General features: G+C 60.1%; 47 protein-coding genes and 5 pseudogenes (1 of these 52 cut by a window edge). 37 read left to right on the forward strand and 15 right to left on the reverse strand.

All coding sequences use genetic code 11. From position 1 onward, the window contains the following. The 3 genes from ACNFCH_RS19765 to ACNFCH_RS19775 form a co-directional block, all read left to right on the forward strand. A partial coding sequence (locus ACNFCH_RS19765) for a hypothetical protein (protein WP_416743391.1) occupies nucleotides 1-374 on the forward strand: 374 nt, incomplete at its 5' end. 98 nt (nucleotides 375-472) lie between these two features. Further along, nucleotides 473-805 (forward strand): YnfA family protein, encoded by a 333-nt coding sequence (locus ACNFCH_RS19770; RefSeq protein WP_416743393.1) that lies wholly within the window; start codon nucleotides 473-475, stop codon nucleotides 803-805. Between the two features lie 125 nt (nucleotides 806-930). Further along, nucleotides 931-1,134: a carbon storage regulator gene (locus ACNFCH_RS19775; RefSeq protein WP_337157518.1), complete on the forward strand. Its 204-nt coding sequence runs from the start codon at nucleotides 931-933 to the stop codon at nucleotides 1,132-1,134. Here the strand turns inward: ACNFCH_RS19775 and ACNFCH_RS19780 are convergent. From ACNFCH_RS19780 to mnmC, 5 genes are all read right to left on the reverse strand, one after another. Further along, a complete protein-coding gene (locus tag ACNFCH_RS19780) occupies nucleotides 1,123-1,350 on the reverse strand; it encodes a YheU family protein (protein WP_043206612.1) in 228 nt (75 codons plus the stop codon). The two genes, ACNFCH_RS19775 and ACNFCH_RS19780, sit on opposite strands and share 12 nt — an antisense overlap. 108 nt (nucleotides 1,351-1,458) lie before the next feature. Then, entirely contained in the window at nucleotides 1,459-2,643 is a 1,185-nt protein-coding gene (locus ACNFCH_RS19785) for an osmoprotectant NAGGN system M42 family peptidase (protein ID WP_196163965.1), read from the reverse strand. 99 nt (nucleotides 2,644-2,742) lie between these two features. Next, complete coding sequence (gene ngg, locus ACNFCH_RS19790) at nucleotides 2,743-4,485, reverse strand: N-acetylglutaminylglutamine synthetase (protein ID WP_337157519.1); 1,743 nt, start codon at nucleotides 4,483-4,485, stop codon at nucleotides 2,743-2,745. Nucleotides 4,486-4,488: 3 nt separating this feature from the next. Next, the gene (locus ACNFCH_RS19795) at nucleotides 4,489-6,276 is read right to left on the reverse strand and encodes an N-acetylglutaminylglutamine amidotransferase (protein WP_416743396.1); all 1,788 of its coding nucleotides are present in this window, start codon (nucleotides 6,274-6,276) and stop codon (nucleotides 4,489-4,491) included. A gap of 187 nt (nucleotides 6,277-6,463) precedes the next feature. Beyond that, nucleotides 6,464-8,446, reverse strand: a complete 1,983-nt coding sequence (mnmC, locus tag ACNFCH_RS19800; RefSeq protein ID WP_416743398.1) for a bifunctional tRNA (5-methylaminomethyl-2-thiouridine)(34)-methyltransferase MnmD/FAD-dependent 5-carboxymethylaminomethyl-2-thiouridine(34) oxidoreductase MnmC — start codon at nucleotides 8,444-8,446, stop codon at nucleotides 6,464-6,466. Nucleotides 8,447-8,603: 157 nt separating this feature from the next. Between mnmC and pap the strand changes: the two genes are divergently transcribed. Then, nucleotides 8,604-10,097: a polyphosphate:AMP phosphotransferase gene (gene pap, locus ACNFCH_RS19805; RefSeq protein WP_416743400.1), complete on the forward strand. Its 1,494-nt coding sequence runs from the start codon at nucleotides 8,604-8,606 to the stop codon at nucleotides 10,095-10,097. Between the two features lie 279 nt (nucleotides 10,098-10,376). Next, nucleotides 10,377-11,339: a DMT family transporter gene (locus ACNFCH_RS19810; RefSeq protein ID WP_337157523.1), complete on the forward strand. Its 963-nt coding sequence runs from the start codon at nucleotides 10,377-10,379 to the stop codon at nucleotides 11,337-11,339. 85 nt (nucleotides 11,340-11,424) lie between these two features. Here the strand turns inward: ACNFCH_RS19810 and ACNFCH_RS19815 are convergent, their stop codons facing one another. Continuing rightward, nucleotides 11,425-12,819, reverse strand: a complete 1,395-nt coding sequence (locus ACNFCH_RS19815) for a class II fumarate hydratase (RefSeq protein ID WP_337157524.1) — start codon at nucleotides 12,817-12,819, stop codon at nucleotides 11,425-11,427. Nucleotides 12,820-12,976: 157 nt separating this feature from the next. Here ACNFCH_RS19815 and ACNFCH_RS19820 point away from each other — a divergent pair, with 157 nt between their 5' ends. The 7 genes from ACNFCH_RS19820 (at nucleotide 12,977) to ACNFCH_RS19850 (ending at nucleotide 20,778) form a co-directional block, all read left to right on the forward strand. Then, nucleotides 12,977-13,498 carry a DUF2059 domain-containing protein gene (locus tag ACNFCH_RS19820; protein WP_196163958.1) on the forward strand — a complete coding sequence of 174 codons (522 nt, stop codon included), beginning with the start codon at nucleotides 12,977-12,979 and terminating at the stop codon, nucleotides 13,496-13,498. A gap of 10 nt (nucleotides 13,499-13,508) precedes the next feature. Next, nucleotides 13,509-13,805, forward strand: a complete 297-nt coding sequence (locus tag ACNFCH_RS19825) for a BolA family protein (protein ID WP_070091637.1) — start codon at nucleotides 13,509-13,511, stop codon at nucleotides 13,803-13,805. 116 nt (nucleotides 13,806-13,921) lie between these two features. Beyond that, on the forward strand, nucleotides 13,922-14,854 hold the full coding sequence (locus tag ACNFCH_RS19830; protein WP_416743404.1) for a rhodanese-related sulfurtransferase: 933 nt from the start codon (nucleotides 13,922-13,924) through the stop codon (nucleotides 14,852-14,854). A gap of 3 nt (nucleotides 14,855-14,857) precedes the next feature. After that, nucleotides 14,858-15,490 (forward strand): DsbA family protein, encoded by a 633-nt coding sequence (locus ACNFCH_RS19835; protein ID WP_416743406.1) that lies wholly within the window; start codon nucleotides 14,858-14,860, stop codon nucleotides 15,488-15,490. Further along, nucleotides 15,483-17,315, forward strand: a complete 1,833-nt coding sequence (locus tag ACNFCH_RS19840) for an ABC transporter ATP-binding protein (RefSeq protein WP_416743408.1) — start codon at nucleotides 15,483-15,485, stop codon at nucleotides 17,313-17,315. Before ACNFCH_RS19835 ends, ACNFCH_RS19840 begins: the two co-directional genes overlap by 8 nt. A gap of 176 nt (nucleotides 17,316-17,491) precedes the next feature. Then, complete coding sequence (locus tag ACNFCH_RS19845; RefSeq protein ID WP_416743410.1) at nucleotides 17,492-19,948, forward strand: EAL domain-containing protein; 2,457 nt, start codon at nucleotides 17,492-17,494, stop codon at nucleotides 19,946-19,948. 44 nt (nucleotides 19,949-19,992) lie between these two features. Then, on the forward strand, nucleotides 19,993-20,778 hold the full coding sequence (locus ACNFCH_RS19850; protein ID WP_337157527.1) for a TenA family transcriptional regulator: 786 nt from the start codon (nucleotides 19,993-19,995) through the stop codon (nucleotides 20,776-20,778). A gap of 113 nt (nucleotides 20,779-20,891) precedes the next feature. Here the strand turns inward: ACNFCH_RS19850 and ACNFCH_RS19855 are convergent, their stop codons facing one another. From ACNFCH_RS19855 to ACNFCH_RS19870, 4 genes are all read right to left on the reverse strand, one after another. Then, nucleotides 20,892-21,632 (reverse strand): YciK family oxidoreductase, encoded by a 741-nt coding sequence (locus ACNFCH_RS19855; RefSeq protein WP_070091631.1) that lies wholly within the window; start codon nucleotides 21,630-21,632, stop codon nucleotides 20,892-20,894. 145 nt (nucleotides 21,633-21,777) lie between these two features. Continuing rightward, nucleotides 21,778-22,449 carry an N-acetylmuramic acid 6-phosphate phosphatase MupP gene (gene mupP, locus ACNFCH_RS19860; protein ID WP_337157528.1) on the reverse strand — a complete coding sequence of 224 codons (672 nt, stop codon included), beginning with the start codon at nucleotides 22,447-22,449 and terminating at the stop codon, nucleotides 21,778-21,780. 2 nt (nucleotides 22,450-22,451) lie between these two features. Next, a complete protein-coding gene (gene ubiG, locus ACNFCH_RS19865) occupies nucleotides 22,452-23,150 on the reverse strand; it encodes a bifunctional 2-polyprenyl-6-hydroxyphenol methylase/3-demethylubiquinol 3-O-methyltransferase UbiG (RefSeq protein WP_070091629.1) in 699 nt (232 codons plus the stop codon). A gap of 61 nt (nucleotides 23,151-23,211) precedes the next feature. Further along, nucleotides 23,212-24,534 (reverse strand): TRZ/ATZ family hydrolase, encoded by a 1,323-nt coding sequence (locus ACNFCH_RS19870; RefSeq protein ID WP_416743411.1) that lies wholly within the window; start codon nucleotides 24,532-24,534, stop codon nucleotides 23,212-23,214. A gap of 109 nt (nucleotides 24,535-24,643) precedes the next feature. Between ACNFCH_RS19870 and mtnA the strand changes: the two genes are divergently transcribed. The 22 genes and pseudogenes from mtnA (at nucleotide 24,644) to ACNFCH_RS19980 (ending at nucleotide 50,827) form a co-directional block, all read left to right on the forward strand. Beyond that, nucleotides 24,644-25,720 carry an S-methyl-5-thioribose-1-phosphate isomerase gene (gene mtnA, locus ACNFCH_RS19875; RefSeq protein WP_337157530.1) on the forward strand — a complete coding sequence of 359 codons (1,077 nt, stop codon included), beginning with the start codon at nucleotides 24,644-24,646 and terminating at the stop codon, nucleotides 25,718-25,720. Nucleotides 25,721-26,062: 342 nt separating this feature from the next. After that, nucleotides 26,063-28,831 carry a DNA gyrase subunit A gene (gene gyrA, locus ACNFCH_RS19880; RefSeq protein ID WP_416743414.1) on the forward strand — a complete coding sequence of 923 codons (2,769 nt, stop codon included), beginning with the start codon at nucleotides 26,063-26,065 and terminating at the stop codon, nucleotides 28,829-28,831. A gap of 230 nt (nucleotides 28,832-29,061) precedes the next feature. Next, on the forward strand, nucleotides 29,062-30,147 hold the full coding sequence (serC, locus tag ACNFCH_RS19885; RefSeq protein ID WP_172959798.1) for a 3-phosphoserine/phosphohydroxythreonine transaminase: 1,086 nt from the start codon (nucleotides 29,062-29,064) through the stop codon (nucleotides 30,145-30,147). Beyond that, complete coding sequence (pheA, locus tag ACNFCH_RS19890; protein ID WP_099592956.1) at nucleotides 30,147-31,241, forward strand: prephenate dehydratase; 1,095 nt, start codon at nucleotides 30,147-30,149, stop codon at nucleotides 31,239-31,241. The genes serC and pheA overlap by 1 nt, the downstream gene beginning before the upstream one ends. Nucleotides 31,242-31,438: 197 nt before the next feature. Continuing rightward, nucleotides 31,439-33,679 carry a bifunctional prephenate dehydrogenase/3-phosphoshikimate 1-carboxyvinyltransferase gene (locus tag ACNFCH_RS19895; protein ID WP_416743416.1) on the forward strand — a complete coding sequence of 747 codons (2,241 nt, stop codon included), beginning with the start codon at nucleotides 31,439-31,441 and terminating at the stop codon, nucleotides 33,677-33,679. Further along, on the forward strand, nucleotides 33,676-34,362 hold the full coding sequence (cmk, locus tag ACNFCH_RS19900; RefSeq protein ID WP_043206590.1) for a (d)CMP kinase: 687 nt from the start codon (nucleotides 33,676-33,678) through the stop codon (nucleotides 34,360-34,362). The genes ACNFCH_RS19895 and cmk overlap by 4 nt, the downstream gene beginning before the upstream one ends. Nucleotides 34,363-34,486: 124 nt before the next feature. Next, entirely contained in the window at nucleotides 34,487-36,166 is a 1,680-nt protein-coding gene (gene rpsA / locus ACNFCH_RS19905; protein WP_043206589.1) for a 30S ribosomal protein S1, read from the forward strand. Between the two features lie 340 nt (nucleotides 36,167-36,506). Next, nucleotides 36,507-36,803 (forward strand): integration host factor subunit beta, encoded by a 297-nt coding sequence (ihfB, locus tag ACNFCH_RS19910; RefSeq protein ID WP_099592959.1) that lies wholly within the window; start codon nucleotides 36,507-36,509, stop codon nucleotides 36,801-36,803. Between the two features lie 20 nt (nucleotides 36,804-36,823). After that, the gene (locus tag ACNFCH_RS19915; RefSeq protein WP_416743419.1) at nucleotides 36,824-37,087 is read left to right on the forward strand and encodes a LapA family protein; all 264 of its coding nucleotides are present in this window, start codon (nucleotides 36,824-36,826) and stop codon (nucleotides 37,085-37,087) included. A 103-nt stretch (nucleotides 37,088-37,190) separates the two neighbouring features. Then, nucleotides 37,191-38,620, forward strand: a pseudogene (locus ACNFCH_RS19920) (MBL fold metallo-hydrolase). 272 nt (nucleotides 38,621-38,892) lie between these two features. After that, complete coding sequence (locus ACNFCH_RS19925; RefSeq protein WP_416743420.1) at nucleotides 38,893-39,837, forward strand: NAD-dependent epimerase/dehydratase family protein; 945 nt, start codon at nucleotides 38,893-38,895, stop codon at nucleotides 39,835-39,837. A gap of 161 nt (nucleotides 39,838-39,998) precedes the next feature. Beyond that, nucleotides 39,999-41,027 carry an MraY family glycosyltransferase gene (locus ACNFCH_RS19930; RefSeq protein WP_416743422.1) on the forward strand — a complete coding sequence of 343 codons (1,029 nt, stop codon included), beginning with the start codon at nucleotides 39,999-40,001 and terminating at the stop codon, nucleotides 41,025-41,027. Between the two features lie 74 nt (nucleotides 41,028-41,101). Further along, complete coding sequence (locus ACNFCH_RS19935) at nucleotides 41,102-43,114, forward strand: polysaccharide biosynthesis protein (RefSeq protein ID WP_416743424.1); 2,013 nt, start codon at nucleotides 41,102-41,104, stop codon at nucleotides 43,112-43,114. Nucleotides 43,115-43,352: 238 nt separating this feature from the next. After that, the gene (gene rfbB / locus ACNFCH_RS19940; RefSeq protein ID WP_416743426.1) at nucleotides 43,353-44,429 is read left to right on the forward strand and encodes a dTDP-glucose 4,6-dehydratase; all 1,077 of its coding nucleotides are present in this window, start codon (nucleotides 43,353-43,355) and stop codon (nucleotides 44,427-44,429) included. Next, complete coding sequence (gene rfbD, locus ACNFCH_RS19945) at nucleotides 44,426-45,331, forward strand: dTDP-4-dehydrorhamnose reductase (RefSeq protein WP_416743428.1); 906 nt, start codon at nucleotides 44,426-44,428, stop codon at nucleotides 45,329-45,331. The genes rfbB and rfbD overlap by 4 nt, the downstream gene beginning before the upstream one ends. Then, a complete protein-coding gene (gene rfbA / locus ACNFCH_RS19950) occupies nucleotides 45,328-46,218 on the forward strand; it encodes a glucose-1-phosphate thymidylyltransferase RfbA (protein ID WP_416743430.1) in 891 nt (296 codons plus the stop codon). The genes rfbD and rfbA overlap by 4 nt, the downstream gene beginning before the upstream one ends. Before the next feature lie 35 nt (nucleotides 46,219-46,253). Beyond that, a complete protein-coding gene (locus tag ACNFCH_RS19955; RefSeq protein WP_416743432.1) occupies nucleotides 46,254-47,174 on the forward strand; it encodes a glycosyltransferase family 2 protein in 921 nt (306 codons plus the stop codon). 282 nt (nucleotides 47,175-47,456) lie between these two features. Next, nucleotides 47,457-48,242, forward strand: a complete 786-nt coding sequence (locus tag ACNFCH_RS19960; protein ID WP_416743434.1) for an ABC transporter permease — start codon at nucleotides 47,457-47,459, stop codon at nucleotides 48,240-48,242. Further along, nucleotides 48,232-48,762: pseudogene (locus tag ACNFCH_RS19965) on the forward strand (ABC transporter ATP-binding protein); the annotation flags it as partial. The gene ACNFCH_RS19960 and the pseudogene ACNFCH_RS19965, both read left to right, overlap by 11 nt. Before the next feature lie 63 nt (nucleotides 48,763-48,825). Next, the gene (locus ACNFCH_RS19970; protein ID WP_416743465.1) at nucleotides 48,826-49,434 is read left to right on the forward strand and encodes a Wzt carbohydrate-binding domain-containing protein; all 609 of its coding nucleotides are present in this window, start codon (nucleotides 48,826-48,828) and stop codon (nucleotides 49,432-49,434) included. A 2-nt stretch (nucleotides 49,435-49,436) separates the two neighbouring features. Beyond that, a complete protein-coding gene (locus ACNFCH_RS19975) occupies nucleotides 49,437-50,201 on the forward strand; it encodes a TylF/MycF/NovP-related O-methyltransferase (protein ID WP_416743436.1) in 765 nt (254 codons plus the stop codon). After that, on the forward strand, nucleotides 50,201-50,827 hold the full coding sequence (locus ACNFCH_RS19980) for an acyltransferase (protein ID WP_416743437.1): 627 nt from the start codon (nucleotides 50,201-50,203) through the stop codon (nucleotides 50,825-50,827). Before ACNFCH_RS19975 ends, ACNFCH_RS19980 begins: the two co-directional genes overlap by 1 nt. An 89-nt stretch (nucleotides 50,828-50,916) precedes the next feature. Here ACNFCH_RS19980 and ACNFCH_RS19985 read toward each other — a convergent pair whose 3' ends face one another. Both ACNFCH_RS19985 and ACNFCH_RS19990 read right to left on the reverse strand, forming a co-directional pair. Continuing rightward, nucleotides 50,917-51,093, reverse strand: a complete 177-nt coding sequence (locus ACNFCH_RS19985) for a transposase domain-containing protein (RefSeq protein WP_416743467.1) — start codon at nucleotides 51,091-51,093, stop codon at nucleotides 50,917-50,919. Further along, nucleotides 51,076-51,258: pseudogene (locus ACNFCH_RS19990) on the reverse strand (IS66 family transposase); the annotation flags it as partial. The gene ACNFCH_RS19985 and the pseudogene ACNFCH_RS19990, both read right to left, overlap by 18 nt. 91 nt (nucleotides 51,259-51,349) lie before the next feature. Between ACNFCH_RS19990 and tnpB (ACNFCH_RS19995) the strand changes: the two are divergent. The 3 genes and pseudogenes from tnpB (ACNFCH_RS19995) (at nucleotide 51,350) to tnpC (ending at nucleotide 53,387) form a co-directional block, all read left to right on the forward strand. After that, nucleotides 51,350-51,632 (forward strand): annotated as a pseudogene (tnpB, locus tag ACNFCH_RS19995) (IS66 family insertion sequence element accessory protein TnpB). After that, nucleotides 51,586-51,825, forward strand: a complete 240-nt coding sequence (gene tnpB / locus ACNFCH_RS20000; protein WP_416743439.1) for an IS66 family insertion sequence element accessory protein TnpB — start codon at nucleotides 51,586-51,588, stop codon at nucleotides 51,823-51,825. Before tnpB (ACNFCH_RS19995) ends, tnpB (ACNFCH_RS20000) begins: the two are co-directional and overlap by 47 nt. Before the next feature lie 18 nt (nucleotides 51,826-51,843). Next, nucleotides 51,844-53,387 (forward strand): annotated as a pseudogene (gene tnpC / locus ACNFCH_RS20005) (IS66 family transposase). 360 nt (nucleotides 53,388-53,747) lie between these two features. Here the strand turns inward: tnpC and ACNFCH_RS20010 are convergent. The 3 genes in view from ACNFCH_RS20010 to ACNFCH_RS20020 are tightly spaced (at most 5 nt apart) and all read right to left on the reverse strand, a layout consistent with a single transcriptional unit that may run on beyond the window. After that, on the reverse strand, nucleotides 53,748-54,665 hold the full coding sequence (locus ACNFCH_RS20010; protein ID WP_416743441.1) for a glycosyltransferase: 918 nt from the start codon (nucleotides 54,663-54,665) through the stop codon (nucleotides 53,748-53,750). A 5-nt stretch (nucleotides 54,666-54,670) separates the two neighbouring features. Then, on the reverse strand, nucleotides 54,671-55,921 hold the full coding sequence (locus ACNFCH_RS20015; RefSeq protein WP_416743443.1) for a hypothetical protein: 1,251 nt from the start codon (nucleotides 55,919-55,921) through the stop codon (nucleotides 54,671-54,673). Next, nucleotides 55,896-57,241: the 3' portion of an MBOAT family O-acyltransferase gene (locus tag ACNFCH_RS20020; RefSeq protein WP_416743445.1), read on the reverse strand. The gene runs 55 nt beyond the window's last position; 1,346 of the gene's 1,401 nt are visible here — the last part of the coding sequence; its start codon lies beyond the right edge, outside the window; it ends in the stop codon at nucleotides 55,896-55,898. Before ACNFCH_RS20020 ends, ACNFCH_RS20015 begins: the two co-directional genes overlap by 26 nt.

Consider the following 57,241-nt stretch of genomic DNA (forward strand, 5'->3'; position numbering starts at 1 on the left):
TTGACCGCTTCGATCTTGAATTCTTCGGGGTAACGCTGACGACTCATGGCACCTCCTATTTGGGCCTCATTATGAGGCTTGGAGGTGTCTACGAAACCAGGGGCGATTCAATGTGGGCGGGTGGTTTCAGACACATCGAACCACCGTTCGAGATATTGCACCACACCCGAAGTCAGGGGTCTTTTTCGGATTACAACGAAGTACTGGTCGTGACCCGCCCCTGCGCCAAAATACATTTTTCGATGACGAAAGAAGTGAAGGTCACCGGAATATTGTATTCCCCAAGCAATAGAGGCGCTGATCCCACGGATGACATCACGCTATTGCACGCGTTGCTCGCATTGAATCCTGAATTAGACATCGAACTGGCCTGAGCTCCTCGACGGCTGCGAGGAGACGAGAAGCCTGATCGCAGCGCACGATTCGCCGTCTCCGTTATGCTATGTGCCGTTCAATGGGCAGGGGGGCAAGTGTGATCAATTATCTGTGGTTTTTTTTGGCGGCGTTGTTTGAGATTGGCGGCTGCTATGCATTTTATCTGTGGCTGCGCCTGGGCAAGAGCGCGTGGTGGGTATTGCCGGCGCTGGCCAGTCTGACGGTGTTCGGCCTGATTCTCACCCGTGTCGAAGCGGCTTACGCCGGCCGTGCCTATGCCGCCTATGGCGGGATCTACATCGTTTCCTCGTTGCTCTGGCTGGCCTTGGTGGAGCGGGCGCGGCCAATGACCAGTGACTGGCTAGGGGCTCTGCTCTGCGTGGCCGGCGCAACCCTGATTGTCTTCGGGCCACGGTTGCAACAAGGCTGAAGTCGGTGGGGCTGTAGGTGGAATCGCTCTTTTGTGTGGGATGCGTCTATTCCCTTGGCGTAACGTTGTACGTTTGAAGGGGCCCGAGGCAGTCTCTGGTTTTCCGTTGGATGGGAGAGTCAGACATGCTGGTGATAGGGCGTCAGGTAGGACAGGCGATCAAGATCCGGGACGACATCACGATCCGGGTGTTGTCCGTGCAAGGGGGGGAGCAGGTGCGCCTGGGCATCCAGGCACCTGCCCATATCACGGTAAACCGTGAAGAGATCAGCGAGAGCGTCAAGCAAGCCCTGGCAGCGCGGCTGCAGGGCAAGCGATCAGTCGAATAGCTCCCTGGGTACCTCGTGCTTGGCCAGCAACTGGCATTGCTGGCTTTCAAGATCGAACAGAATGAACGCCTGACCTTTGGCCAGTGCCTGGCGCACGCGCAGGACGCGGGTTTCCAGGGGCGTGTCGTCACCGTTGTCGGTGCCGTCGCGGGTGACGAAGTCCTCGATCAGACGGGTGAGGGTTTCGGCTTCGAGTTGGTCGTAGGGAATCAGCATGGTTACAGGATCTTGTCTGGGAGAAGGCATGCTACGCCAATCGTGCGCCTCTTGCCTGTGGTGGCTGCGCCGCCCGATCGCGGCGCAGGGGCTCTCTCTCCGGGTGGCTCAAGCCTTGTTGCCGACCAGGCTGTCCACTGCCGGCACCCGCGTGTCGCTTTCCATCTGCGCATCGTGCTCCAACTGGTGGCTGAAGCGCTCGAGCGACGCATTGGCGGGCTGCGAGTCGCTGGCGAACACCGGTGGGCTGAGCAGGTAGCCGGCCAACAGGCGACTGAGGGCTGCCAGGCTATCGATATGGGTGCGCTCGTATCCATGAGTGGCATCGCAGCCAAAGGCGACCAGCGCCGTGCGGATATCGTGCCCGGCCGTGACGGCAGAGTGGGCATCGCTGAAGTAATAGCGGAAGAGGTCCCGGCGTACCGGCAGGTCCTGATCACCGGCCAGTTTCAGAAGGTGACGCGAGAGGTGGTAGTCGTAAGGGCCTGATGAGTCCTGCATGGCTACGCTCACGGCATGCTCGCTGGAGGCCTGCCCGGGCGCCACCGGAGCGATGTCGATGCCGACGAACTCGCTCACGTCCCACGGTAACGCCGCTGCGGCGCCAGAGCCCGTCTCCTCGGTGATGGTGAACAGCGGATGGCAGTCGATCAACGGTTGCTGGCCGCATTCCACTACAGCCTTGAGCGCTGCCAGCAGAGCCGCCACGCCGGCCTTGTCGTCCAGGTGTCGGGCGCTGATATGGCCGCTTTCAGTGAATTCCGGCAGTGGATCGAAGGCGACGAAATCGCCGATGGCAATGCCCAATGACTCGCAGTCGGCACGTGTGGCGCAGTAAGCGTCCAGGCGCACTTCCACATGCTCCCAACTGATCGGCATCTGATCGATGGCAGTGTTGAAGGCGTGCCCGCTCGCCATCAGCGGCAGCACGCTACCGCGATACACACCAGTGTCGGTGAACACGCTGACGCGGCTGCCTTCGGCGAAGCGGCTGGACCAGCAGCCCACCGGGGCCAGGGCCAGACGTCCGTTGTCTTGCAACTGGCGCACACTGGCACCGATGGTGTCCAAATGCGCCGAGACGGCGCGGTCGGGGGTGTTTTGGCGGCCTTTGAGCGTGGCGCGGATGGTGCCGCGGCGGGTCAGCTCGAAGGGGATGCCCAGCTCGTCCAGGCGTTCGGCCACGTAGCGCACGATGGTATCGGTGAAGCCGGTGGGGCTGGGGATGGCGAGCATTTCCAGCAGCACGCGTTTGAGGTAATCGAGGTCAGGTTCGGGGTGTCCGTTAGACATCAGGTACTCCTTGGGTTGGCGCTGTTCTCTTCGCGGGTAAACCCGCTCCCACAGAGCCGCGCCGAGCCCAATGGGAGCAGGTTTACCTTGTGCACGGTTTCACGTCGGAGCCCGGCTATGGGGAAAGAGCAGGTCGACGAAGCGCTCGGCGGTGGGTTGCGGTTCGTGATTGGCCAGGCCGACCCGCTCATTGGCTTCGATGATCACGTAATCCGGGTGCTCGGCATCGCGCACCATCAGGTCCAGGCCTACCACGGGGATGTCCAAGGCGCGCGCGGCACGCACCGCCGCATCGGCCAGTACGGGGTGCAGGCGTTCGGTCACGTCTTCGAGCGTGCCACCGGTGTGCAGATTGGCGGTGCGGCGCACGGCAAGGCGCTGCCCTGCCGGCAACACACTGTCGTAGCTCAGCCCTGAGCCGCGCAGGGTGCGTTCGGTTTCCTCATCCAGCGGGATACGGCTTTCGCCTCCAGTGGCGGCCTGGCGTCGACGGGACTGGGCTTCGATCAAGGCCTTGATACTGTGCTTGCCGTCGCCGATCACCTGGGCCGGGTGACGGATCGCTGCTGCCACCACTTCGAAACCGATGACCACGATGCGCAGGTCCAGGCCGGGATGGAAGCTTTCCAGCAGGACCCGGCTGTCGAAGCGACGGGCTTGCTCGATGGCCTGGTCGATCTCCTCGACGCTCCCCAGGTTGACCGCCACGCCCTGGCCTTGTTCACCGTCCACCGGCTTGACCACCACCGCGCCGTGCTCTTCAAGAAAGGCCTGGTTGTCGTCGGCGTTGCCGGCCAGCTGTTGCACGGGGACTCTCAGGCCTGCCGCGTCCAGGACGTGCTGGGTGAGGCGTTTGTCCTGGCACAGCGTCATGCTCACGGCGCTGGTCAGGTCACTCAGCGACTCCCTGCAGCGGACCCTGCGCCCGCCCAGGCTCAGGGTGAACAGACCGGCGCTGGCATCGTCGACCTGCACGTCAATCCCACGCCGATAGGCTTCGTCGACGATCAGACGGGCGTAGGGGTTGAGCGACGCCTCTGGCCCGGGGCCGAGGAACAGCGTCTGGTTGATGCCATTCTTGCGCTTGACCGCGAAGGTCGGCAGGTTGCGAAAGCCCAGCTTCTTGTAAAGGCGCTTGGCCTGGCGATTGTCGTGCAGCACCGACAGATCCAGGTAGGCCAGGCCGCGGCTCATGAAATGCTCGACCAGATGACGCACCAGCACTTCACCGACGCCTGGACGGGTGCATTGCGGGTCAACGGCCAGGCACCACAGGCTGCTGCCATGCTCGGGGTCATCGAAGGCCTTGCTGTGGTTCAGGCCCATGACGCTGCCGATCACCGTGCCGGTCTCTTCATCCTCGGCTAGCCAGTACACCGGGCCTCCCAGGTGATGAGGGGTGAGCAGCTCGGGGTTGACCGGCAGCATGCCGCGGCCTTGGTAGAGGGCGTTGATGGCGTGCCAGTCGGCGTCGGCCTGGGCCCGGCGAATGCGAAATCCGCGGAACACCCGTTGCGCCGGACGGTAGTCGGTGAACCACAGGCGCAGCGTGTCCGAAGGGTCGAGAAACAGCTGTTGCGGGGCCTGGGCCAGCACTTGCTGGGGGGCTGCCACATAGAGGGCGATGTCCCGTTCTCCTGGACGCTCGTCGAGCAGTGCCTCGGCGAGCAGGGTCGGGTCCGGGTAGGTATGGCCGATCAGCAGCCGCCCCCAGCCGCAATGCACAGCGCGGGGTTGGCCGTGGGGTTCGCTGCCATCACCGGCCAACTGTGCTTGCAGGCGCTCGTAGGAGGGCGCTTGCCCACGAAGCAGGCGCTGGCCGTAGGCTGTTTGCGCTTTCATCGGTCAGATTCCTTGTTCGCTGAGCCAGAGATTCAGGGCGGCCAGTTGCCACAGCTTGGAGCCCCGCAGCGGCGTCAGTTGACCTTGAGGATTGCTCAGCAGGCGATCGAGCATGGCGGGGTTGAACAAGCCTCGGTCCTGGGTCGGGTCAGTGAGCAGCTCACGGACCCAGCCCAAGGTGGCGCCTTGCAGGTGCTTCAAGCCCGGCACCGGGAAATACCCCTTCTTACGATCGATCACCTCGTGGGGAATCACCCGCCGTGCGGCCGCCTTGAGCACCTGCTTGCCACCGTCGGGCAATTTGAAGCGGCCCGGGATGCGCGCCGACAGCTCCGCCAGGCGGTAATCGAGAAACGGCGTGCGCGCTTCCAGGCCCCAGGCCATGGTCATGTTGTCGACGCGTTTGACAGGGTCGTCCACCAGCATCACGGTACTGTCCAGACGCAGGGCTTTGTCTACCGCCTCGCTGGCGCCAGGGCGGGCGAAATGCTCGCGGACGAACTCGCCGGCCGCGTCGCTTTCCAGCAGCCAGGGGGCCTGGACCGTATCGCGGTATTCGGCATGGTCGCGGTCGAAGAAGGCCGTGCGATACGCCTCATAGGCGTCGTCGGCGCCATCGACCTGCGGGTACCAGTGATAGCCGGCGAACAGCTCGTCGGCGCCCTGACCGCTCTGCACGCCTTTGCAGTGCTTGGCCACCTCCCGCGAGAGCAGGTAGAAGGCGATGCAATCGTGGCTGACCATCGGCTCGCTCATGGCGCGGAACGCCGCCGGCAGCTGTTCGATGATCTCGCGCTCGTCGATGCGCAATTGATGGTGGCGCGTGCCGTAGTGACGGGCGATCAGGTCTGAATACTGAAACTCGTCACCCCGCTCGCCGCCGGCATCTTCGAAGCCGATGGAGAAGGTCGAGAGGTCGTCCACGCCTACCTCGCGCAACAGGCCGACCAGCAGGCTCGAGTCGACACCGCCGGAGAGCAGCACGCCGACATCCACCGCCGCCCGTTGACGGATCGCCACGGCATCGCGGGTGGCGTCGAGCACGCGTGTGGTCCAGTCCTCCAGGTCCAGGTGCTGCTCATCCGCACGAGGACCGTAGTGCAGTTGCCACCAGGTCTCTCGCTGCACCTCGCCGTGGCGGTCGATCCGCATCCAGGTACCGGGTTCGAGCTTCTGCACGTTGGCCAGCAGGGTACGAGGCGCGGGCACCACGGCGTGGAAGTTCAGGTAGTGGTTGAGTGCCACCGGATCGATCATCGGATCGATATCACCGCCTTTGAGCAACGCGGGCAATGTGGAGGCGAAGCGCAGGCGCTCGCCGTTGCGCGACAGGTACAAGGGTTTGACACCAAGGCGGTCGCGGGCCAGGAACAGGCGCTGGGCGTCGCGCTCCCAGATGGCCAGGGCGAACATGCCGTTGAGCTTGGGCAGCAAGGCTGCGCCCCAGGCGTGATAGCCCTTGAGCAGCACTTCGGTGTCGCCGTCGGAGAAGAAGCTGTAGCCCAAGGCTTTGAGCTCTTCGCGTAGTTCGGGGTAGTTGTAGATGGCGCCATTGAAGACCATCGACAAGCCCAGGGTGTTGTCGACCATGGGCTGCGCCGAGCCATCGGACAGGTCCATGATCTTCAGGCGCCGGTGACCGAGGGCGATCGGGCCTTGGCTATGAAAGCCCCAGGCGTCGGGGCCGCGAGGCGCCAGGTGGTGGGTGATGCGCTCCACTGCGGCGAGGTCCGCCGGGCGAGGGGCTTGGTCGATGGGGGTGAAACGTAACTCTCCTGCTAATCCGCACATAGGTCCTTACCGGTTTTGCCGTTGGGGAATATGCGCCCCGAAATGAGGCACATAAGGAACTGACCCATGGGGGTTGCGAGAGTTTTAGATCAATCTGTTATATGGGGGCGGGCCTGCTGCGCACCCTCGCTGGCTTCGCCAGCGCCTGCAGGAGGGGGGCGAAAGCCTGCGCTGGGCCGCCAAGCGGCTACTTGCCGCGAATCAACCGGCGCAACGCAAACCGATTCGGATGACATGCCTGCGCGACTGCCCGTGGCAGCGGCAGTGGTTCGCCGCACACCCAGGCCGCCACCAGTTCGCCGCTCAAAGGCGCGGTGATCAACCCGCGCGAGCCATGGCCGCTGTTCACGTACAACCCGTCCAGCCAAGGACAGGGCGTGTCGGGTACCTGTCGCGCGTCTTTGGCCAGCACCGCATAGGCTTCGGTGAACGCTTGCGCGTCCGCCACCGGCCCAACGATGGGCAGGTAGTCCGGGCTTGTGCAGCGAAATGCCGCGCGGCCTTGCAGTTGGGCGGGGTCCAGCATGCTGGTATTCAGCCGCTCGGCCAGGTCCGTGGAGATTTCATCGAGCAGGGCCAGGTTGTCCTGGTGTTCGGCGACAGTCGGTGCCAGGTCGTCGTTATGAAAGTCGAAGCTTGCGCCCAAGGTGTGTTCATCGCCACGCGGGGGCGCGACATAGCCTTCCGCGCACACCACGGTGCGCAAGGCGCGGCTGGCCTCGGTGGCCGGCAGCCGGGTGATCTGCCCGCGAATACGCTTGAGCGGCAGCGCGGCGCAGGCGTCGAAGCGGCGGACCTCGGCGGCGCCAGCGAGCACCACCACCGGCGCGCTGGCCAGCAGACGCTCGCCGTCCCAGGCTTGCCAACGGCCATCGACTTTGCGCAGTTCGATCACATCCCGGTGCGTCAACAACTCGATGCGCGGATGCTGCAACTGCGCCTGGCACAGCGCAGGCGGATGCACCCAGCCGCCTTCGGGATAGAACAGCCCACCGGCAGGCAGTGCAACGCCTGCGACAGACTCAGCCTGGGCCTGATCGAGTACGTGCAGCAAGGTACTGTCGAAGGCCTCAGCCAGCTTGGCCTGGCGCTGTGCTTCCTTGTCGTCGAAGGCCAGTTGCAGCACGCCGCAGGCGTCCCAGTCCTGGCCGCGTTGCAGCTGTTGCAGCCAGCGGCGGGTGTAGCCGAAGCCCGAGAGGATCATCTGCGACAGCGTCGTGCCGTGGGCCGAAAGTTTCAGGTACAGCACGCCCTGGGGGTTGCCCGAGGCTTCTTGGGCCGGGGCGTCGTGGCGCTCCAGCACGCTGACCTGCCAGCCACGAGCCGCGAGGCTGGCGGCAGTGGCGCTACCGGCAAGGCCGGCACCGATCACCAGGGCGTGCCGCGGGCCTTGTGCCGGTGCAGGGCGGGCGTACCAGGGCTCGGGTTCGGCAGGGGCGGGTTGCTCGGCGGGCCAGCCCTGGAACTGGCCGTGCATGACTTCCCATTTCTTGCCGATGCCCGGCACCTTGCGCATGACAAAGCCTGCGGCGATCAGGCCGCGACGTACCCAGCCAGTGGTGGTGAAGGTGCCCAGGGTGGTGCCCGGTCGTGACAGCCGGGCCAGTTGCGCGAACAGCTCCGGCGTCCACATGTCGGGGTTCTTCGCCGGGGCGAAGCCGTCGAGGAACCACACGTCGACCTGCGCGTCGAGCTGGGGCAATTGCTCCAGGGCGTCGCCCACCATCAGGGTCAGGGTTACCCGGCCATTGTCGAAGCTGAACTGCTGAAAGCCGCCGTGCACGGCCACGTACTGTGCCAGCAGCGGCTGCCAGTAGGGTTCGAGCTGCGGCCACAGTTGCACTGCACGGGCGAGGTCTTCGCGGGTGAGCGGATACTTCTCGACGCTGACAAAATGCAGGCGCGCCTCCAGCGGGGCGTGTTCGGCGAACAACTGCCAGGCGCAGTAGAAGTTCATGCCCGTGCCGAAGCCGGTCTCGCCGATCACCAGGCAGTCATGCGGCGCCAGGGCGGCGAAGCGATCGCGCAGTTGGGTCTGCTCGAGGAAGACATGCTGGGTTTCCTCGATGCCTTCGTTCTTGGAGAAATAGACGTCGTCGTACTGCCGCGAGTGGGGGCGGCCTTGGTCGTCCCAGTCGATCTGGGCATGGTGCAGATGTGTGTCAGGCATGGTTGGCTTCAGCATGTCGCGGGAGGGCGATTTTAAGCCATTTGACGGCTTGTCGCTGCGCCGACCCAATGAAAGCGGGCGGGTATTGTGATTGGGCCTGAAGCCTTGCGCACAATCCGCTAGTCTTGGTTATCCATTGAAGGAGCCAAGGCAAGTCATGTTCGAATCCGCCGAGATTGGTCACAGCATCGACAAGGAGGCTTTCGAGGCCGAAGTACCCGCCCTGCGCGAGGCGCTGCTCGAAGCCCAGTACGAACTCAAGCAGCAGGCGCGCTTTCCGGTGATCGTGCTGATCAATGGCATCGAGGGTGCGGGCAAGGGCGAGACAGTCAAGCTGCTCAACGAGTGGATGGACCCGCGCCTGATCGAGGTGCGCACCTTCGACCAGCAAACCGACGAGGAGCTGGCCCGTCCACCGGCCTGGCGCTACTGGCGGGCGTTGCCGCCGAAAGGGCGCATGGGGGTGTTCTTCGGCAATTGGTACAGCCAGATGCTCCAGGGGCGGGTCCATGGTCTGTTCAAGGATGCGGTGCTCGACCAGGCCATCACCGGCGCCGAGCGCCTGGAGCAGATGCTCTGCGACGAGGGCGCGCTGATCATCAAGTTCTGGTTCCATCTCTCCAAGAAGCAGATGAAGGCCCGGCTAAAGGCGCTCAAGGACGACCCTCTGCACAGCTGGCGCATCAGCCCGCTGGACTGGCAGCAATCGCAAACCTACGACCGCTTCGTGCGTTTCGGCGAGCGCGTGTTGCGGCGTACCAGTCGCGACTACGCGCCCTGGCATGTGATCGAGGGTGTCGATCCGTGCTACCGCAGCCTGGCGGTGGGGCGCATCCTGCTCGAAAGCCTGCAGGCGGCGCTGGCCAACGAGCCCAGCAGCAAGCACAAGGGCAACGTCGCGCCTTTGGGGCGCAGCATCGACCAGAAGAGCCTGCTCGGAGCGCTGGACCTGAGTCGCCGCCTGGACAAATCCGACTACCAGGAGCAACTGGTCACCGAACAAGCACGCCTGGCGGGCCTGTTGCGTCATAAACAGATGCGTCGTCATGCGTTGGTGGCGGTGTTCGAAGGCAATGACGCGGCAGGCAAGGGCGGGGCGATCCGCCGGGTGGCCGCGGCGCTCGACCCTCGCCAGTACCGCATCGTACCAGTCGCCGCACCCACCGAGGAGGAGCGCGCCCAGCCGTACCTCTGGCGCTTCTGGCGACACATCCCGACGCGGAGCAAGTTCACCATCTTCGACCGCTCTTGGTATGGCCGGGTACTGGTGGAGCGGGTTGAGGGGTTCTGCACGCCAGCGGACTGGATGCGCGCCTATGGCGAGATCAACGATTTCGAGGAGCAACTGAGCAACGCCGGCATCGTGGTGGTGAAGTTCTGGCTGGCGATCGACCAGCAGACCCAACTGGAGCGCTTCGAGGAGCGCGAGCAGATCCCGTTCAAGCGCTACAAGATCACCGAGGACGACTGGCGTAACCGCGACAAATGGGGCCTGTACGTCGACGCGGTGGGGGACATGGTCGACCGCACCAGCACTGAGATCGCCCCTTGGACCTTGGTCGAGGCCAACGACAAGCGTTGGGCGCGGGTGAAGGTGCTCAAGACCATCAACGAGGCGCTGGAGGCGGCATTCCATAAATCCAGCAAGTGATTGACTGGCTGCTCTGCCTTTTCGCGGGTAAACCCGGCCACAGGGATTGCGCAAGTCTTAAGAGCGGCACAATGCCGGTGAGGGGCGAGGCCCCACGTAGTTCTCCGGTGCGCTCAATGACGCCGCAATACCTGTGGGTGTACCCGAGGAATGTCCTCCTTGGCATGCCCCTAGGGAATGACTCGATGAATTCTTTTCCCGCGACTTTTCACCAGTCCGGTACTCCAAGCCCTTAGAATTTCCAGCACCCCCACCCGCAGGGCCTGATTCGAGGACGCTATGCACATTTCTTCCGGACGCTGGGGCTACGGCCTGTTCCTGGCACTGCTGACCGCGTTTCTCTGGGGCATCCTGCCGATCAAGCTCAAGCAAGTCTTGCAGGTGATGGACCCGATCACCGTCACGTGGTACCGCCTCACGGTCTCCGGCTGCCTGCTGTTCGCCTGGCTGGCGGCCAATCGGCGCTTGCCGGCGGTCAGCAAACTTGGACGCAAGGGCGCAGGCCTGGTCGCCGTGGCCGTTTTCGGCTTGATGGGCAACTACGTGTTGTACCTGATCGGGCTCAATCTGCTCAGCCCTGGCACCGCCCAATTGGTGGTGCAGATCGGCCCGGTGCTGTTGCTGGTGGCCAGCGTCTTCGTGTTCAAGGAGCGCTTCAGCCTGGGGCAGGGGATCGGGCTGCTGGTGCTGCTGGCCGGTTTCGGGTTGTTCTTCAACCAGCGGCTCGAAGAGCTGCTGACCTCGTTGGGTGTCTATACCACCGGCGTGCTGACCATTCTGCTGGCCACGAGCATCTGGGTGTTCTATGCCCTTAGCCAGAAGCAACTGCTGACTGTCTGGCATTCCCAGCAGGTGATGATGGTGATGTACCTGTGCTGCGCGCTGTTGCTGATGCCCTGGGCGCATCCCTTGGAGGCGCTGCAACTGAGCCCGCTGCAAGGCTGGCTGTTGCTGGCGTGCTGCCTCAATACCCTGGTGGCGTACGGGGCGTTTGCCGAGGCACTGGCCCATTGGGAGGCTTCGCGGGTGAGCGCGACCCTGGCCCTGACACCTTTGGTGACGTTCGTTGCCGTGGCGGCGGCGGCCGTGCTGTGGCCGGACTACGTGCAGGCTGAAGACATCAACGCCCTGGGATACTTCGGGGCGGTGACGGTGGTGCTGGGGTCGGCCTTGGTGGCGGTGGGGCCTTCCCTGGTGGCCGGCTGGCGCGCGCGGCGGGCGCGGCTGGCTCAGGTTCAGTGAGCGTGGGGCGGCCGTGCCGCCCATCGCAGGCTGCGCCAGCGCCTAAAAAGAGGGCTGGCGCACACCTGTTTGCACGGCCAGGCAGTCAGCCTTTGGCGCCAGGCGCCAGCATGTTCTCTGGCCGTACCCACTGGTCGAACTGCTCGTTGGTCAGGTAGTTGAGCTCCAACGCCGCTTCACGCAACGTCTTGCCCTCGCTGTAGGCCTTCTTGGCAATCTCGGCGGCCTTGTCGTAACCGATGTGCGGGTTGAGCGCGGTCACCAGCATCAGCCCGCGCTCCAAGTGCGCGGCCATTTGCTCGGCATCCGGCTCGATGCCGGCCACGCAGTGCTGCTGGAAGTTGCGGCAGCCATCGGCCAGCAGCTCGATCGATTGCAGCAGGTTGTGGATGATCACCGGCTTGAACACGTTCAACTGCAGATGCCCCTGACTTGCAGCGAAGCCGATCGCCGCGTCATTGCCCAGTACCTGGCAGGCCAGCATCGACAGGGCCTCGCACTGGGTGGGATTGACCTTGCCCGGCATGATCGAGCTGCCCGGCTCGTTGGCCGGCAGGCGCACCTCGGCCAGCCCTGCACGCGGACCGGAGCCGAGCAGGCGCAGGTCATTGGCGATCTTCATCAAGGCCACGGCCAGGGTCTTGAGCGATCCGGCCAGGGTGGTCAGCGGCTCATGGCCGGCCAGGGCGGCGAACTTGTTCGGCGCGGTGACGAAGGGCAGGCCCGAGAGCGCCGCAAGTTCCGCGGCGATCGCCTCGGCGAAGCCGTGCGGGGCATTGAGCCCGGTGCCCACCGCAGTCCCGCCCTGGGCCAGTTCGCACACCGCCGGCAGGCTGGCGCGAATGGCACGCTGGGCATAGTCGAGCTGGGCGACGAACGCCGAGACTTCCTGGCCGAAGGTGATGGGCGTGGCATCCATCATGTGGGTACGGCCGGTCTTGACCAGGTGCTGATGACGCGCCGACAGCTCGGCCAGGCCCGCCGAGAGTTCGGCGATCGCCGGCAGCAGTTTGTCGTGCACCGCCTGGGCGGCCGCGATGTGCATGGCGGTGGGGAAGCAGTCGTTGGAGCTCTGCGAACGGTTGACGTGGTCGTTGGGGTGTACCGGCGCCTTGCCACCTCGGCCCTTGCCAGCCAGCTCGTTGGCGCGCCCGGCGATCACTTCGTTGACGTTCATGTTGCTCTGGGTGCCGCTACCGGTCTGCCAGACGACGAGCGGGAACTGGTCGTCATGTTCGCCCTGGAGCACTTCGTCGGCGGCCTGTTCGATGAGACGGGCAATGTCGGCCGGCAGGTCGCCATTGCGGTCGTTGACCCGCGCCGCCGCTTTTTTGATCAGCGCCAGGGCGTGCAGTACAGCCAGGGGCATGCGCTCCTTGCCGATGGCGAAGTTGATCAGCGAACGCTGGGTCTGCGCGCCCCAGTAGGCGTCCTCTGGAACTTCGACCGGGCCCAGGCTGTCTGTCTCGATACGGCTCATGCTGCGTTCACTCCTTTGTCAGTCCGAAACCGCAGTTTAGGCCCTGATTCGATCGAGCGGTTCCATCGCTCGTCGTGCCACTTGAGCAGTATGGCGCCACGGCGCAGAATGCTCTCCCCGAGGTACCCGCCTCCCTTTCTTTCATGAAGGAAATGCAATGACTCGTCTTCGCGTCCTCTGTGCCGCCGTCGTCCTGGCTTGCGCCAGCGGCCAGGTACTCGCCGCCACCGCCAGCCACAACGCTGCCGCCGAGAAATTCCTGACACTGGTCAATGCCGACAAGCTGGGCACTCCGGTGTACATGCAAGTCCAGCAGATGTTCGCCCAGCGTTTCGCCCAGACCAAGGCGCCCGAGTCCAAGAAAAACGTGCTCGACAGCTACCAGGCCAAGGCCAATGCCGCCCTGGACAACGCCATCGGCTGGAAGAAGATCAAGCCGAAGATGGTCGACATGTATACCCAGACCTTCACCGAGCAGGAGCTCAAGGACCTGGTCAAGTTCTACGAGTCGCCGCTGGGCAAGAAGGTCCTGCGCGAGATGCCGCGTGTCACCCAGCAGTCGGCCCAGCTGACCCAGCAGAGCCTGGAGCCGGCGGTACCTGTGGTCAACAAATTGCTCGACGACATGACCAAGGAACTGGACCCGAACGCCGGCAAGGCCGCCCCCGCGAAGAAGTGAGTGACGCCCGATGAACATGCAGCAACGCATCGAACAGCAGTTGGCCGCCCTGGCCCCGGCGCACCTTGAGGTGCTCAACGAGAGCCACATGCACAGCCGTGGCCAGGAGACCCACTACAAGGCGGTGATCGTCAGCGAGCAGTTCGCCGGGCTCAACAGCGTCAAGCGCCACCAGAAGGTCTACGCCACGATGGCGCAGCTGATGGACCAGATCCACGCCCTGGCGATCCATACCTATACGTCCGAAGAGTGGGCCAAGGTCGGCGCGGCGCCAGCTTCGCCGGTCTGTGCCGGCGGTGGGCACTGAATCCCTTCCGCCGTTCTGGTACAATCCGCAACACCTGGGGGCCGCAAAAGCGGCCCCCAGCTTTTTGTCAAATCCGGTCCGCCCCTTACGAGGGTGACCACCTGGAGAGTTGATTCATGTCCCAAGCTATCGTCGTGGCGGCGCTGTACAAGTTCGTCACCCTGGAAGACTACCTCGAGCTGCGCGAGCCGCTGCTCCAGACCATGGCCGACAACGGCGTCAAAGGTACCTTGCTGCTGGCCCTCGAAGGCATCAATGGTACCGTCTCGGGCACCCGCGAAGGCATCGACGGGCTGCTCACCTGGTTGCGCAACGACCCGCGCCTGGTCGACATCGACCACAAGGAATCCTACTGCGACCAGCAGCCGTTCTACCGCACCAAGGTCAAGCTCAAGAAAGAAATCGTCACCCTGGGCGTGCCGGGCGTGGATCCGAACCACAAGGTCGGCACCTACGTCGAGCCCAAGGACTGGAACGCGCTGATCAGCGATCCGGAAGTCTTGTTGATCGATACCCGCAACGACTACGAAGTGGCCATCGGCACCTTCAAGGGCGCCATCGACCCGAAGACCGAGACCTTCCGCGAGTTTCCCGACTACATCAAGGCCAACTTCGACCCGAGCAAGCACAAAAAGGTTGCGATGTTCTGCACCGGCGGCATCCGCTGCGAAAAAGCCTCCAGCTACATGCTCGGTGAAGGCTTCGAGGAGGTCTATCATCTTAAGGGTGGGATCCTGAAGTACTTCGAGGAAGTGCCCCAGGAGCAGAGCCTGTGGGATGGCGACTGCTTCGTCTTCGACAATCGCGTCACGGTGCGCCATGACCTGACCGAGGGCGAATACGACCAGTGCCATGCCTGCCGCCACCCGATCAGCGTGGAGGACCGTGCGTCCGAGCACTATTCGCCAGGCGTGAGCTGCCCGCATTGCTGGGACAGCCTGAGCGAGAAGACCCGGCGCAGCGCCATCGACCGCCAGAAGCAGATCGAGCTGGCCAAGGCGCGTAACCAGCCCCACCCGATCGGTTTCAACTACAAAGCCGAGGCCTGATGCATGTCCGCACGCCTGCTGTATGTGATGGACCCGATGTGCTCCTGGTGCTGGGGCTTCGCCCCGGTGGCCGAGGCGCTGATCGCCCAGGCGCGTGAGGCTGGCGTGCCGACGCGTCTGGTGGTGGGCGGCTTGCGTTCGGGCAGCAGCGCGCTGGATGCCTCGACCCGTCGCTACATCCTCGAGCATTGGCAGGCGGTGGCCGAAGCCACCGGCCAGGCGTTTCGCTTCGAAGGCGCCATGCCGGACGGTTTCGTCTACGACACCGAGCCGGCCTGCCGCGCGCTTGTGGCGGCGCGCGAGCTGGACACCGAGCGGGTCTGGCCGCTGCTGGGGTTGATCCAGCGGGCGTTCTACGAGCAAGGGGTGGACGTCACCCGTGCTCCGCAACTGGTGGAACTGGCCGAGCAGGCAGGCTTTGACCGAAGCCATTTCGCCGATGCGTTTTCCCGGGCCGATACCCGTGCCGCCACCGCGGCCGATTTCAGTTGGGTGCAAGACCTCGGCATCGCGGGGTTTCCGACCCTGCTGGCTGAGCGCAACGGCCACCTGGCCTTGCTGACCAACGGCTACCAGCCTTTGGACCGACTGCAACCCTTGCTCGGCCGCTGGCTGCAGCAGGCCGCCTGTGCTTGACCTGCCAGGGTCATCCGACCCTGTGCCGGGGAAGGCCCCCGCCGTGGCCGATCGATTGAGCTGGTCGGAGATCCGCCGTCTGGCGCTGCATCATAGAAAGGCTCTGTGGTCCGCCAACCTGGTGGCCGTGCTCGCGGCCCTGTGCAGCGTCCCCATTCCTTTGCTGCTGCCATTGCTGGTGGACGAAGTGCTGCTGGGACATGGCGATGCGGCGCTCAAGTGGATGAACCACTTCCTGCCGGACAACTGGCAGATGGCGGCTGGCTACATCGGCCTGATGCTGGTCGCGACCCTTGGCCTGCGCCTGGCCGCACTGGCCTTCAACGTGATGCAGGCCAAGCTGTTCGCCGGCCTTGCCAAGGACATCGTCTACCGCCTGCGCATTCGCCTGATCGAGCGGCTCAAGCGCATTTCCCTCAAGGAATACGAAAGCCTGGGCAGCGGCACCGTGACCACGCACCTGGTGACCGACCTGGACACCCTGGACAAGTTCGTCGGCGAGACCTTGAGCCGCTTCCTGGTCGCCGTGCTGACCTTGACCGGCACCGCCGCCATCCTGATCTGGATGCACTGGCAGTTGGCTCTGTTGATCCTGCTGTTCAACCCGCTGGTGATCTACTTCACCGTGCAGTTGGGCAAGCGGGTCAAACATCTGAAGAAACTGGAAAACGACAGCACCGCGCGCTTCACCCAGGCCCTGGCCGAGACACTCGACGCCATCCAGGAGATCCGCGCTGGTAACCGCCAGGGCTATTTCCTTGGGCGTCTCGGGCTGCGCGCACGGGAAGTGCGCGACTATGCCGTGGCCTCCCAGTGGAAGAGCGATGCCAGCGGACGTGCCAGCGGGCTGTTGTTCCAGTTCGGTATCGATATCTTCCGCGCCGCGGCCATGCTCACGGTGCTGTTCTCCGACTTGTCCATTGGCCAGATGCTGGCGGTGTTCAGCTACCTGTGGTTCATGATCGGGCCAGTGGAGCAACTGCTCAACCTGCAATACGCCTACTATGCCGCCGGCGGTGCCCTGAGCCGGCTCAACGAACTGTTGGCGCGGGCCGACGAGCCGCAGTATCCGGCCGCGGTCGACCCGTTCGCCGGGCGCGACACGGTCGGCATCGAGGTGCGTGATCTGCGCTTTGCCTATGCCGACGAGCCAGTGCTCGACCACCTGGATCTTTCCATCGCACCGGGCGAGAAAGTGGCCATTGTCGGGGCCAGCGGTGGCGGCAAGAGTACCTTGGTGCAACTGCTGCTGGGCCTGTACAGCGCCCAGGCCGGCACCATCCGCTTCGGTGGCGCGAGCCTTCAGGAGATCGGCCTCGAGGCATTGCGCGAGAATGTCGCGGTGGTGCTGCAGCACCCGTCGCTGTTCAACGACAGCGTGCGCGCCAACCTCACCCTGGGCCGCGAATGCACCGACGAGGCCTGCTGGCAGGCCCTGCGCATCGCCCAGCTCGACGCCACCATCGCCGCGCTGCCTCAGGGCCTGGACAGCGTGGTCGGGCGCTCCGGCGTTCGCCTGTCCGGTGGCCAGCGTCAGCGCCTGGCGATTGCCCGCATGATCCTTGCCGAGCCCAAAGTGGTTATCCTCGACGAAGCCACCTCGGCCCTGGACGCTGCCACCGAGTACAACCTGCACCAGGCCATGGCGCGGTTTCTCAATGGCCGCACCACGTTGATCATTGCCCACCGGTTGTCGGCGGTGAAGCAGGCGGACCGGGTACTGGTGTTCGATGGTGGGCATGTGGCCGAGGATGGTGGCCACCAGCAGTTGATTGCCGAAGGCGGGTTATACGCCAAGCTGTATGGGCATTTGCAACAGAGCTGAGGCTTCAAGTAAGACGCTGAGCCTGTAGGGGCGGGTCTGCCCGCCAAAGGAACGCTAAAGGCAATGCTGTAACCCCGCTTCAATTCCGCTAAAAACCCCGCCGCCTTGCAGGCAAATGACCTACGCTGTGCTTGTCTGGGTCGACATGCGCCTTTCTGCTCAGTGACAGGGAATACATGAAGGGAAATCGGACTCTCGAAGCGCCAAGGCTGCTGGGCATCATCTGGCCCTTCATCGCCGTTGTGATTTTCCAGATGCTGCTGGGCAGCATGAGCCTTTACGCATTGTCCGCTGTTCGCGCCTACGTGGCGGGCGAAAGTTTATGGTCCAAGGCCCAGAAAGACGCCATCTACTACCTGAGCCTGTACGCCGATACCCGTGACGAACGCACCTACCAGCGTTACCTGCAGGCGATCGACGTGCCCAAGGGCGATTACCAGCTGCGTCTGGCGCTGGACCGGCCCGATCCTGACATCGAAGCGGCACGCAAAGGTGTCCTGCAAGGCGGCAATCACCCGGATGATGCCTCACGGATCATCTGGTTCTACCGCAACTTTCGCCACGTCAGCTACATGGAAACCGCCATCGCCTATTGGGATATCGGCGATGACTACCTGCGCCAGCTCGATGAAGTGGCCCAGGAGATGCGTGCGGGCTTTGTCAATGGACAGGTCAGTGCCGGCGATGTGGCCACCTGGCGTGCGCGCATCGTTTCGATCAATGAGGGCGTGACGCCGGCAGCCAAGGCCTTCAGCGATGCACTGGGCGAAGGGTCGCGGATGTTGCTCAGGATGCTGATGATCACCAACCTCGCAACGGCGCTGTTTCTCATCAGCATTGCCTGGCGCCGTTCGAGCAAGCTGCTGGCCCAGCGCCAGGCATTCGCCCAGGCCCTGCAGGCCGAGCGGGAGCGGGCGCAGATCACCCTGCAGTCCATCGGCGATGCGGTGATCACCACCGATGTCGACGGCTGCATCGTCTACATGAACCCGGCCGCCGAGCTGCTGACCCATTGGCAGGCCAGCCAGGCCTTGGGCATGCCGCTGGCGGCGCTGTTCAGCCTGGTGGACGAGCACGCCGAGCACGACAACCGCACCCTGGTCGAGCAGGTGCTCAGCGGCAGTCTCAAGGGTGGCTCTGAGCATGCCCGGCTGATCCAGCGCCTTGACGGCAGCACGGTGTCGATCAACCTGGTCGGTTCGCCGATCGTCAGTGATGGCCAGGTCACTGGCCTGGTGCTGGCATTGCACGACATGACCCAGGAGCGCCAGTACATCGCCAGTCTCTCTTGGCAGGCGACCCACGACGCCTTGACAGGCTTGGCCAACCGCCGTGAGTTCGAGTACCGCCTCGAGCAGGCTCTCAACAGCCTGGCGCGCCAGGCTGGTCGGCATTCGCTGATGTTCCTGGACCTGGACCAGTTCAAGTTGGTCAACGACACCAGTGGCCATGCCGCAGGCGACGAGTTGCTACGCCACATCTGCGCGGTGTTGCAGGCCGGCCTGCGTGAGGGAGACACCCTGGCGCGGCTGGGGGGCGACGAGTTCGGCGTGCTGTTGGAAAACTGCCCGCCCGAGCAGGCCGAGCGCATCGCCGAGCAACTGCGCCAGGCGGTGCAGAGCCTGCATTTTGTGTGGAAGGGCCGGCCGTTCGTCACCACCGTGAGTGTGGGGCTTGTGCATATCGCACAGCCGGCCGGCACCCTGGAGGCCTCGCTGCGGGCGGCCGACATGGCCTGCTACATGGCCAAGGAAAAAGGTCGCAACCGGGTACAGGTGTACCACGCCGACGACAGCGAGTTGTCCCTGCGCTTTGGCGAGATGGCCTGGATCCAGCGCCTGCACGTGGCCCTGGAGGAAAACCGCTTCTGCCTCTATGCCCAGGAAATCGCGCCGCTTACCTCCATGGAGGGGCCAGGCCACCTGGAAATCCTGCTGCGCCTGCATGATGAAAGCGGGCGCACTATCCTGCCCAGCACCTTCATCCCTGCCGCCGAACGCTATGGTTTGATGACCGCCCTGGACCGCTGGGTGGTGCGCAACGTCTTCCAGGTCATCCGCCAATGCCTGGACGAGGGCAGGCAAGGGCCGCTGGCCATGTGCGCGATCAACTTGTCCGGCTCAAGCATCGGCGATGACAAGTTTCTCGAGTACCTGCGCTGGCTGTTTAGCGAGTATTCGATCCCGCCGCGGCTGGTCTGTTTCGAGATCACCGAGACCAGCGCCATCGCCAACTTGGGCAGCGCGATTCGCTTTATCAATGAGTTGAAGGGGCTGGGCTGCAAGTTCTCTTTGGATGACTTCTGCGCCGGCATGTCGTCATTCGCGTATTTGAAACATCTGCCTGTAGACTTCCTGAAGATCGACGGAAGTTTCGTAAAAGACATGCTCGATGATCCGATCAACCGCGCCATGGTCGAGGTGATCAATCATATCGGCCATGTGATGGGCAAACGGACCATTGCCGAATTCGTTGAAACGCCGTTGATTGAGCAGGCGTTGCAGGAGATCGGCGTGGATTATGCCCAGGGTTACCTCATCGAGCGGCCGCAGGTGTTCACCTGCGACAGCCTGCAACGCCAACGAATAGCCGCAAGGCCCCTGTTGCACCGGGCGCCTGGGACCTTTCGTTGAAGAAGGTGTCGTCCGGAAAATCACATGGATTCAAGGAGCTGAAAGTGATTGATACCTTCGTACGAATCGGCCCATTGATGGATGCCGCCAGTTACCCCGAATGGGCCCAGCAACTGATCGAGGAGTGCCGCGAAAGCAAGCGGCGAGTGGTGGAGCATGAGTTCTACCAGCGCTTGCGCGATGGCCAGCTCAGGCAGGCCACCATTCGCCAGTACCTGATCGGTGGCTGGCCGGTGGTCGAGCAGTTCTCCCTGTACATGGCGCACAACCTGACCAAGACACGCTTCGCTCGCCACCCCGGTGAAGACATGGCGCGGCGTTGGCTGATGCGCAACATTCGGGTCGAACTCAACCATGCCGATTACTGGCTGCACTGGTGCCAGGCCCACGGCATCACCCTGGCGGACCTGCAGGCCCAGGAAGTGCCGCCGGAGCTCAACGGCCTCAATGACTGGTGCTGGCGGGTATGTGCCACCGAGTCGCTGGCGCTGTCGATGGCGGCGACCAACTATGCGATCGAAGGGGCGACAGGGGAATGGGCTGCGTTGGTGTGCTCCACCGACACCTATGCCCAGGGCTTCCCTGAGGACACCCGCAAGCGCGCCATGAAGTGGCTGAAGATGCATGCCCAGTACGATGATGCGCACCCGTGGGAGGCGCTGGAGATCATCTGTACGTTGGCCGGCGAACACCCGACACCGGGCTTGCGGGCCGAGCTGCGCCGGACGATTTGCAAGAGCTATGACTGCATGTATCTGTTCCTGGAGCGGTGCATGCAGCTGGAGCATCGCCAGCCAGGGCGTCTGCGGCCGGCGTTGGCCATAGGGTAAGGCCTGCAGGGGCGCTCTGCGCCCCATCGCAGGCTTCGCCCGTTCCTACAGGGGCAGCGCAGTACCTGTAGGAACGGGCTTGCCCCGCGATCCTGTCAGGTCAGGCATTCCTGTCACTGGGCATCGAATGCCTGCCCGTTCACGCCAGCGCTGTCCGGCCCCATCAGATACAGGTACAGCGGCATGATCTCTTCGGGCATCGGATTGTTCTGTGGGTTCTCGCTTGGGTAGGCCTGGGCACGCATAGCTGTGCGGGTCGCCCCAGGGTTGATGCTGTTGGCGCGCACCGGCGCCACGCCGTCCAGCTCGTCGGCCAGGGTCTGCATCAGCCCTTCGGTGGCAAACTTCGAGACGCCATAGGCGCCCCAGTACGCCCGGCCCTTGCGCCCGACGCTGCTGGAGGTGAACACCACCGATGCGTCCTCGGACAGCTTGAGCAGCGGCAACAGCGTGCTGGTCAGCATGAAGGTGGCGTTGACGTTGATGTGCATCACGCGCATGAAGTTCTCACCCGAGAGCTGCTCCAGCGGTGTGCGCGGTCCGATGATCGAGGCGTTGTTGAGCAAGCCATCGAGCCGGCCGAACTGCTCCTCGATCATCACTGCCAGTTCGTTGTACTGGTGGGGCAGGGCAGTTTCCAGGTTGAACGGGATCACCACCGGTTGCGGATGGCCGGCCGCCTCGATCTGGTCGTAGACCTCGTTGAGGTTGGCTTCGGTCTTGCCCAGCAACAGCACGGTCGCGCCCAGGGCGGCATATGCCTTGGCGGCAGCGGCCCCGATACCACGGCCAGCGCCGGTGACCAGAATGATCCGGCCTTTGAGCAGGTCGGGGCGGGCGGTGTAGTCGTACATGTCAGGTGTCCTTGCTTGTCAATCTTGCACGGCCCCCTGTGGGAGTGGCCGCGAATGCGTATGATCAGGCAGCGATGTTGCCTGGCCTGGCGCATTCGCGGGTGAACCCGCTCCCACAGGGCTCCGCTAGGGGCGGCATCAGGGGTCAGCAGCCGCACAGCGCGCTGTCGATCACCTTGCGCAGTTCCAGCGGGTGGTCCACCACCACGTCTGCGCCCCAGTTGTTGGGGTTGTCCTGAGGATGAATATAGCCATAACGCACCGCCGCCGTGCGGGTGCCGGCATCACGGCCGGACTCGATGTCGCGCAGGTCATCGCCTACGAACAGGACGCTGGCCGGGTCCAGGTCCAGGGTCTTGCAGGCGAGGATCAGCGGCTCGGGGTCGGGCTTGCTGTTTTTCACGTGGTCCGGGCAGATCAGCAGGGCAGAGCGCTCGGCCAGGCCCAGGCGCTGCATGATCGGCTCGGCGAAACGCACCGGTTTGTTGGTGACCACACCCCACAGCAGGTTGCCTTTTTCGATGTCCTCGAGCAGTTCGGCCATGCCATCGAACAGCTTGCTGTGGACCGCGCAGTCGCGCTGGTAACGTTCCAGGAACTCAAGACGCAGGGCCTCGAAGCCTTCGGCGTCCGGATCCATGGCGAAGGTGGCCGCGACCATGGCCCGGGCACCGCCGGAAATCACGTCGCGAATGCGCTGGTCATCGATGGCTGGCAGGCCACGGTCGGCCAGCATGGCCTGGCAGATGGCGATGAAGTCCGGCGCCGTGTCCAGCAGGGTGCCGTCCATGTCGAAGAGTACTGCTCGCAAACGCATGCTCATTCCTCGCGCAGGGTCTGGATCATGTAGTTGACGTCTACGTCGCTGCTGAGCTTGTAGTGCTTGGTCAGCGGGTTGTAGGTCAGGCCGATGATGTCTTTTACCTCAAGGCCCGCGACGCGGCTCCAGGCGCCCAGCTCCGACGGTCGGATGAACTTCTTGAAGTCGTGGGTGCCGCGCGGCAGCATCTTGAGCACGTACTCGGCGCCGATGATCGCCAGCAGGTAGGCCTTAGGATTGCGGTTGATGGTCGAGAAGAACACCTGGCCGCCCGGCTTGACCAGGCGATGGCAGGCGCGGATCACCGAGGACGGGTCCGGCACGTGCTCGAGCATCTCAAGGCAGGTGACCACGTCGAACTGGCCGGCCATTTCCTCGGCCATGTCTTCGGCGGTGATGCGGCGGTATTCGACCTCGACGCCGGATTCCAGCTGGTGCAGCTGGGCCACGGCCAGTGGCGCCTCGCCCATGTCGATGCCGGTGACGCTGGCGCCACGCAGGGCCATGGCCTCGCTGAGGATGCCGCCGCCGCAGCCGACGTCCAGCACCTTCTTGCCGGCCAGGCCCACGCGCTCATCGATCCAGTTGACGCGCAGCGGGTTGATGTCGTGCAGCGGCTTGAACTCGCTCTCGCGGTCCCACCAGCGGTGAGCCAGGGCTTCGAACTTGGCGATTTCGGCGTGGTCGACGTTGCTCATGGAACAATCCTCTGAATCTTCGATAAAAGTGTTACAGGCGCGAGCCCAAGGCTTGCGGCCGTCATTCGTGGCCTGCGATGCGCGCGCCCCAGGCGCGGGCCGTGGCTGTCAGGGCCTGTTCGTCCATCTGCGTCAGGCGGCGGTCGTCGAGCAACTGGTGGCCGGCGACCCAGACGTGCCGCGCGCAGTCGCGGCTTGTGGCGTAGATCAGTTGCGAAACCGGGTCGTGCACCGGCTGCTGGGCCAGCCCCGAGAGATCGAAGGCCACCAGGTCGGCGGCCTTGCCCAGCTCCAGGGAGCCGGTGATCGCCTCCAGGCCCAGGGCGCGGGCACCGTTGAGGGTAGCCATGCGCAGGGCGCGGTGGGCGTCCAGGGCCGTGGCCGAACCGGCTACTGCCTTGGCCAGCAGGGCCGCGGTGCGGGTTTCGCCGAGCAGGTCCAGGTCGTTGTTGCTGGCCGCGCCGTCGGTGCCCACCGCCACATTGACCCCGGCCTGCCACAGGCGCTCGACCGGGCAGAAGCCGCTGGCCAGCTTGAGGTTGGATTCGGGGCAGTGGACCACGCTGGTATCGCTTTCTACCAGCAGGGCGAGGTCGTCGTCGCTGACCTGGGTCATGTGCACCGCCTGCAGCCTCGGGCCCAGCAGGCCGAGACGAGCCAGGCGCGCGAGCGGGCGTTCGCCGTTTTCGGCCAGGGCCTGTTCGACTTCGCCGGCGGTCTCGTGGATATGCATGTGCAGTGGGGCGTCGAGCTGGTCGGCGATGACGCGGATCTTTTCCAGGTTCTGATCGCTGACCGTATAGGGCGCGTGCGGCCCCAGGGCGACGCTGATGCGTGGGTGGTGGCGCAGGTCATCGAACAGCTCGATGGCCAGGTGCAGGCCCTCGTCGGGCGTGCGGGCGCCAGGGATCGGGAAGTCCAGCAGCGGCACGGCGATCTGGGCGCGGATACCACTGCGGTGCACTCGGTCGCAGGCCTCCCGCGGGAAGAAATACATGTCGGCGAAGCAGGTGATGCCGCCCTTGAGCTGCTCGGCGATGGCCAGGTCCGTGCCATCGCGCACGAAGGTTTCATCGACCCAGCGGCCTTCGGCCGGCCAGATATGCTCCTTGAGCCAGGTCATCAGCGGCAGATCGTCGGCCAGGCCGCGCAGCAGCGTCATGGCGGCGTGGCCATGGGCGTTGATCAGGCCGGGGCACAGCAGGCAATCAGGCAACTCGCGCACTTCCCGCGCGGCGGGGGCTCGGTCACGTGGGCCGAGCCAGGCGATCAGCCCGTCACGGATACCCAGGGCGTGCTCCTTGAGTACCACACCGGCCGGCTCCACGGGGACCAGCCAGCTCGGCACGAGCAGCAGGTCGAGGGGGGAGGGGGCTGTGGGCATGCGTGGGGCACCTGGTTCGGCTGAAGGGAACGCGCAGTATACCCGAGCGTCCGTGGCTGAGGCTCGCTATAATCGGCCGCTTTTGATCAGCGAACGACGGGGAGAGGCGATGCGCGAGCGACTTTTGGCGGCGGAGAAGGTGACCGGCATCCAGTGGCGTAATGGCACCTTGCATCTGCTCGACCAGCGCCTGCTGCCTGTTCGCGAGCATTGGTTGGCCTGCACGGACGTGACCGCGGTGGTCGACGCGATCCGCCAGATGGCGGTGCGCGGCGCGGCGGCCATCGGTATCAGTGCCGCCTACGGCTTGGTGCTTGCCCTGCGCCAACGCCTGGCCGAGGGGGATGACTGGGAGTACGCGCTGGAAGAGGACTTCCTCGCCCTGGCCGAAGCCCGGCCTACCGCGGCCAACCTGTTCTGGTCGCTCAATCGCATGCGCGAGCGTCTGCAGCGTCTGCGCGCCGACGAAGACGTGCTGGCGGTCATGGAGGCAGAGGCGCTGGCCATCCATGAAAGCGACCGCGAAGCCAACCTGACCATGGCCCAGCACGGCCTCGAACTGATTCGCCGTCAGCAGGGCAATGCACAGACCATCCTTACCTACGGCAACGCCGGCGCCCTGGCCAGCGGTGGATTCGGTACGGCCCTGGGCGTGATTCGCGCAGCCTACCTGGAGGGCATGGTGGAGCGGGTCTATGCCGGCGAAACCCGGCCCTGGCTGCACGGCTCGCGTATCACCGCCTGGGAGCTGGCCCACGAGGGCATCCCCGCGACCCTGTGCGCGGACTCGGCCATGGCGCACCTGATGAAGACCAAGGGCATTACCTGGGTGGTGGTGGGCGCTGACTGCATCGCCGCCAATGGCGATGTGGCCGGCAAGATCGGCACCTACCAGCTGGCGGTCGCGGCCATGCACCATGGCGTGCGCTTCATGGTGGTGGCGCCGAGCACCACCATCGACCTGAACCTGGCCACGGGCGATGACATCCCCCTCGAAGAGCGCGAGGCCGACGAGTTGCTGGATGTGGCGGGGAATCGGGTGGCGGCGCAGGTCGAAGTGTTCAACCCGGTGTTCGATGTGACGCCGGCAGACCTGGTCGATGTGATCGTGACCGAGCGAGGGGTGGTCGAACGGCCTGATACCGCCAAGATCGCCCAGCTGATTTGTCGCAAGCGTTTGCATTGAGCCCCGTTTGCGGGCCCGGTGGTAGTGGCGCCGTGTCGCGAAAGGTCCGCGTAAAGACCCCAAGATCGGCACGCTCAGCAAATACCCCCTCAAACCCGGCAAAAAAGACACGTGTTCAGGGGCTCAGCGGCAACCTGCCATATCTCCCACGCCCCACGCCTTTGTGATACCATCCGGCAGTTTCCAGGGCCGCTCGTTGCAGCGGCCTTCATTGCGCAGATCCATGGCACAACTCATTGATTTGTCGTAAGTCGTCGCACCCCTTTGCGTTGCGGCGGCGAGCTTCGTTCGTCCTACGAGGGAAACGACGAAGTTTCACCAGAAAAAGGAATCAGGCTTCTCATGGGCGAACTGGCCAAAGAAATCCTCCCGGTCAATATCGAAGACGAACTGAGACAGTCTTACCTCGACTACGCGATGAGCGTGATTGTCGGGCGTGCGCTGCCCGATGCGCGTGACGGCTTGAAGCCCGTGCATCGCCGCGTTCTCTACGCGATGAGCGAACTGGGCAACGACTGGAACAAGCCGTACAAGAAGTCCGCGCGTGTGGTCGGTGACGTCATCGGTAAGTACCACCCCCACGGCGACATTGCGGTCTACGACACCATCGTGCGTATGGCCCAGCCTTTCTCGCTGCGTTACCTGCTGGTCGACGGCCAGGGCAACTTCGGTTCGGTCGACGGCGACAACGCCGCGGCCATGCGATACACCGAAGTGCGCATGGCCAAGCTGGCCCACGAGCTGCTGGCCGACCTGCACAAGGAAACCGTCGACTGGGTGCCCAACTATGACGGCACCGAGCAGATCCCGGCGGTCATGCCCACCAAGATCCCCAACCTGCTGGTCAATGGTTCCAGCGGTATCGCCGTGGGCATGGCGACCAACATCCCGCCGCACAACCTTGGCGAGGTCATCGACGGCTGCCTGGCGCTGATCGACAACCCCGAGGTGTCGGTCGATGAGCTGATGCAGTTCATCCCTGGTCCCGATTTCCCCACTGCCGGCCTGATCAACGGCCGCCAGGGCATCATCGAGGCCTACCGCACCGGCCGTGGCCGCATCTATATGCGCGCCCGCTCCGAGATCGAGGACATCGACAAGGACAAGGCCGGCGGTCGCCAGCAGATCGTCGTCACCGAGCTGCCGTACCAGCTGAACAAGGCGCGGTTGATCGAGAAGATCGCCGAGCTGGTCAAAGAGAAGAAGATCGAAGGCATCACCGAGCTGCGCGATGAGTCCGACAAGGACGGCATGCGTATCGTCATCGAGCTGCGTCGCGGCGAGGTGCCGGAGGTGGTGCTCAACAACCTCTATTCGCAGACCCAGCTGCAGAGCGTGTTCGGCATCAACATGGTCGCACTGATCGACGGCCGCCCACGTCTGCTCAACCTCAAGGACCTGCTTGAGGCGTTCGTCCGTCACCGCCGTGAGGTCGTGACCCGCCGCACCGTGTTCGAACTGCGCAAGGCACGCGAGCGTGGCCACATCCTTGAAGGCCAGGCGGTCGCGCTGTCCAACATCGACCCGGTGATCGCCCTGATCAAGGCCTCGCCGACCCCGTCCGAGGCGAAGGAAGCCCTGATCAGCACCGCCTGGGAATCCAGCGCCGTGCAGGTCATGGTCGAGCGCGCCGGTGCCGACTCCTGCCGTCCGGAAGACCTTCCGGAGCAGTACGGCCTGCGTGACGGCAAGTACTACCTGTCGCCGGAACAGGCCCAGGCCATCCTGGACCTGCGCCTGCACCGCCTGACCGGCCTGGAGCACGAGAAGCTGCTGGCCGAGTACCAGGAGATCCTCGAGCAGATCGGCGAGCTGATCCGCATCCTCAGCAGCGCCGAGCGCCTGATGGAAGTGATCCGCGAAGAACTCGAAGCGATCCGTGCCGAGTACGGCGATGCCCGTCGCACCGAGATCCTCAACGCCACCCACGACCTCAGCTACGGCGACATGATCCCGGAAGAAGAGCGCGTGGTGACCATCTCCCACGGCGGCTATGCCAAGACCCAGCCGCTGTCCGCCTATCAGGCCCAGCGCCGTGGCGGCAAGGGCAAGTCGGCCACTGGCGTGAAGGACGAGGACTACATCGAGCACCTGCTGGTCGCCAACAGCCACGCCACCCTGTTGCTGTTCTCCAGCAAGGGCAAGGTGTACTGGCTCAAGACCTACGAGATTCCCGAGGCGTCCCGCGCCGCCCGTGGTCGTCCGCTGGTCAACTTGCTGCCACTGGAAGAAGGTGAGCGCATCACCGCCATGCTACAGATCGACCTCGAAGCCCTGCAGCAGGGCGCCGATGGCGACGAAGAGCTGGAGGATGCCGACGACACCGTGCTCGAAGGGGAAGTGATCGAGGCCGAGGAAGTCGACGAAGAAGACGGCGACACCCCGGAATGGGTTGCTGAGCCGACCGGCGCCTACATCTTCATGGCCACCGCCTCCGGTACCGTGAAGAAGACCCCGCTGGCCCAGTTCGCCCGTCCGCGTTCCAGTGGCCTGATCGCCCTGAAGCTCAAGGAAGGTGACACCCTGATCGCCGCGGCCATCACCGATGGTGCCAAGGAAGTCATGATGTTCTCCGACGCCGGCAAGGTGATCCGCTTCGCCGAAAGCGTGGTGCGTGAAATGGGCCGTACCGCCCGTGGCGTTCGCGGCATGAAGCTGGGCAAAGGGCAGCAGGTGATCTCCATGCTGATTCCTGAGTCCGGCGCGCAGATCCTCACTGCCTCCGAGCGTGGCTTCGGCAAGCGTACCCCGCTGTCCAAGTTCCCGCGTCGCGGCCGTGGCGGCCAGGGCGTCATCGCCATGGGCACCAAGGGCCGTAACGGTCTGCTGATCGGCGCGATCCAGGTGCAGGAAGGCGAAGAGATCATGCTGATCTCCGACCAGGGCACCTTGGTCCGTACCCGCGTTGGCGAGGTTTCCAGCCTGGGCCGTAACACCCAGGGTGTGACGCTCATCAAGCTGGCGACCGACGAGACGTTGGTGGGGCTGGAGCGTATCCAGGAGCCGTCCGAGGACGAACTCGATGATGACATCGAGATGGATGAGGAAGGCGTCGAGGCCGATGCGCCGGATGATGAAGCTGCTGGTGCCGAAGAGGCCCCGCAGGAGTAACCCAGCGCAACAACCCAAACGGGGCGACCATGGTCGCCCCGTTTGACTGATTACAGCAGGCAGCGTCCTCAAGGACGGTGCAACACCCTGTGGGAGCGGGTTTACCCGCGAAGAAGGCACCGCGGTGCAAGGTAAGGGCTTCGCCCTTGTTCGCGGTAAACCCACTCCCACCGGGTCCCGGCAGCATCGAAGATTGTAGATTTGTTCTATTTGGCAGAGCGAGAGTGGATGTGAGCAAACGAGCCTTTAACTTCTGCGCAGGCCCTGCCGCGCTTCCTGACGCTGTCCTGCAGCGTGCCCAGGCCGAAATGCTGGACTGGCGTGGCAAGGGCTTGTCCGTGATGGAGATGAGCCATCGCAGCGATGACTACGTGGCTATCGCCGAAAAGGCCGAGCAGGACCTGCGCGACCTGCTGTCCGTCCCCTCCAACTACAAAGTCCTGTTCCTGCAGGGCGGTGCCAGCCAGCAGTTCGCCGAGATTCCGTTGAACCTGCTGCCTGAAAATGCCACGGCCGACTACATCGAGACCGGCATCTGGTCGAAGAAGGCCATCGAAGAGGCTCGTCGCTTCGGTCACGTCAACGTCGCCGCCAGCGCCAAGCCCTACGACTACCTGGCCATCCCGGGCCAGAACGAGTGGAACCTGACCAAGAACGCTGCCTATGTCCACTATGCGTCCAACGAGACCATTGGCGGCCTGCAGTTCGACTGGGTCCCGGAGACCGGTGACGTTCCTTTGGTGGTCGACATGTCGTCCGACATCCTGTCGCGCCCGATCGACGTCTCCCAGTACGGCCTGATCTATGCCGGTGCGCAGAAGAACATCGGCCCGAGCGGCCTGGTGGTGGTGATCGTTCGCGAAGACCTGCTCGGCCGTGCCCGTAGCCATTGCCCGACCATGCTCGACTACAAGGTCGCCGCCGACAACGGCTCGATGTACAACACGCCGGCTACCTATTCCTGGTACCTGTCGGGCCTGGTGTTCGAGTGGCTCAAGGAGCAGGGCGGCGTCGAGGCCATGGAGCAGCGCAACCGCGCCAAGAAAGATCGCCTGTACGGTTTCATCGACACCAGCGAGTTCTATACCAACCCGATCAGCCACAATGCCCGGTCGTGGATGAACGTGCCGTTCCGCCTGGCCGACGAGCGCCTGGACAAAGCCTTCCTGGCTGGCGCCGACGCCCGTGGCCTGCTCAACCTCAAGGGCCATCGTTCGGTCGGCGGCATGCGTGCCTCGATCTACAACGCCTTGGGTCTGGAGGCGGTCGAAGCCCTGGTGGCCTACATGGCTGAATTCGAGAAGGAGCACGCTTGATGTCCGATCAGGAACTCAAGGCGCTGCGCGTTCGCATCGACAGCCTCGACGAGAAGATCCTCGAGCTGATCAGTGAGCGCGCCCGTTGCGCCCAAGAGGTGGCCAAGGTCAAGACCGCTTCCTTGGCCGAAGGCGAGAAGCCGGTGTTCTACCGGCCCGAGCGTGAGGCCGCCGTGCTCAAGCGCGTCATGGAGCGCAACAAGGGCCCACTGGACAACGAAGAGATGGCGCGGTTGTTCCGCGAAATCATGTCGTCCTGCCTGGCCCTGGAAGAGCCGCTCAAGGTCGCCTACCTCGGCCCTGAGGGCACCTTCACCCAGGCTGCGGCCATGAAGCACTTCGGTCACGCCGTGGTCAGCCGCCCGATGGCGGCCATCGACGAAGTGTTCCGCGAAGTGGCGGCGGGCGCCGTCAACTTTGGCGTGGTGCCGGTGGAAAACTCCACCGAAGGTGCGGTCAGCCACACCCTGGACAGCTTCCTCGAGCACGACATGGTGATCTGTGGCGAAGTCGAGCTGCGTATCCACCATCACCTGCTGGTGGGCGAGAACACCAAGACCGACAGCATCACGCGCATCTATTCCCACGCCCAGTCCCTGGCCCAGTGCCGCAAGTGGCTGGACGCGCACTACCCGAATGTCGAGCGCGTGGCGGTGTCCAGCAACGCCGAGGCTGCCAAGCGGGTCAAGGGTGAGTGGAATTCCGCGGCCATCGCCGGCGACATGGCGGCCAACCTGTACGGCCTGACCCGCCTGGCCGAGAAGATCGAGGATCGCCCGGACAACTCCACGCGATTCCTCATGATCGGCAGCCAGGAAGTACCGCCGACTGGCGACGACAAGACTTCGATCATTGTCTCGATGAGCAACAAGCCAGGTGCCCTGCACGAGCTGCTGGTGCCTTTCCACGAGAACGGCATCGACCTGACCCGTATCGAGACCCGTCCGTCGCGTAGCGGCAAGTGGACCTACGTGTTCTTCATCGACTTCGTCGGCCATCACCGCGACCCGCTGATCAAGGCGGTGCTGGAGAAGATCAGCCAAGAGGCCGTGGCGCTCAAGGTGCTGGGGTCCTATCCGAAGGCGGTGCTTTGAGGTTGAGGCAGGTCTTGAGGTCGTTGGGGCTGCGCAGCAGCCCTTTCGCGACACAAGGCCGCTCCTACTGGTTTCGCGTGATCCCTGTAGGAGCGGCCTTGTGCCGCGAAAGGTTCGCAAAGTGGCCCCTGCGGTCTGATTACCAGACAGGATTTACCCGGCAAGCATTGCCGTTTTTTTGAACAGGATTCGCGCTAGTGGTTGATGCAATAGCAAGCAAATCCAGCCCCATCATCGGCCGCTTGGTCGTCGTAGGCCTGGGCCTGATCGGCGGTTCGTTCGCCAAGGGCCTGCGCGAGAGCGGCCTGTGCCGGGAAGTGGTCGGCGTCGACCTGGATGCCCAGTCGCGCAAGCTGGCCGTTTCGCTCGGCGTGGTCGATCGTTGCGAGCAAGACCTCGCCGCCGCCTGTGTTGGCGCCGATGTGATCCAGCTGGCCGTGCCCATCCTGGCGATGGAAAAGGTCCTGGCCCATCTCGCGCGCCTGGACCTGGGCGACGCGGTCATCACTGATGTGGGTAGCGCCAAGGGTAACGTGGTACGTGCCGCACGTGAGGCCTTTGCCGGGCGCTTGTTGCGCTTCGTCCCGGGTCATCCGATCGCCGGTTCCGAGCAGAGCGGAGTGGAAGCCTCCAATGCCGCGCTGTTCCGCCGCCACAAGGTCATTCTCACGCCACTGCCGGAAACCGATCCGGCCGCTGCGGCCCTGATCGATCGTCTGTGGCGGGCACTGGATGCCGATGTGGAGCACATGCCGGTCGAGCGCCATGACGAAGTCCTGGCTGCCACCAGCCATCTGCCGCACCTGCTGGCGTTCGGCCTGGTCGATTCGCTGGCCAAGCGCAATGAAAACCTGGATATCTTCCGGTACGCTGCGGGAGGCTTCCGCGATTTCACGAGAATCGCCGGCAGCGACCCGATCATGTGGCACGACATCTTCCTCGCCAACCGCGAGGCTGTCCTGCGCACCCTGGATACATTTCGCAGCGATCTCGACGCCTTGCGCGACGCGGTCGATGCAGGGGACGGGCACCAACTGCTGGGTGTGTTCACCCGCGCCCGGGCTGCCCGCGAGCATTTCAGTAAAATCCTGGCCCGCCGGGCCTATGTGGACGCTATGAACGCCAACGATCTGATTTTCCTGGCCCAACCTGGTGGCCGCCTGTCCGGACGGATCCGCGTTCCGGGCGACAAATCGATTTCCCATCGCTCGATCATGCTTGGCTCGCTGGCCGAAGGCACCACCGAGGTCGAAGGTTTCCTCGAAGGCGAGGACGCCTTGGCGACCTTGCAGGCCTTCCGCGACATGGGGGTGGTCATCGAGGGCCCGCACCATGGTCGTGTGACCATCCACGGCGTCGGCCTGCACGGCCTCAAGCCGCCACCCGGCCCGATCTACCTGGGTAACTCCGGTACCTCGATGCGCCTGCTGTCGGGCCTGCTGGCCGGCCAGCCATTCGATGTGACCATGACCGGCGACGCCTCGCTGTCCAAGCGCCCGATGAACCGTGTGGCCAACCCGCTGCGTGAGATGGGTGCGGTGGTCGAGACCGGCCCTGAAGGCCGTCCGCCGCTGACCATCCGTGGCGGCCACAAGCTCAAGGCGCTCGACTACACCCTGCCGATGGCCAGTGCCCAGGTCAAATCCTGCCTGTTGCTGGCCGGCCTGTACGCCGAAGGCACTACCACCGTCACCGAGCCTGCACCGACCCGCGACCACACCGAGCGCATGCTGCGCGGCTTTGGCTATGCCGTCGAGACCAATGGCCCGGTCGCTTCGCTCAAGTCGGGCGGCAAGCTCAGTGCAACCCGCATTGAAGTCCCGGCGGATATCTCTTCGGCGGCGTTCTTCCTGGTCGCGGCGTCCATCGCCGAAGGCTCGGAGCTGGTGCTCGAGCACGTTGGCATCAACCCGACCCGTACCGGCGTCATCGACATCCTGCGCCTGATGGGCGGCGACATCACCCTGGAAAACCAGCGTGAAGTCGGTGGCGAGCCGGTCGCGGACCTGCGCGTGCGCGGCGCCAAGCTCAAGGGTATTGAGATTCCGGAGCACCTGGTGCCGCTGGCCATCGACGAATTCCCCGTCTTGTTCGTGGCTGCTGCCTGCGCCGAAGGACGTACCGTGCTGCGCGGCGCCGAAGAGCTGCGCGTCAAGGAATCCGACCGCATCCAGGTCATGGCCGACGGCCTGCTGACCCTGGGCGTGAAGTGCGAGCCGACCCCCGATGGCATCATCATCGACGGCGGCCTGATCGGTGGTGGCGAAGTGCACGGTCACGGTGACCACCGCATCGCCATGGCCTTCAGCGTCGCCTCGCTGCGTGCCAGTGCGCCGATCCGCATCCATGACTGCGCCAACGTCGCCACGTCCTTCCCGAACTTCCTGGCGCTGTGCGCCGAGGTTGGCATTCGGGTCGCAGAAGAGGGCAAGTCGTGAGTTCGCAAGCGCCAGTCATCACCATCGACGGGCCTAGTGGCTCGGGCAAAGGCACGGTCGCGGGCATCCTGGCCCGCGAGCTGGGCTGGAAACTGCTGGACTCCGGCGCCCTGTACCGCCTGCTGGCGTTCAATGCCGTCAATCATGGCGTCGACCTGACCAACGAAGAGCTGCTCAAGGCCTTGGCCGCCCATCTGGATGTGCAATTCGTCGCTGCGGAACCGGGTAAGCTGCAACAGATCATCCTCGAGGGTGAGGATGTCAGCAACGTGATCCGCACCGAAACCGTCGGCGCCGGCGCCTCCATGGTCGCTTCGCTGCCTGCGGTGCGCGAAGCGTTGCTGCAGCGTCAGCGCGCGTTCCGCGAAGCGCCTGGCCTGATTGCAGACGGTCGCGACATGGGCACCGTGGTCTTCCCGGACGCGCCCTTGAAGGTGTTCCTCACCGCCAGCGCGGAGGAGCGTGCACGACGTCGCTATTTGCAGTTGAAGGGCAAGGGCGATGATGTTAGTCTGGCGAGTCTGCTAGATGAGATTCGTGCGCGCGATGAGCGTGACACCCAGCGTGCGGTGGCCCCGCTGAAACCAGCGGCCGATGCCATCCAACTGGACTCCACCGAGTTGTCCATCGAGCAGGTGTTGCAACGTATCAGGAGCGAGCTCGCCCAGCGCGATCTGCTCTGATAGCCAGGAGAACAGGCAGGGGCACCAGTCAACGTCCTGTCGGTTTTCCTTTACATGAACGAAACCCACATTGTCTGGAATGTGGCTATGGGCGTCTGTTTCGCCCGAATCTACAGGAATTAAAATGAGCGAAAGCTTTGCAGAACTCTTTGAAGAAAGCCTGAAAACCCTCAATCTGCAGCCGGGCGCGATCATCACCGGTATCGTTGTCGACATCGACGGCGACTGGGTTACCGTTCACGCTGGTCTGAAGTCCGAGGGCGTCATCCCGCTCGAGCAGTTCATCAACGAAGCTGGCGAGCTGACCATCAAGGTCGGTGACGAAGTTCACGTTGCGCTGGACGCGGTCGAAGACGGCTTTGGCGAAACCAAGCTGTCCCGTGAAAAAGCCAAGCGCGCCGAGTGCTGGATTGTTCTGGAAGCAGCTTTCGCCGCCGAAGAAGTGGTCAAGGGCGTTATCAACGGTAAGGTTAAGGGCGGCTTCACTGTCGACGTTAACGGCATCCGTGCGTTCCTGCCGGGCTCCCTGGTTGATGTCCGCCCAGTGCGCGACACCACCCACCTGGAAGGCAAAGAGCTGGAATTCAAGGTCATCAAGCTGGACCAGAAGCGCAACAACGTTGTCGTTTCCCGTCGCAGCGTGCTGGAAGCCGAGAACAGCGCCGAGCGCGAAGCCCTGCTGGAAACCCTGCAGGAAGGCCAACAGGTCAAGGGTATCGTCAAGAACCTCACCGACTACGGCGCCTTCGTGGACCTGGGCGGTATCGACGGCCTGCTGCACATCACCGACATGGCTTGGAAGCGCATCAAGCACCCGTCGGAAATCGTCAACGTTGGTGACGAAGTCGACGTTCGCGTCCTGAAGTTCGACCGTGAGCGCAACCGCGTTTCCCTGGGTCTGAAGCAAATGGGCGAAGATCCGTGGGTTGCCATCACCTCGCGCTACCCAGAAGGTACTCGCGTACAGGCTCGCGTTACCAACCTGACCGACTACGGCTGCTTCGCTGAGCTGGAAGAAGGCGTTGAAGGTCTGGTACACGTTTCCGAAATGGACTGGACCAACAAGAACATCCACCCGTCGAAAGTCGTTCAGGTTGGCGACGAAGTGGAAGTCATGGTTCTGGACATCGACGAAGAGCGTCGTCGTATCTCCCTGGGCATCAAGCAGTGCAAGTCCAACCCATGGGAAGACTTCTCCAGCCAGTTCAACAAAGGTGACAAGATCACCGGTACCATCAAGTCGATCACCGACTTCGGTATCTTCATTGGCCTGGACGGCGGCATCGACGGTCTGGTTCACCTGTCCGATATTTCCTGGAACGAGTCCGGCGAAGAAGCCGTACGTCGCTTCAAGAAGGGCGACGAGCTGGAAACCGTCATCCTGTCGGTTGATCCAGAGCGCGAGCGCATCTCCCTGGGTATCAAGCAACTGGAAGACGATCCGTTCTCTAACTTCGTTGCTCTGAACGACAAGGGTGCAATCGTCAAAGGTATCGTCAAGGAAGTTGACGCCAAAGGTGCCATCGTTACCCTGGCCGACGACATCGAAGCTACTCTGAAAGCTTCCGAAATCAGCCGTGACCGCGTTGAAGACGCGCGTAACGTCCTGAAGGAAGGCGAAGAGATCGAAGCCAAGATCATCAGCGTCGATCGCAAGTCCCGCGTTATCAGCCTGTCCATCAAGTCGAAGGACGATGCTGAAGAGCGCGAAGCTATCCAGAGCCTGAAAAACGCTGCTCCGGAAGCTGCTGCCGACACCACCATGGCTGCGCTGCTGCGCGAAGCTATGGCCAAGCAGAACTAAGTTCTGTTTGATCGGTAAAAAGGGGCGACTTCGGTCGCCCTTTTTTGTGCCTGTCTGAAAACAAGCAGATACCGCCCTCGCGTCGCGTGCCACTTCTGTAGGCGCTGGCGAAGCCCGCAATGGGCTGCAAAGCAGCCCCCAACTCCGATCAAGCACCCCTGAATCAATTCACCGCACCTCGCCTGGTTATTCGGCCATTTCCTTCTGCTCATCCCGCTTCACAGTCTCGCGCAATCTTGAATTTTTTTATTAAGTCAAGATCCACCCTGTTCAAATCCGTCGGAGCGTGCTACAAACTGGTTAAGCAATGATCTAGCTGCTTGATAACGAAGGGAAAAATATGACGAAGTCGGAGCTGATCGAACGTATTGTCACCCATCAAGGGCTGCTCTCGTCCAAGGACGTGGAATTGGCCATCAAGACCATGCTTGAGCAGATGTCACAATGCCTGGCCACCGGTGATCGCATCGAGATCCGTGGTTTTGGCAGCTTTTCCTTGCACTACCGCTCACCGCGGGTAGGGCGTAACCCCAAGACCGGCCAATCGGTGAGCCTCGAAGGCAAGTATGTGCCGCACTTCAAACCTGGTAAGGAGTTGCGTGACCGGGTCAATGAAGAAGAGCACGAACACACCTGAGTGGTTCAAGGAGCAGTCTGATGCGTAACCTCAAGCGTGCCTTGGCGGCCCTCTTCGTGCTGCTGCTGGCAGCGGTGGTCCTGTTCTTCGTTCTGGAGAATCAGCAAGCCGTTTCCTTGGTCCTGTTCGGCTGGACTGCACCGGCAGTTCCCGTGGCGGTCCTGGTGATCGCCGCACTGGTCGTCGGCCTGGCTATCGGCCCGCTGCTCGGTGCGTATGGCGTGCTGCGCAGCAAGCGCAAGATCCGCGCTTCTGCCCGTCAGGCGGCCCTGTCCGGCAACTGAGGATTTTTCCTGCTGGGCCCGACGAATCCTGCACCTTTTTCCTGCTGCTGAATGAATGAAGTAATAGGCCGCTTCATTTCAACCCTTCGGAGGTTTCAGCAGCATGCAATTCCCTACGCTCTCGCACCATGGTGCTACCCGTGGTGTGACCGGTTCATGCCATCAACTTCACCTCGACAGCGCGACCAGTCTATTGATCGACTGCGGCCTGGAGCAGGGCGGCGATGCCAGGAGCGAATCCGCCACGCTCGGATTTTCCATCGATGGCATCCGGGCGCTGATGATCACCCACGTTCACCTCGACCATGTCGGCCGCATCCCCGCCTTGCTTGCAGCCGGCTTTCGTGGCCCGATCATTTGCAGTGAGCCTTCTGCGCGCCTGTTGCCCCTGGTGCTGGAAGATGCCTACAAACTCGGCGTCTCTGCCGAGCCAGCCCAGGTGGAACGCTATCTGGAGTTTCTCGAGAAGCTGATAACCCCGGTGCCTTTCGAACAATGGTATCCAGTGGTGCAAGGCGAAACGCTGCAGTGCCGCATCCGTCTGCAGAGGGCCGGCCATCTGCTCGGCTCGGCCTATGTGGAGTGTGATGTCGCCAAGCCGATATGCCGAACAGTACCCGAGTCGTCTTTTCCGGCGATCTGGGCGCTGGTCACAACCCTTTGCTCAAGCCCGTGCGGCCGCCGGAGCGGGCAGACCTGCTGGTGCTCGAAAGTACTTATGGTGATCGCTTGCATCCAGATCGCAGCGAACGGCAACAGCGACTGGAAGCCGCCATCGATCGCGCCCTGGCCGACCGCGGCACGATCATGATCCCCGCCTTCAGCCTCGGGCGCACCCAGGAGTTGCTCTACGAGCTTGAAGATATCTTGTACCGAAAAGCCTTGCTTACTCCGCGTCTTGAAAAGGCTGGCGATGATCCTCTGGACTGGTCGCAACTTCCCATTATCCTCGACTCACCCCTGGCCCAGCGCATTACCCGTGCCTACCAGGATTTGCATCAGTTCTGGAATGCCGAATCTCGTCAGCGCCTGCAGGAAGGGCCTAACCCCTTGAGCTTCGAGCAGTTGGTGTGCGTCGATACACATGCCAAGCACCAGCAAGTCGTCAACTACCTCAAAAGCACCGGGCGCCCGGCTATCGTGATCGCCGGCAACGGCATGTGCTCTGCGGGGCGTATCGTCAATTACCTCAAGGTCATGATTGGGGATCCAAGGCATGAGGTGATGTTTGTCGGATACCAGGCCAAGGGCACGCCTGGAGCGGTCATTCAGGCTAGCGAAGGCGCGGAGGGCTTTGTGCAGATTGATCTGGATGGGCAGATGTATGAAGTGCGGGCCAAGGTCATGAGCTTGGCAGGGTATTTGGGACATGCTGATCAGGAAGGGTTGGTGGACTTTGCTATCGGTCGGGGTAAAGCGGTAGACGAGGTGCTGCTTGTGCACGGAGAACCGAATGCCAAGCGGGTGTTGGCCAGGGCTCTGCAGTCACGGTTCAGGCATATGGGATGTCGGACGATTGTGACTATTGCCTGAGTGCTGGCGAAAGGTTTGAGGTGGCAGAGGCAAGCATGTAAGGTCAGCGTCGCGAGACGAGCTTTGTTATCATGGGTGGTGATGACGCATAACTTTGATAGTGGTTCTCAATTCCGTTTGTGCCTAAATCTTGAATGCTGGCAACCCTATATGGGTAGCGCCGACTTGTTTGAGGCTGATCGTGTGTAGGGCGATGAGTAAGTCCATCTCAGGCACGTGCTGCGGATGCGAAAGTGCAAACAGATATTCTGCCAAGAGAGTGAGTCGCTAGCGTGAGAGTATTGGTTACGGGGGCTTCTGGCTTTGTCGGTCGTGCGTTGATCGAACAGCTTCGATTTGATAATGATTTGCAAGTGCGAATGGCGCTTAGGCGTGCTGTGGAAATGCCACTTGCCGAGTTCGTTCATGTCGATAATGTCTGCGCTTCAACTGATTGGCGTCTGGCTCTGGCAGATATCGATGTGGTTATTCATCTGGCCGCGCGTGCGCATATACTGGATGATCGCGATGCAGATCCATTGGCCGAGTTCAGGAAAACCAATACTCAAGGTACTCTGAATTTGGCGCGACAAGCGGCTTTAGCTGGTGTGCGCCGTTTTATTTTCATCAGCAGCATTGGGGTAAATGGCGCGCAAACGAGAGGGCGGGCGTTCACCGAGCTGAGTCCGGTCGCACCTCATTCGCCCTATGCGCAGTCCAAGTACGAGGCGGAATGTGGGTTGCTTGAAATGACTGAATCGGGAGGAATGGAGGTCGTCATTATTCGCCCGTCGATGATTTTTTCAGCGAATGCGCCTGGTAACTTTGCGCGTTTGATGAAGTTGGTTTCCTATCCAATTCCCCTGCCGCTAGGCGCTATGCGCAATCGGCGCAGTCTGGTTTCATTGCAAAACCTTATCGGGTTTATCGGGCTTTGCATCAAAAGCCCGAATGCGGCGAATCAAGTGTTCTTGATCTGCGACGGAGATGATGTTTCAACTGAGGAGATGGTCCGTCGCTTGGCGCTGGGTATGGGGTGTCGACGCTGGCTATTGCCATTTCCCAAATTCATCATTCGTTGGCTGGCTGCTGTGACGGGTAGGGAAAATATGTATGTCCAGCTTTTCGGCTCGCTTCAGGTTGATTCGAGCAAGGCGCGCGAGCTTTTGCAGTGGAAGCCCTGTATAAGCACTCGCCAGGCGCTCGAAGAAGCCGGGAGGAAGTACAGGGATGGATGAGCTCGCCGGTTGGGAAGGCGGTCGCCCAGTAGGTGACGAGCAGGCGAATGTGGTAGGTTTAACGGCTGGCCAGGGCTTTCATGCCAAGGTAGGCATCCCTTGATTAGCTTGGAAGAGGGCTTGAAACTGACTGCACAACATTCTCTGGAAACTCACCGACAATGAGTCTTGCTTGGTTGATCCCTATTGTTTTTGCCCTCTCCTTTGTCCTGACAGCTGCCCTGCGTCGGTATGCCTTGTCGCAGCGCTTGCTGGATATTCCCAATGCGCGTAGCTCGCACACTACGCCTACGCCGCGCGGCGGTGGCGTTGCGATTGTCCTGACTTTCTTGGTGGCTTTGGTGATTCTTGGGGTAGGCGACTATTTTTCCATGCGTGCCTGTCTGGCGCTGGGCGGCGCCGGTTCTCTGGTGGCCATTATCGGCTTCATGGATGATCATGGGCACATCGCTGCGCGCTGGCGTCTGCTTGGCCATTTCATGGCGGCCGCCTGGGCGCTCTACTGGCTGGGAGGTGTGCCTCCATTGACAATATTCGGCATGCCTGTCGAGTTGGGGGGCCTGGGGTGGGGGGTAGGGCTCTTGTATCTCGTCTGGATGCTGAACCTCTACAACTTCATGGACGGTATTGATGGCATTGCCAGTGTGCAGGCGGTCACAGCCTGCCTTGGGGCGTGCCTGCTCTATTGGCTGGCCGGCCACCTGTCAGATATCTGGGGGCCATTGTTGCTCGCGCTGTCCGCTGCCGGCTTCCTGTGCTGGAACTTCCCACCGGCGCGTATTTTCATGGGTGATGCTGGCAGTGGGTTCCTGGGTGTGGTGCTTGGGGGGCTGTCACTCCAGTCTGCATCGTTGGGCGGGGAGCTTTTCTGGTGCTGGCTGATTCTGATGGGGGTCTTCATTGTCGATGCTACGGTTACTTTGCTGCGTCGACTGTTGCGCGGAGACAAGGTCTACGAGGCTCATCGAAGCCATGCTTACCAGTATGCCTCGCGTTATTTTGGCAGGCATCTGCCGGTCACGTTAATCGTCTTGCTGATAAACCTTTGCTGGTTGTTGCCGATAGCTGTGGCGGTCGCCCGTTTTGGCCTGGATGGTGCAACAGGCGTATTGCTGGCTTATTTGCCGCTCGTCGCACTGGCGTTCAGGTTCCACGCGGGAACGCGAGAAGCAGATGTTCGAACAGGATAAGCGGCGCTACGGATGGAAAGATGTTTCAATGAGTCAGTTTTTGCTAATTCAGCGCCATGTGCAGGGAGGAGTCGATGAGCGGCGATAACCTGTTGGACAAGGTGCGAGTTTTCCTGGTGGGGCGACCGAGGCGCCAGAAGCGGCTTATCCAGGTCGTGACCGATGTTCTGCTCATATGGTTGGCCCTGTGGCTGTCGTTCCTCGTGCGGCTAGGTGTCGAAGACCCTGCGGGTCCCTTCAGGGCACACCCTTGGCTGTTCGCCTGTGCACCCATGATAGCCATACCGCTGTTTACGCGGTTCGGCATGTATCGCGCCGTGATGCGTTATTTCGGTAACGATGCGCTTATCGCGATCATCAAGGCGGTCAGCCTCTCGTCCTTGATCCTTTCCGTGATCGTCTTCTGGTATAGCAACCATCAAGTCATTGTGCCGCGGTCGATAATCTTCAACTACTGGTGGCTAAGCCTTGTCATTATCGGCGGGTTGCGGCTTATCATGCGCCATTACTTCATGGGAGATTGGTTCAACGGTAGTCACGCCATGCCATTCATCGGCAGGGATGACGGCTTGACCAAGGTTGCCATTTATGGAGCAGGTACTGCGGGTAATCAACTGCTCGCAGCATTGCGCATGGGGCGAGTGATGCGCCCGGTGGCCTTCATCGATGATGACGGCGATCTTTCAGGTCGGGTCATCTCCGGTCTGCAGGTATACAAGCCCAAGCATCTACAGCAGTTGATCAATGAGACTGGGGTGCAGGAAATCCTCTTGGCGCTGCCGTCGGCATCGCGGGGGCGTAGGCGCGAGATTCTTGGGTTTCTTGAGCCATTCCCGTTGCATGTACGTAGTGTGCCAGCGTTTGCCGACTTGGCGAGTGGGCGAGTAAAGGTGGATGACATCCAGGATGTCGACATCGCCGATTTGCTGGGTCGAGATGCGGTACCGGCGCAGGAAGCGTTGCTTGAGCGCTGTATCACGAAAAAGGCTGTGCTGGTGACGGGGGCGGGAGGCTCGATCGGCTCGGAGTTGTGCCGTCAGATCATCGGCCTGGCGCCCAGGACGCTGCTGCTCTTTGATCATAGCGAATACAACTTGTACAGTATTCTCAGCGAGCTTGAGCAGCGCATCGCTCGGGAATCGCTGTCGATTCGCCTGTTACCCATTCTTGGCTCGGTACGAAATCAGTCGCATCTGCTGGACATCATGAAGGTCTGGCATATTGATACCGTCTACCACGCAGCTGCCTACAAGCATGTGCCCATGGTCGAGCACAATATGGCCGAGGGCGTGCTCAACAATGTGATTGGCACGTTGAACGCAGCACAGGCTGCACTGCAGGCTGGCGTTGCGAATTTTGTGCTGATTTCCACGGACAAGGCGGTAAGGCCGACTAATGTAATGGGAAGTAGTAAAAGGCTCTCGGAGATGATCCTGCAGGCATTGAGCCGTGAGGTGGCGCCCGTGCTGTTCGAAAACTCCGGCAAGGTTGCCAGGGTCAACAAGACACGCTTCACTATGGTTCGTTTCGGCAATGTACTGGGGTCATCGGGGTCGGTTGTTCCTTTGTTCCACAAGCAGATCAAGCTTGGTGGGCCGTTGACCGTTACCCATCCCAAGATCACCCGCTACTTCATGACGATTCCCGAAGCGGCCCAACTGGTGATTCAGGCGGGATCGATGGGGTGTGGTGGGGAGGTCTTCGTGCTGGACATGGGTGAGCCGATCCGAATTGTCGAGCTTGCCGAAAAGATGATCCACCTGTCGGGTTTGAGCGTACGATCCGAGAGCAATCCCCAGGGGGATATCGCTATCGAATTCACGGGCTTGCGTCCTGGCGAGAAGCTGTACGAAGAATTGCTGATCGGGGACCATGTAGGAAGTACCCAGCATCCCATGATCATGTCCGCGCACGAGGATTGCCTTTCATGGGACGCGCTCAAAGAGATGCTTGCGGCGCTGCTCTGTGCCATTGCCGAGGATGACTATGGGCGCGTTCGCCAGCTGTTGCGCGAGACGGTTAGTGGCTACATGCCAGACGGTGAGATCGTCGACTGGATTCATTCGCAGCGCAGGCTTGATTCGTGAGTGGAATTTTACGGTTGCCGGTATCCGCAGTTCGGATGCCGCCCTCGGTCGCGCCGGTGCTGCAAATAGATTACGTAGGTGGCAGATACCAATGTAAAATCTGCCATCGATTTATCGTTTAGATTGGCTTGCAGGGCGCAAATAATGTCACGGCTACCCGTCATAATTTGCGCTGTTGCTTCCTTGGATAGGTTAAGCATTTTTGATGCCTGTCAGTCACTCAAGGTAGAAATTTCTCGTGAAGATTTTAGTAACAGGCGGTGCAGGCTTTATTGGTTCAGCTGTCATTCGACACATCATTGGTCATACCGCTGACTCCGTCGTCAACGTCGACAAGCTTACGTATGCAGGGAACCTTGAGTCTTTGCAATCAGTCGATCAGGATCCTCGGTATGCCTTTGAGCATGTCGATATCTGCAATCGCGAAGAGCTGGACCGCGTGTTTCGAGAGCACCAACCCGATGCAGTGATGCACTTGGCTGCCGAGTCTCACGTGGATCGCTCGATCAGTGGCCCGTCGGAGTTCATTCAGACCAACATCATGGGTACTTATGCCTTGCTCGAGGCTGCCCGTGGTTACTGGTCCGGTCTCGAAGAGACACGCAAGTCCGCTTTCCGTTTTCACCATATCTCGACTGATGAGGTTTATGGTGACCTAGAAGGGCCGGAAGATCTCTTCACCGAAACGACGCCCTACCAGCCAAGCTCTCCGTATTCGGCGAGCAAGGCCAGCTCCGACCATCTAGTGCGTGCCTGGGCGCGTACGTACGGTCTGCCGACACTGGTTACCAACTGCTCGAACAACTACGGGCCCTTCCACTTCCCTGAGAAACTCATCCCGTTAGTAATTCTCAACGCGCTGGAAGGCAAGCCGCTGCCGATTTATGGCAAGGGTGACCAGATTCGCGACTGGTTGTTCGTTGAAGATCATGCCCGTGCGTTGTACCAGGTTGTCACGAAAGGCGTACTTGGCGAAACCTACAATATTGGCGGCCACAACGAGAAGCAAAATATTGAAGTTGTCCGTACCGTATGCGCATTGCTAGATGAATTGCGCCCGGCCTCCAAGTTCTGTCCACACATTGAACTGGTCACCTATGTTTCCGATCGTCCAGGCCATGACCTGCGTTATGCGATCGATGCCAGCAAGATTCAACGCGAATTGGGTTGGGTGCCGAAAGAAACCTTCGAGTCAGGTATTCGCAAGACCGTACAATGGTACCTCGATAATGCGGAATGGGTTGCCCACGTCAAGAGCGGCAGCTATCAGCAGTGGATTGATAACAACTATACGGCACGTGCTAAAAACAAATGAAGATTCTATTGCTCGGGAAGGACGGCCAGGTTGGCTGGGAATTGCAGCGTGCCTTGTTGGTGGTCGGAAAGGTTGTTGCCCTGAGTCGCCAACCTGTGTCCACGCCTTATGGCAAACTCATCGGCGACTTGTCGGATCTTGACGGGTTGCGTGAGACCATCCGCGTTGTGGCGCCGGATTTGATCGTGAATGCTGCTGCCTATACCGCCGTGGATAAGGCGGAGTCGGAGCGTGAGCAGGCCCGCACGGTCAATGCATTGGCCAGTCAGGTGATGGCCGAAGAGGCGAAGCGCCTGGATGCACTGCTTGTGCATTACTCCACGGACTATGTATTTAGCGGTTCGGGCAGCAACGCCTGGCGGGAAATCGACAGTGTGTCACCGGTTAACTATTACGGTGAAACTAAGCTGGAAGGTGAACAGCTGATCGTTGCTTCGGGGTGCAAACACCTGATTTTCCGCACCAGTTGGGTATACGCTGCCAGGGGCAACAACTTCGCCAAGACCATGCTGCGTCTCGCTAAGGAGCGGGAGACGTTGAGCGTTATTGCCGATCAGGTCGGTGTGCCGACGAGTGCTGAACTGTTGGCCGATATTGCTGTACATGCGTTACAAAAAACCCTGGCCGATTCACGCTTGTGCGGTATTTATCATCTGGTGCCTGCGGGTGAGACGTCGTGGTATGAATACGCAACTTACGTCATCGATTTTGCACGCCGCAGCGGCGAGAGCCTGCATGTGAAAGCGGTCAATCCGATCATGACTACCGAATACCCAACGCCGACAAGCCGCCCGTTGAACTCACGTTTGAATACGGAAAAGCTGAGCGACGCTTTCTCGCTGCAGTTGCCGGAATGGAAAGTTGGTGTGACCCGAATGCTCATGGAAATCTTGAATAAATGAACGTAGTCAATCGAAAAGGAATCATTCTGGCGGGCGGGTCTGGCACGCGTTTGCACCCACTGACCCTGGGTATGTCCAAGCAAATGTTGCCTATCTATGACAAGCCGATGATTTTTTATCCGCTATCGGTGCTCATGCTGGCAGGAATGCGCGAAATCCTGATCATTTCGACGCCCGATGATTTGCCGGCGTTCCGCAAGCTACTGGGCGATGGAAGTCAGTATGGCATCCAGCTCACCTATGCGGAGCAGCCGAGCCCGGATGGCTTGGCGCAGGCGTTCGTCATCGGTGAGGCGTTTATCGGTAACGACCCGTGCTGTCTGATTCTGGGTGACAACATTTTCTACGGGCAACACTTCTCCGATAATCTGCGCAAAGCCGCAGAGCAGAAAGAGGGCGCGACGGTGTTTGGCTATCACGTCAACGATCCTGAGCGTTTCGGTGTCGTTGAATTTGACAAGAGTGGCCTGGCACTCAGCATCGAAGAAAAACCTGCAGTTCCGAAGTCCAACTATGCTGTAACAGGTTTGTATTTTTACGATAACGACGTAGTCGAGATCGCCAAGAATATCAAGCCTTCCGCGCGCGGCGAACTGGAGATCACCGATGTCAACCGCACTTATCTGGAGCGTAAGTCCCTGACGGTGCAAATGCTGGGGCGCGGTTTTGCCTGGCTGGATACTGGCACTCATGAGTCGTTACTTGAGGCCAGCCACTTCGTTCACACGATTGAACAGCGCCAGGGGTGGAAAGTGGCCTGTCTGGAAGAGATTGGCTTTGCCAATGGTTGGATTACCAAGGAACAAGTCGCCTCGCAGGCTGAGAAATTGAAAAAGACCGGCTATGGCCAATATCTTCAAAAGCTGCTTGAAGTTGACGGGCTCTGATGCGTGCCTGTGGAAGAAGTTAGGTACTTGGCCGCATGAGCGAGAACGTCCCGCGAGTTGCAGTGTTGCTCGCAGCTTACAACGGCATGGCATGGATAGAGGAGCAGTTGGACTCTATCCTTGCGCAAACCCATGTCAATGTCAGTGTCTACATTAGTGTGGATCCGTCCACCGATGGTACCGAGGCATGGTGTTCCGCCCGCGCTGTAGGCAACCCCTGCGTACAGCTATTGCCGGTTGCCGGGCCATTTGGTGGGGCGGCTCGTAATTTCTTTCGTCTGGTTCGGGACGTCAATTTCTCGACGTTCGATTACGTTTCTTTTTCCGATCAGGATGATATCTGGTATCCCGATAAGCTAAAGCGGGCCGTGGCCAGACTACGAGCGGATGGACTTGACGCCTACTCAAGTAATGTCGTGGCCTTTTGGCCTGACGGGCGCCGCCTATTGGTGGACAAGGCGCAACCGCTGGTAAAGTGGGATTACTTGTTCGAGGCGGCCGGGCCCGGTTGTACCTATGTGTTGACGCAATCATTGGCCACTGCGTTCAAGGATGCAGTGGTGGCGCGCTGGGGCGAAGTGCAAGGCGTCTCATTGCACGACTGGTTTTGCTATGCGTTTGCGCGCAGCGCCGGGTTCAAATGGTTTATCGATCCTGTACCGGGAATGGATTATCGCCAGCATGCGAAGAATCAGGTCGGCGTAAATGCGGGGGCCGGTTCAGCCGTCTCTCGCCTCAGGCAGGTAGTGGATGGTTGGTGGTTTTCACAAGTCAAGCTTATAAGTGAGCTAACGACCGTCCCTTCGCGTGCCGTATCGCGGCGCCCAGGGCTTTCTGGGCGAATGTCCTTTGTAAAATTGGCCTTGCGGATGCGGCAGTGCAGGAGGCGGCAGAGGGACCAGTTGGCTTTTGCGGTGTTGTGCATTCTGATGGCTGTGGTCGGTAGTGCGACTTGATGCGGACTTCTGTGAGCCGGAAAGGCTAGGCTGGTTGGGTGGGGATTATTACGCGGCAGGGTGTGGCCAGGTGTTTTCCGGTCGCTGATGGGAAACTGCAGAGGTGATCTGCATTTAAGCGAAAAAGTGGCGTTACAAGGCCGCTAGCCGGTGTCTTTCTGGGGGGGGGGAGCGTGCGGGTGGTCCGGGTGTCAGCCCGGATCGCTTTTTGAGTATACTTTCCTTTATAATCTCGCGCCTGAGTCTAGTGTAAATAGCCGTTCTGTTGTTTTTGGGGGATGTATGGGGCTGAGAGAGTGCTTCAGATTAGCATGGGATTTGGCGAGGCGGGATTTACAAGCCAAATATAAAAGATCCCTGCTTGGCATATTTTGGATGTTGTTGACCCCGTTGTGTCTGTTGTCCGTTTATACAGTCGTTTTTGGTGGTATATTTAAGATTAGTTGGCAGCAACCTGGAACGGGGGCGCCGATTGGCTTTGTGCTGCCTTTCTTTATTGGTCTATCTATTTACTTGCTGTTGAGTGATGTTGTCAATTCATCAACTGTACTGTACTTCAGCAAGCGCACCTATGTGTCCAAGTCGCCCTTTCCTCTGTGGGTGCTTTGGCTTGCCAACTTGATGCGGGCTTACACACATGGCCTCGTCTACGCCATTATGGTGTTGGTGTTGTGCGTGTGGTTTTCGGTCATCAGCTTGCCGAACCTGGTTTGGGCGTCTGTTTTGTTAGCGCTTTCGCTGGTGATCATTGCCGCAATGTCGCTGCTGTTGTCCACCGTTGGCCCATTCATTGGGGATATTTCAGAAGCGGTTCGCCTGTTGATGCGAGTACTTTTTTATGCCGCGCCGATTTCTTATCCCGTCAGCCTTGCACCGGAATCATATCGCTTTTTGCTGTGGTTAAATCCGTTGACTGTCATCGTAGAGCCCCTTAGAGAAGCGTTGGTGTTTGGCCATACGCCCTCCTTAACGGTGCTGGCTACTTTGCTGGGAGCTGCGGTAGTGTTGGTCACAGTGTCTGTATGGATGTTCAATAGAATCAAGGGGGTCGTGGCCGATGTCGTCTAAGGTAAACGGCGATCACTTGCTGCTTGACGCAGAGAATGTGAGCAAGCGTTATGCCAGCTCCCGCAAGCCAGCAACAGTATTTTTTGATGCGTTGCTCAAAAGAACTTCCCGCTCGGTCAACGGCAAGAAAGTGCTGGACGGCATTAGCCTGTCGGTGCGCGGCGGAGAGACCGTAGGAATTATTGGTCGAAATGGTGCAGGCAAAACTACGTTGCTAGGGATACTTGGCAATGTGATTGAGCCAACCGAGGGGACAGTCAGTCGATTTGGTCGGATCGCAACGCTGTTGGGGCTTACTGCCGGTTTCAATATGAGTTTTACCGGACGGGAGAATGCTTATCTCTTCTGTAGCATTCAGGGAATCAACCGGGAGGCGACTGATCGCAGGATAGACGATATTATTGAATTCGCTGATCTTGGAGAGTACTTTGACCAGCCGTTGCGCACTTATTCTTCTGGCATGCAGTCGCGTTTGGCCTTTGCTTGCGCCGTGCATGTCGATGCCGACTTGATCATTATTGATGAAACATTGGCTGTTGGCGATGCCAGTTTTCGGATGAAATGTTACGAGCGCATTCGGAAAATGCGTGATTCCGGGCAGACATTTTTGCTGGTCACGCACAACCAGAACTTGCTTGCTAATTTCTGTACGCGTGCCATCGTGATAGAGGGCGGGAAAAAAATCCACGATGGTACGGTCTTCGAGGCTATCGAAGTTTATAAAAATATCAGAAGCGAGCATGAGCCAAAGAACAAGTCTTCGAAGTCGATCGCTGCAAAAACCGGAGTCGTAGCGAAAACTATTCGGGATTTTTCTCTCGATTTTGATTCGGCGTCCAATCAGTTTGTTTTCAACGGGACCTTCAGGGCCCCCCGTGCAGTTGAGTGCATAGCGTTTAACTTCGGTATCCGAAATAGTTCGGGTATCTCGGTGTGCGCGATCGATGGCTCTGAAGTCGGTCCTATGTTGCAGAGTGTTAAAGAAGGAGACGAATATAAACTTTCGTTTTCTTTTAGTAATCGATTGCTGGGTGGTAAATACTTCTTCAGCTATATTGTTAACGAAGTCGTTGGCGATGCTGCGATACCTATCGAAATGTCGCAGAATTTCTTCAGTTTCGATGTCGCTTCAGTGTCGGGCCAAACCGGTATTATCGATCTGGGCTTGGCGCTTTCCAGTTATAAGGTGTGAAAATGTCTGCTAGCAAAGCTGCAAAGCCGAAGAAAGTCAAGTTCAATGCATCCATGGCGTTTCCGCATGTTCCACCGTTTCCTGATATATTCTTTGAGCGGGTGCCGGTCTTGCATGGTTTTCAGATTGCAATTGCCAACTATCTGCGCGCCGAGCGTCAGCTTAAAGAACGTAATCCTTGGGGAAGCTTTCTCTGGCGCAGAGGGATTCGTCGGCTGAATTCATTCCATGCGGTCGAGTGTGGTGTCTTCACCGGGAGTAGCCTGGTGGCATGCGCCAAATTCGCATCTGAGAGCGGTATTCCTTTCAAAATGATTGGAATGGATACATTCTCTGGCTTACCTCCTCTTTCTGAACAAGATAAATTGCTGGCGCCGGAAGATGCGGTATACCGAAACCAGACACTCTTTACTGAAACATCCCGAGCCGGCGTGCAAGCACTGGTGGATGCAGCCGGTTTGACGGGGCAGGTCGAACTAATAGAGGGGCTCTTCAGTCAGTCCCTGCCATTGTTGGAAGAACGTAAATATCACTACGTCAATATTGATTGCGACCTGTTTGAGCCCCATATTGAATGCTTGGAGTATTTTTATCCTCGGATGGTTCGAGGGGGAGTGATCTTTTTTGATGATTACAATTCGGTGAACTACCCAATGGCAGGAAAGGCGATTGATCAGTTCTTCCTCGATAAGCGTGAGAAGCTGGCGCAGCTCCGTTATGGTTATGATGCTCCGAATAGAACAAAAGCCTATATTGTGAAATATTAATGTTTTCTATTCTGTCGAAGATAAAGCAGTTAGTCTCTCTGCAGCCGAAGAGTGAAGAAAAGCCTTCGGTGGTGCTAGGTGAGGGGGCGCAGGTCGCCTCCGATGCCTATTTCGAAGGGCATGCTGAAAATATCGTGATTGGCAAAAGAGTAGTTATCAAGTCAGGAGCAAGACTGATTTGTACCAATGCTGATGCAAGTATCACAATCGGCGATGGCAGTATCATCCAGTATGGTGCGATCTTGGAAACCGGGCCGTCTGGTCGCATTGAGTTGGGTAGGTCGAACTCGATCAACCCCTATTGTGTCGTGTATGGACATGGTGGGTTCAAGACGGGTTCCTATGTGCGCATCGCCGCACACACCGTTATTATTCCTGCAAATCATATCTATGATGATGCGACGGTACCTATCGCCAAGCAGGGGCTGCTGAAGAAAGGCATTCAAATTGGCAACGATGTTTGGATTGGCACGGGGTGTCGTATCTTGGACGGCGTCACTGTTCAAGATGGTGCTATTGTGGCAGCAGGTGCGGTCGTCAACAAATCTATTGATCGGGGCGGGATAGCAGGTGGCGTGCCGGCGAGGCTGATCAAGTACCGCCCTGGTTTTGAGCACGATAGCTGATCTTGATTTTCGGCGGCTGTAACGAGAAATAGAAGTGGTGCTTCGTAACCGATCCATAAACCACACCTACCGCAAGGTGAGATCTCAGTTTACCGTGGCATTACTGGTTTGCAGTTCCACGGCAACAGCGCTTCGTAGTCGCCAACCGTCGAAGCAAGTGGCAGTTGTTCCAGTGCGTGGCGCAGCCACGCATAGGGCTCTTGGCCGTTGGCTTTGGCGGTTTCAACCAGGCTGGCAGCAGCGCCTTTCGGCGTGTCGCTGAACAACCAGTTCTTCCTGCCGATCACGAGGGCAGATGGCGCGTTCGGTGGCATTGTTGTCCATGGGAGAAAGCCTTCCTCGACGTAACGTTCGAGTTTGCTCCTGTTTTTCGCCAAGTAGTTGATCGCTTTGCCGAGTGCGTTCTGCGAGGTCACTTGGGGCTGAGTCTTTTCGTAAGTGCTCCAAGAACCCCACCTTCAAGGCACTCGCCTGATCCCCGATGCTGTGCTCCCGATTTCTCTGTGGGGCCCGCTCACCATGATGCGACCCGACGCCAAAGTCGAAAAAGTCTATCTATACCCCAAGCCCGTCGACTTCCGGAAATCCATCGATGGCCTGACCACGCTGGTCGAACTGGATATCAAAATGGCCGTGTTTGACCCGGTGCTTTTCGTCTCTCAACAAACCGCGCAACCGCGTTAAGATCTTGTACTGGGAGCGCAACGGTTTCTGCCTCTGGCTCAAGCGCCTGGAGTCTGATATCAAAATGGCCGTGTTTGACCCGGTGCTTTTCGTCTCTCAACAAACCGCGCAACCGCGTTAAGATCTTGTACTGGGAGCGCAACGGTTTCTGCCTCTGGCTCAAGCGCCTGGAGTCTGAGCGCTTCAAAACCTCACCTGACGCCACCGACGAGGCCATCGTATTGACTGTCCAGGAACTAAACTGGCTGCTCGACGGCTTCGACCTCTGGCGTAACCGTCCACATCAGATTCTGACGCCGCGCTTTGTAGTCTGAATCGGTATAATCCACGGCGTGATTTCCATGCCCAGAGACCTTCCTGATGATCCTGTTCTGCTCAAGCAACTGCTCAAGCAACTGCTCGAGCAGATGATCAGCGAGCGCGAGTCGGACAAGGGCAAGATCGTTCATCTTGAAGAAGAGAATGCCCTGTTGCGCCAGCGCTTATTCGGACGTAAGTCTGAGCAGTCAGCTGATCCGCTGACGCCGCAACTGGCCCTGTTCAATGAAGCGAAAGTGTTGCAGAACCTGTCGCCGAAACGACGGAAGAAGAAGCCGTTGCACCAACAGCGCAACGTGGAAATCGCAAACCACTGCCCGCAGATCTACCACGCATCGAAGTTGTTCATGAGCTGCCTGAGCATGAATTGACCTGCACCTGCGGTTTCCGGAAGCACACCATCGGCGAAGAGATCAGTGAGCAGCTTGAGATCGTGCCGATGCAGATCCGCGTCATCAAGCATGTGCGCAAGGTTTATGCTTGCCATGTTGCGAATCAGCGCCGGTGACAGCAGACAAGCCAGCTCAATTGATCGAAAAGAGCATGGCCAGTCCGAGTGTCCTGGCGATGCTGCTGACCACCAAGTATGTGGATGGTTTACCGCTGCATCGTTTCGAAAAGGTGCTGGGTCGCCACGGTATTGATATTCCTCGGCAAACCTTGGCTCGCTGGGTGATCCAATGCTGTGATCACTTCCAGCCGCTGCTGAACTTGATGCGTGACAACCTACTGAGCGGCCCCGTCATCCATTGCGATGAAACCCCGCGTTCAGGTATTGAAAGAACCTGGCTGTGAGCCGGGCAGCCAATCCTGGATGTGGGTGCAAACGGGCGGTCCACCTGAAAAACCGGTCATTCTGTTCGACTATTCCAGCAGTCGCGCGCAGGAGGTACCCACACGCCTGCCTGGTGGCTATCGCGGCTACTTGATGACTGACGACTACGGCGGTTACAACGCTTTGGGTGCACAGACCGGCATTGAACGTCTGGGTTGCTGGGCGCATGCACGGCGTAAGTTTGTTGACGCGCAGAACGTGCAGCCGAAAGGCAAGACGGGGCGTGCGGATATCGCATTGAAAATGATCGGTAAGCTATATGGCATCGAGATCGCTTACTGAGAGAAAGACGATGGGCAGCGGAAAAAAGCCCGCCAGAATATGAGTGTCAACGTTATGGGGCAGCTCAAAGCCTGGATGGAAAAAACACTTCCGTTCGTGTCTACCCAGAATGCACTGGGTAAAGCGGTTACCTACCTGGCAAACAACTGGAGCAAGCTGGAGCGCTATGCCGAGGAGGGCTACTTGCCCATCGACAACAACGCTGCCGAGCGTGCGATACGTCCCTTCGTGATTGGCAGAAAGAACTGGTTGTTCAGCGCCACACCTAAAGGCGCTGCGGCCAGTGCGCAGCTTTACAGCCTAGTTGAAACGGCCAAAGCCAACGGCCAGGAGCCCTATGCGTGGCTACGCCACGCCCTGGAGCGCCTGCCACTTGCTTCGTCGGTTGAAGATTACGAAGCGCTGTTGCCGTGGAACTGCAAATCGGTGAAGCCACAGTAACCCACGGCCCCATCCTACGGCAGGTGGGGTTTATGGATCGCTTACTGCCCTTAAGCGACGAAGTCAGCGACACTGCCTAAACTGGAAGCGCATGACTGCGCTGAGCCGACTGTTCGTACCCTATCCAAGAGAGCTATCAATGCATCCGCATCCCATAACCCGCTTCGGCGTCAAAACCCAAGGCAGGAGCCGTATGCGGTAATTCCGCATGTACGGATCTGTGCGGGGGGGGAGGGGCAGGTGACGGCCATTCCTACCGCGACCGGACTACTGGCACACTGGACCGCCGTCGCGGCGGCCTAGTGTACTCTTCGGTGAGGGCGTCGGAGAGGTTACTCGAGCGATTTAAATATACCGTTATTAGAATGCCTGTCTCGTTGTGAGTAGTTTGAGTATTTTTACAGCACGTGAGAGTTTGGATAACCCTGTGCGTACTGCACCTTTGCTTGAGGCCGTGATTGAATAAAATGGAGGCGTGAAACACAAGTCTTGCCAGATATCCGTGATTGAAGGCCTCCAGCTGGTGAGCGGGCTGCTCGAGACTTGCTTGATCAATGAGGGGCGTACATGGCCTTGCGTTACTTCATGGAGCAATTGGTCCGGCGTTATAAATCCTCGATCAAGTGCTCGCCTGAGGCATGCCAGCCAAAGATGTCCGTTGGGATTGTTTAGCGATATCCAGGGTTGAGTGTTCATGTCAGTGTAGTGGAGCAGGCACGTATGGCCTTGCTCGAAATGTTCAAGCGAATTCCATTTTTCGGGAATATCGTAGGAAATTGACTTGGCGACCTTCATGTCGAACATGAGGGTCTGGTAGTCAAGGGCACCGCTGTCTAGTTGCGCAATGATGTCCTCGATCTTCCAGTTCAGTTGTTCGCAGTCCAGTAGAACCACACTGAACTGTGAACGACGCTCACCTGCCGCGCTGCCCACCGTTTGCAGATCACATCCATTGAACGGGCTGTTCCATAGGCTATCAATGTTCTGGAAAACTTGCATGTCCGCGTCCAGGTAGATGGCCTTGCCTTGAAAACTGCACAGTTCAGGGATCAAGAAACGCTGGAAGGAAAATGGTGTTCTAGCCCTGTTAGCCAGATCCTTGGGGACGGGGATGTTGCGAGCATGTGTGTAGATGGCCGACAGCTCCACCGGCAGATCTGTTTGCTCACGAATCGAGAACTCCAGGACCTTCATGGGTAGCCATTCGGCTGGCGTCGCGGCCACAAAAACGCGGACCGGTTCGTGGTTGCTCGTAGTCAATGCCATTGTTTCATCCATGTCAGTCACTTAGCGGACTGGTTGTCTACGCAAGCACCTGATGCTGCCAGTCTTTGATCCAGCTGTTCACGCTGGATGGCGGGCTCAAGTACGTTATTGGATTTGAACTCGATCAGACCTTGCTCCAACGCCAGCATCATCAATGTGCTGCCCCTGCAGGTACCCAAGTGGTCCTCATCGCTAAACAATGGCCAGTCTTGCATAAGGCCGACTTCTAACTTGTTCAGATCGATGAAAGGCAACCCGTACTTCGATGAAATGCGTTTTAGATCATTGACATGCTCTGCCAGCCCATACTGCTTCTGGAAATTGTAAAGATCCGAGCGCACAGGGGGTTGATAGAACACGATCTGAATGCCGTGAGCCTTGCCCCACTCGGCAAACATGTCGAAAAGCCCGTCCCAAGGCGCGTTGGTAGGGATGTCGCGCAAGCGTTGGACTTTGATGTGATCGTTGTTTATTTCTGGAAGAAGCTTCGCCGCGGGCATTGTCGGCGGCAAGGTGTCGTTTCGCTCACCCCGGAATGTCAGTGTTTTCAGGAAGGGATCGTTTTGGGCCTGCATCTCCGTTTTGGAGTCGGCTGCTAAAGACGAAAATCTAAGATGGTTTCGGTACTGGTGAAGTGCGGACTGCCAACGGAATTTCTTTTGTCGCACGCGGGCGTCAGCCCCTGCGAACACAGCGCTGCACCCAGGAATCTCTTGCTGCGTGCTGCAAAGCGGTTTTAGCGACTGCAGGAGGGGAAGGTATTTCAGGTGATCGGGCTCAACCATGAAGCGCCCGGGCCTTCTGAGTAACAGAGAGGTCTCGACATACACCGTTTTCAGATGGGGAAAGCGTAGGCGTAAAATATCTGCTTGTAAGATGAGGCCATAGGAAATTTCGTTATAGGTATTACCTGCCCCGACAACCCTTCCCTCGAGTCCTAAGTGGCTAGGTTGAAGGATTTTTGTCCTCGAGGTTCCGACATAGCCCGCCGTCACCTCATCGGGTACGGGGTAGTGGCTGAAAAGCGCGACATTCTGAGCAAGGAACTGGTTGCCTATTTCCCGATCAGATATGGTTGAGGTGGCTAGGCGGGGAATGAGCTCAGACACGGGCTCGGCATACGTCTCTTCATGAGCGAAGTAATGCCGAATGGCGAGTTCTGCGATGAGAAAACCTGCACCGACTAGGCAGAAGGTCAACGCATAGAGTTTTATCAGTTTGTGGCGAGTGAGCGCGTCACTCTTAGAATTGAAAATATATGAAGTCATTGCCGTCTACATAATAGATGTAAGAGAACAAAGCGAGTGTCATGAACGTCAGCGCGCATCCGAGAGCTCTGAAGTTTGTTATGTCGAACTGGTAGGTTGTCTTGTGTATCAACCATTGCAATGGCAGATAAATCAGAAGGAGCTCGTAGAACACGGGCGCGATTTTGGTTTCGCTCCATCCCGGCGCAACGGTCAAGATAGTGCCAATGGTTGAAAACGCCGAGTGCGTGTCTGCGGCGCGAAAGAATATCCAGGCAAAGAACACCACGGTCATCGTCAGCAGCCAAGACAGGCCGGGAAGGTTGAAGAATCTGCGGGCGATGGTTTGCGGATTGAGCTTCTCAAAGAGGCGCTGCACGACCAGCGCCCCGCCGTGGATGCCACCCCAGATGATGAAGTTCCAACTGGCGCCGTGCCAGAGGCCGCCGAGCAACATAGTGAGGAACAAGTTGCGCAGTATCTTCCACTCTGCGGAGGTTCTTGAGCCCCCCATGGCGATGTAAAGATAGTCGCGAAGCCAGTTACTCAATGTGATGTGCCAGCGGCGCCAGAAATCCTTGATCGATGCAGAGGAGTAGGGCGCGTTGAAGTTGTAGGGCAACACGTAGCCGAACAGCAAGGCCGCGCCGAGTGCCATCAGCGAATAACCCCAGAAGTCGCATAGGATCTGTACACCAAATCCAATGACAGACATCAGGTTATCTAGGCCTGAGTAGTGCTCAGGGTCCTTGAAAATAATGTTGACGTACGGTGCTAGTCCGTCCGCAATGCCGCATTTGAGGGCCAGGCCGGCAACGAAATAATAGAGGCCGTTGTAAAAATGAGAGAGATTCAGTACCTGTTTGATCTTTATTTGCGGTAAAAACTGGGCCGCTCGACAAATGGGGCCTGCAATCAAGTGGGGGAAGAACAATACGAAAATCGCAAAAATAGCAGGGTCTTTTTCGTGCTTGTACTGACCCTTGTAGACATCGACGTGGTACGAGATCAACTCGAACACGTAGAAGGAGATGCCCAAGGGGAGAATGATCTTGAGCAAACCGATCTGGTAGTTAGGGTCATACAGCTCCCCAACCGCCTGGATGTTCTCCAGGAAAAAGTTCATGTACTTGAAGTAGCACAATAACAACAAGTTTACCACGCAGGCGCCAATCAGCCATGCTCTGCTACGGTTAGCGGCGATGCGAGAAGCGATCAGCCAGTTAATGGAGATAACCCCGATTAGCATTAGGCCGAATGCTTTACTCCAACTAAAGTAGAAATAGAGACTTGAGACCAGCACAATCCATTGCCTGCCCTTGAGCCAAGGACAAAGCCAAT

It is taken from the genome of Pseudomonas sp. NY15354, from assembly GCF_048068075.1.
Classification (GTDB): Bacteria; Pseudomonadota; Gammaproteobacteria; order Pseudomonadales; family Pseudomonadaceae; genus Aquipseudomonas; species Aquipseudomonas guariconensis_C.

Excerpts from the sequence above, each read along its gene's own strand:
- ACNFCH_RS19775 (WP_337157518.1), top strand. The coding sequence starts at position 931 with ATGCTGGTGATAGGGCGTCAGGTAGGACAGGCGATCAAGATCCGGGAC.
- ACNFCH_RS19780 (WP_043206612.1), bottom strand. The coding sequence starts at position 1,350 with ATGCTGATTCCCTACGACCAACTCGAAGCCGAAACCCTCACCCGTCTG.
- ACNFCH_RS19785 (WP_196163965.1), bottom strand. The coding sequence starts at position 2,643 with ATGTCTAACGGACACCCCGAACCTGACCTCGATTACCTCAAACGCGTG.
- ngg (WP_337157519.1), bottom strand. The coding sequence starts at position 4,485 with ATGAAAGCGCAAACAGCCTACGGCCAGCGCCTGCTTCGTGGGCAAGCG.
- ACNFCH_RS19795 (WP_416743396.1), bottom strand. The coding sequence starts at position 6,276 with ATGTGCGGATTAGCAGGAGAGTTACGTTTCACCCCCATCGACCAAGCC.
- mnmC (WP_416743398.1), bottom strand. The coding sequence starts at position 8,446 with ATGCCTGACACACATCTGCACCATGCCCAGATCGACTGGGACGACCAA.
- pap (WP_416743400.1), top strand. The coding sequence starts at position 8,604 with ATGTTCGAATCCGCCGAGATTGGTCACAGCATCGACAAGGAGGCTTTC.
- ACNFCH_RS19810 (WP_337157523.1), top strand. The coding sequence starts at position 10,377 with ATGCACATTTCTTCCGGACGCTGGGGCTACGGCCTGTTCCTGGCACTG.
- ACNFCH_RS19815 (WP_337157524.1), bottom strand. The coding sequence starts at position 12,819 with ATGAGCCGTATCGAGACAGACAGCCTGGGCCCGGTCGAAGTTCCAGAG.
- ACNFCH_RS19820 (WP_196163958.1), top strand. The coding sequence starts at position 12,977 with ATGACTCGTCTTCGCGTCCTCTGTGCCGCCGTCGTCCTGGCTTGCGCC.
- ACNFCH_RS19825 (WP_070091637.1), top strand. The coding sequence starts at position 13,509 with ATGAACATGCAGCAACGCATCGAACAGCAGTTGGCCGCCCTGGCCCCG.
- ACNFCH_RS19830 (WP_416743404.1), top strand. The coding sequence starts at position 13,922 with ATGTCCCAAGCTATCGTCGTGGCGGCGCTGTACAAGTTCGTCACCCTG.
- ACNFCH_RS19835 (WP_416743406.1), top strand. The coding sequence starts at position 14,858 with ATGTCCGCACGCCTGCTGTATGTGATGGACCCGATGTGCTCCTGGTGC.
- ACNFCH_RS19845 (WP_416743410.1), top strand. The coding sequence starts at position 17,492 with ATGAAGGGAAATCGGACTCTCGAAGCGCCAAGGCTGCTGGGCATCATC.
- ACNFCH_RS19855 (WP_070091631.1), bottom strand. The coding sequence starts at position 21,632 with ATGTACGACTACACCGCCCGCCCCGACCTGCTCAAAGGCCGGATCATT.
- mupP (WP_337157528.1), bottom strand. The coding sequence starts at position 22,449 with ATGCGTTTGCGAGCAGTACTCTTCGACATGGACGGCACCCTGCTGGAC.
- ubiG (WP_070091629.1), bottom strand. The coding sequence starts at position 23,150 with ATGAGCAACGTCGACCACGCCGAAATCGCCAAGTTCGAAGCCCTGGCT.
- ACNFCH_RS19870 (WP_416743411.1), bottom strand. The coding sequence starts at position 24,534 with ATGCCCACAGCCCCCTCCCCCCTCGACCTGCTGCTCGTGCCGAGCTGG.
- mtnA (WP_337157530.1), top strand. The coding sequence starts at position 24,644 with ATGCGCGAGCGACTTTTGGCGGCGGAGAAGGTGACCGGCATCCAGTGG.
- gyrA (WP_416743414.1), top strand. The coding sequence starts at position 26,063 with ATGGGCGAACTGGCCAAAGAAATCCTCCCGGTCAATATCGAAGACGAA.
- pheA (WP_099592956.1), top strand. The coding sequence starts at position 30,147 with ATGTCCGATCAGGAACTCAAGGCGCTGCGCGTTCGCATCGACAGCCTC.
- rpsA (WP_043206589.1), top strand. The coding sequence starts at position 34,487 with ATGAGCGAAAGCTTTGCAGAACTCTTTGAAGAAAGCCTGAAAACCCTC.
- ihfB (WP_099592959.1), top strand. The coding sequence starts at position 36,507 with ATGACGAAGTCGGAGCTGATCGAACGTATTGTCACCCATCAAGGGCTG.
- ACNFCH_RS19915 (WP_416743419.1), top strand. The coding sequence starts at position 36,824 with ATGCGTAACCTCAAGCGTGCCTTGGCGGCCCTCTTCGTGCTGCTGCTG.
- ACNFCH_RS19930 (WP_416743422.1), top strand. The coding sequence starts at position 39,999 with ATGAGTCTTGCTTGGTTGATCCCTATTGTTTTTGCCCTCTCCTTTGTC.
- ACNFCH_RS19935 (WP_416743424.1), top strand. The coding sequence starts at position 41,102 with ATGAGCGGCGATAACCTGTTGGACAAGGTGCGAGTTTTCCTGGTGGGG.
- rfbD (WP_416743428.1), top strand. The coding sequence starts at position 44,426 with ATGAAGATTCTATTGCTCGGGAAGGACGGCCAGGTTGGCTGGGAATTG.
- rfbA (WP_416743430.1), top strand. The coding sequence starts at position 45,328 with ATGAACGTAGTCAATCGAAAAGGAATCATTCTGGCGGGCGGGTCTGGC.
- ACNFCH_RS19955 (WP_416743432.1), top strand. The coding sequence starts at position 46,254 with ATGAGCGAGAACGTCCCGCGAGTTGCAGTGTTGCTCGCAGCTTACAAC.
- ACNFCH_RS19960 (WP_416743434.1), top strand. The coding sequence starts at position 47,457 with ATGGGGCTGAGAGAGTGCTTCAGATTAGCATGGGATTTGGCGAGGCGG.
- ACNFCH_RS19970 (WP_416743465.1), top strand. The coding sequence starts at position 48,826 with ATGCGTGATTCCGGGCAGACATTTTTGCTGGTCACGCACAACCAGAAC.
- ACNFCH_RS19975 (WP_416743436.1), top strand. The coding sequence starts at position 49,437 with ATGTCTGCTAGCAAAGCTGCAAAGCCGAAGAAAGTCAAGTTCAATGCA.
- ACNFCH_RS19980 (WP_416743437.1), top strand. The coding sequence starts at position 50,201 with ATGTTTTCTATTCTGTCGAAGATAAAGCAGTTAGTCTCTCTGCAGCCG.
- ACNFCH_RS20010 (WP_416743441.1), bottom strand. The coding sequence starts at position 54,665 with ATGGATGAAACAATGGCATTGACTACGAGCAACCACGAACCGGTCCGC.
- ACNFCH_RS20015 (WP_416743443.1), bottom strand. The coding sequence starts at position 55,921 with ATGACTTCATATATTTTCAATTCTAAGAGTGACGCGCTCACTCGCCAC.